The sequence below is a fragment of the Sphingomonas azotifigens NBRC 15497 genome (assembly GCF_002091475.1).
GTDB classification, from domain to species: Bacteria; Pseudomonadota; Alphaproteobacteria; order Sphingomonadales; family Sphingomonadaceae; genus Sphingomonas; species Sphingomonas azotifigens.
Window position 1 is genome coordinate 1 of record NZ_BCTR01000055.1, and the last position, 51904, is coordinate 51904.

48 protein-coding genes, 1 tRNA gene and 1 riboswitch are annotated in these 51904 nt (G+C 68.5%); of the genes, 19 read left to right on the forward strand and 30 right to left on the reverse strand.

From position 1 onward, the window contains the following. Nucleotides 1-23 precede the first annotated feature (23 nt). The 8 genes from SAZ01S_RS17175 to SAZ01S_RS17210 form a co-directional block, all read right to left on the reverse strand. Nucleotides 24-515 (reverse strand): hypothetical protein, encoded by a 492-nt coding sequence (locus SAZ01S_RS17175; protein ID WP_084583508.1) that lies wholly within the window; start codon nucleotides 513-515, stop codon nucleotides 24-26. Nucleotides 516-641: 126 nt separating this feature from the next. Beyond that, a complete protein-coding gene (locus SAZ01S_RS17180; protein ID WP_084583509.1) occupies nucleotides 642-1010 on the reverse strand; it encodes a hypothetical protein in 369 nt (122 codons plus the stop codon). A 78-nt stretch (nucleotides 1011-1088) separates the two neighbouring features. Further along, nucleotides 1089-3050, reverse strand: a complete 1962-nt coding sequence (ftsH, locus tag SAZ01S_RS17185) for an ATP-dependent zinc metalloprotease FtsH (protein ID WP_084583510.1) — start codon at nucleotides 3048-3050, stop codon at nucleotides 1089-1091. Between the two features lie 68 nt (nucleotides 3051-3118). Beyond that, entirely contained in the window at nucleotides 3119-4135 is a 1017-nt protein-coding gene (tilS, locus tag SAZ01S_RS17190; RefSeq protein WP_084583511.1) for a tRNA lysidine(34) synthetase TilS, read from the reverse strand. Then, a complete protein-coding gene (locus tag SAZ01S_RS17195) occupies nucleotides 4113-5030 on the reverse strand; it encodes a tol-pal system YbgF family protein (protein WP_084583512.1) in 918 nt (305 codons plus the stop codon). Before SAZ01S_RS17195 ends, tilS begins: the two co-directional genes overlap by 23 nt. Nucleotides 5031-5112: 82 nt before the next feature. After that, a complete protein-coding gene (locus SAZ01S_RS17200; protein ID WP_084583513.1) occupies nucleotides 5113-6051 on the reverse strand; it encodes a helix-turn-helix domain-containing protein in 939 nt (312 codons plus the stop codon). A 109-nt stretch (nucleotides 6052-6160) separates the two neighbouring features. Beyond that, on the reverse strand, nucleotides 6161-8437 hold the full coding sequence (gene ptsP, locus SAZ01S_RS17205) for a phosphoenolpyruvate--protein phosphotransferase (protein ID WP_084583514.1): 2277 nt from the start codon (nucleotides 8435-8437) through the stop codon (nucleotides 6161-6163). A gap of 243 nt (nucleotides 8438-8680) precedes the next feature. Continuing rightward, entirely contained in the window at nucleotides 8681-9712 is a 1032-nt protein-coding gene (locus SAZ01S_RS17210; protein ID WP_174596147.1) for an NAD(P)H-dependent flavin oxidoreductase, read from the reverse strand. Between the two features lie 135 nt (nucleotides 9713-9847). On the opposite strand from SAZ01S_RS17210, the gene SAZ01S_RS17215 reads away from it, so the two are divergent. After that, on the forward strand, nucleotides 9848-12430 hold the full coding sequence (locus SAZ01S_RS17215; protein WP_084583515.1) for a glycosyl hydrolase 115 family protein: 2583 nt from the start codon (nucleotides 9848-9850) through the stop codon (nucleotides 12428-12430). A gap of 28 nt (nucleotides 12431-12458) precedes the next feature. Here SAZ01S_RS17215 and SAZ01S_RS17220 read toward each other — a convergent pair whose 3' ends face one another. Beyond that, nucleotides 12459-13730 (reverse strand): aspartate kinase, encoded by a 1272-nt coding sequence (locus tag SAZ01S_RS17220; protein ID WP_084583516.1) that lies wholly within the window; start codon nucleotides 13728-13730, stop codon nucleotides 12459-12461. A 58-nt stretch (nucleotides 13731-13788) separates the two neighbouring features. Here SAZ01S_RS17220 and ubiG point away from each other — a divergent pair, with 58 nt between their 5' ends. Both ubiG and SAZ01S_RS17230 read left to right on the forward strand, forming a co-directional pair. Continuing rightward, nucleotides 13789-14520, forward strand: coding sequence for a bifunctional 2-polyprenyl-6-hydroxyphenol methylase/3-demethylubiquinol 3-O-methyltransferase UbiG (gene ubiG / locus SAZ01S_RS17225; protein ID WP_084583517.1), 732 nt, complete (start codon nucleotides 13789-13791; stop codon nucleotides 14518-14520). Nucleotides 14521-14531: 11 nt separating this feature from the next. Further along, nucleotides 14532-14954, forward strand: coding sequence for a DUF1810 domain-containing protein (locus SAZ01S_RS17230; RefSeq protein ID WP_084583518.1), 423 nt, complete (start codon nucleotides 14532-14534; stop codon nucleotides 14952-14954). On the opposite strand, the gene SAZ01S_RS17235 is transcribed toward SAZ01S_RS17230, so the two are convergent. Further along, nucleotides 14944-15504 carry a carbohydrate binding domain-containing protein gene (locus tag SAZ01S_RS17235; protein WP_084583519.1) on the reverse strand — a complete coding sequence of 187 codons (561 nt, stop codon included), beginning with the start codon at nucleotides 15502-15504 and terminating at the stop codon, nucleotides 14944-14946. The two genes, SAZ01S_RS17230 and SAZ01S_RS17235, sit on opposite strands and share 11 nt — an antisense overlap. Nucleotides 15505-15612: 108 nt before the next feature. On the opposite strand from SAZ01S_RS17235, the gene ung reads away from it, so the two are divergent. The 4 genes from ung to SAZ01S_RS24090 all read left to right on the forward strand — a co-directional run bounded on the left by ung (nucleotide 15613) and on the right by SAZ01S_RS24090 (nucleotide 17740). Then, a complete protein-coding gene (gene ung / locus SAZ01S_RS17240; RefSeq protein WP_084583520.1) occupies nucleotides 15613-16308 on the forward strand; it encodes a uracil-DNA glycosylase in 696 nt (231 codons plus the stop codon). Nucleotides 16309-16351: 43 nt separating this feature from the next. Then, nucleotides 16352-16537, forward strand: a complete 186-nt coding sequence (locus SAZ01S_RS17245; protein ID WP_084583521.1) for a type II toxin-antitoxin system Phd/YefM family antitoxin — start codon at nucleotides 16352-16354, stop codon at nucleotides 16535-16537. Between the two features lie 100 nt (nucleotides 16538-16637). Further along, a complete protein-coding gene (locus tag SAZ01S_RS17250; RefSeq protein WP_084583522.1) occupies nucleotides 16638-17345 on the forward strand; it encodes a DUF433 domain-containing protein in 708 nt (235 codons plus the stop codon). Beyond that, nucleotides 17342-17740, forward strand: coding sequence for a PIN-like domain-containing protein (locus tag SAZ01S_RS24090; RefSeq protein ID WP_167693199.1), 399 nt, complete (start codon nucleotides 17342-17344; stop codon nucleotides 17738-17740). Before SAZ01S_RS17250 ends, SAZ01S_RS24090 begins: the two co-directional genes overlap by 4 nt. Nucleotides 17741-17761: 21 nt before the next feature. Here SAZ01S_RS24090 and thiC read toward each other — a convergent pair whose 3' ends face one another. The 5 genes from thiC to SAZ01S_RS17275 form a co-directional block, all read right to left on the reverse strand. Further along, entirely contained in the window at nucleotides 17762-19633 is a 1872-nt protein-coding gene (thiC, locus tag SAZ01S_RS17255) for a phosphomethylpyrimidine synthase ThiC (protein WP_084583523.1), read from the reverse strand. A gap of 45 nt (nucleotides 19634-19678) precedes the next feature. Then, a riboswitch (TPP riboswitch) is annotated at nucleotides 19679-19789 on the reverse strand. A 69-nt stretch (nucleotides 19790-19858) separates the two neighbouring features. Then, nucleotides 19859-20566: a PEPxxWA-CTERM sorting domain-containing protein gene (locus SAZ01S_RS24475; RefSeq protein ID WP_245824976.1), complete on the reverse strand. Its 708-nt coding sequence runs from the start codon at nucleotides 20564-20566 to the stop codon at nucleotides 19859-19861. A gap of 156 nt (nucleotides 20567-20722) precedes the next feature. Further along, the gene (locus tag SAZ01S_RS17265) at nucleotides 20723-21577 is read right to left on the reverse strand and encodes a MipA/OmpV family protein (protein ID WP_084583524.1); all 855 of its coding nucleotides are present in this window, start codon (nucleotides 21575-21577) and stop codon (nucleotides 20723-20725) included. A gap of 67 nt (nucleotides 21578-21644) precedes the next feature. Then, nucleotides 21645-22031 carry a DUF2141 domain-containing protein gene (locus SAZ01S_RS17270; protein WP_245824978.1) on the reverse strand — a complete coding sequence of 129 codons (387 nt, stop codon included), beginning with the start codon at nucleotides 22029-22031 and terminating at the stop codon, nucleotides 21645-21647. Beyond that, the gene (locus SAZ01S_RS17275) at nucleotides 21994-22791 is read right to left on the reverse strand and encodes a sterol desaturase family protein (RefSeq protein WP_084583525.1); all 798 of its coding nucleotides are present in this window, start codon (nucleotides 22789-22791) and stop codon (nucleotides 21994-21996) included. Before SAZ01S_RS17275 ends, SAZ01S_RS17270 begins: the two co-directional genes overlap by 38 nt. Before the next feature lie 187 nt (nucleotides 22792-22978). Here SAZ01S_RS17275 and SAZ01S_RS17280 point away from each other — a divergent pair, with 187 nt between their 5' ends. After that, complete coding sequence (locus tag SAZ01S_RS17280) at nucleotides 22979-25444, forward strand: TonB-dependent receptor domain-containing protein (protein ID WP_084583526.1); 2466 nt, start codon at nucleotides 22979-22981, stop codon at nucleotides 25442-25444. A 42-nt stretch (nucleotides 25445-25486) separates the two neighbouring features. On the opposite strand, the gene SAZ01S_RS24480 is transcribed toward SAZ01S_RS17280, so the two are convergent. Further along, nucleotides 25487-26287 (reverse strand): PEPxxWA-CTERM sorting domain-containing protein, encoded by an 801-nt coding sequence (locus SAZ01S_RS24480; RefSeq protein ID WP_084583527.1) that lies wholly within the window; start codon nucleotides 26285-26287, stop codon nucleotides 25487-25489. Between the two features lie 209 nt (nucleotides 26288-26496). Between SAZ01S_RS24480 and crtY the strand changes: the two genes are divergently transcribed. From crtY to SAZ01S_RS17305, 4 genes are all read left to right on the forward strand, one after another. Continuing rightward, entirely contained in the window at nucleotides 26497-27654 is a 1158-nt protein-coding gene (gene crtY / locus SAZ01S_RS17290; protein ID WP_084583528.1) for a lycopene beta-cyclase CrtY, read from the forward strand. Further along, entirely contained in the window at nucleotides 27654-29135 is a 1482-nt protein-coding gene (locus SAZ01S_RS17295) for a phytoene desaturase (RefSeq protein ID WP_084583529.1), read from the forward strand. Before crtY ends, SAZ01S_RS17295 begins: the two co-directional genes overlap by 1 nt. Before the next feature lie 182 nt (nucleotides 29136-29317). After that, the gene (locus tag SAZ01S_RS17300; RefSeq protein WP_084583530.1) at nucleotides 29318-29899 is read left to right on the forward strand and encodes an LOG family protein; all 582 of its coding nucleotides are present in this window, start codon (nucleotides 29318-29320) and stop codon (nucleotides 29897-29899) included. Continuing rightward, nucleotides 29899-30822, forward strand: coding sequence for a phytoene/squalene synthase family protein (locus SAZ01S_RS17305; protein WP_084583531.1), 924 nt, complete (start codon nucleotides 29899-29901; stop codon nucleotides 30820-30822). Before SAZ01S_RS17300 ends, SAZ01S_RS17305 begins: the two co-directional genes overlap by 1 nt. A 161-nt stretch (nucleotides 30823-30983) precedes the next feature. Here SAZ01S_RS17305 and SAZ01S_RS17310 read toward each other — a convergent pair whose 3' ends face one another. From SAZ01S_RS17310 to ftsE, 4 genes are read right to left on the reverse strand one after another with little or no spacing between them, the layout of a single operon-like run. Beyond that, nucleotides 30984-31670 carry a lysophospholipid acyltransferase family protein gene (locus tag SAZ01S_RS17310; RefSeq protein ID WP_084583532.1) on the reverse strand — a complete coding sequence of 229 codons (687 nt, stop codon included), beginning with the start codon at nucleotides 31668-31670 and terminating at the stop codon, nucleotides 30984-30986. Then, on the reverse strand, nucleotides 31670-32209 hold the full coding sequence (locus tag SAZ01S_RS17315; RefSeq protein WP_084583533.1) for a YdcF family protein: 540 nt from the start codon (nucleotides 32207-32209) through the stop codon (nucleotides 31670-31672). The genes SAZ01S_RS17310 and SAZ01S_RS17315 overlap by 1 nt, the downstream gene beginning before the upstream one ends. Next, nucleotides 32206-33090, reverse strand: coding sequence for a cell division protein FtsX (locus SAZ01S_RS17320; RefSeq protein ID WP_084583534.1), 885 nt, complete (start codon nucleotides 33088-33090; stop codon nucleotides 32206-32208). Before SAZ01S_RS17320 ends, SAZ01S_RS17315 begins: the two co-directional genes overlap by 4 nt. Next, entirely contained in the window at nucleotides 33087-33788 is a 702-nt protein-coding gene (gene ftsE / locus SAZ01S_RS17325; RefSeq protein ID WP_084583535.1) for a cell division ATP-binding protein FtsE, read from the reverse strand. The genes SAZ01S_RS17320 and ftsE overlap by 4 nt, the downstream gene beginning before the upstream one ends. 165 nt (nucleotides 33789-33953) lie before the next feature. Between ftsE and SAZ01S_RS17330 the strand changes: the two genes are divergently transcribed. Then, nucleotides 33954-34664 carry a zinc-ribbon domain-containing protein gene (locus tag SAZ01S_RS17330; RefSeq protein ID WP_084583536.1) on the forward strand — a complete coding sequence of 237 codons (711 nt, stop codon included), beginning with the start codon at nucleotides 33954-33956 and terminating at the stop codon, nucleotides 34662-34664. Here the strand turns inward: SAZ01S_RS17330 and SAZ01S_RS17335 are convergent. Then, complete coding sequence (locus SAZ01S_RS17335) at nucleotides 34636-35994, reverse strand: MATE family efflux transporter (RefSeq protein WP_084583537.1); 1359 nt, start codon at nucleotides 35992-35994, stop codon at nucleotides 34636-34638. The two genes, SAZ01S_RS17330 and SAZ01S_RS17335, sit on opposite strands and share 29 nt — an antisense overlap. A gap of 129 nt (nucleotides 35995-36123) precedes the next feature. On the opposite strand from SAZ01S_RS17335, the gene SAZ01S_RS17340 reads away from it, so the two are divergent. The 4 genes from SAZ01S_RS17340 to SAZ01S_RS17355 all read left to right on the forward strand — a co-directional run bounded on the left by SAZ01S_RS17340 (nucleotide 36124) and on the right by SAZ01S_RS17355 (nucleotide 40953). Beyond that, nucleotides 36124-36210 (forward strand) — tRNA-Leu (locus SAZ01S_RS17340). A 169-nt stretch (nucleotides 36211-36379) separates the two neighbouring features. Beyond that, nucleotides 36380-38983 (forward strand): TonB-dependent receptor, encoded by a 2604-nt coding sequence (locus tag SAZ01S_RS17345; protein WP_084583538.1) that lies wholly within the window; start codon nucleotides 36380-36382, stop codon nucleotides 38981-38983. A gap of 82 nt (nucleotides 38984-39065) precedes the next feature. After that, nucleotides 39066-40403, forward strand: coding sequence for a M28 family metallopeptidase (locus tag SAZ01S_RS17350; protein WP_084583539.1), 1338 nt, complete (start codon nucleotides 39066-39068; stop codon nucleotides 40401-40403). A gap of 13 nt (nucleotides 40404-40416) precedes the next feature. Next, complete coding sequence (locus SAZ01S_RS17355; RefSeq protein WP_084583540.1) at nucleotides 40417-40953, forward strand: NADPH-dependent FMN reductase; 537 nt, start codon at nucleotides 40417-40419, stop codon at nucleotides 40951-40953. A 119-nt stretch (nucleotides 40954-41072) separates the two neighbouring features. Here SAZ01S_RS17355 and SAZ01S_RS17360 read toward each other — a convergent pair whose 3' ends face one another. From SAZ01S_RS17360 to argH, 5 genes are read right to left on the reverse strand one after another with little or no spacing between them, the layout of a single operon-like run. Continuing rightward, the gene (locus tag SAZ01S_RS17360) at nucleotides 41073-42023 is read right to left on the reverse strand and encodes a zinc transporter ZntB (RefSeq protein ID WP_084583541.1); all 951 of its coding nucleotides are present in this window, start codon (nucleotides 42021-42023) and stop codon (nucleotides 41073-41075) included. After that, complete coding sequence (locus tag SAZ01S_RS17365) at nucleotides 42020-42775, reverse strand: precorrin-2 dehydrogenase/sirohydrochlorin ferrochelatase family protein (RefSeq protein ID WP_084583542.1); 756 nt, start codon at nucleotides 42773-42775, stop codon at nucleotides 42020-42022. The genes SAZ01S_RS17360 and SAZ01S_RS17365 overlap by 4 nt, the downstream gene beginning before the upstream one ends. Beyond that, nucleotides 42772-44031 (reverse strand): diaminopimelate decarboxylase, encoded by a 1260-nt coding sequence (gene lysA, locus SAZ01S_RS17370; RefSeq protein ID WP_084583543.1) that lies wholly within the window; start codon nucleotides 44029-44031, stop codon nucleotides 42772-42774. Before lysA ends, SAZ01S_RS17365 begins: the two co-directional genes overlap by 4 nt. Before the next feature lie 34 nt (nucleotides 44032-44065). Then, nucleotides 44066-44311, reverse strand: a complete 246-nt coding sequence (locus tag SAZ01S_RS17375) for a hypothetical protein (RefSeq protein ID WP_084583544.1) — start codon at nucleotides 44309-44311, stop codon at nucleotides 44066-44068. Next, nucleotides 44308-45684: an argininosuccinate lyase gene (argH, locus tag SAZ01S_RS17380; RefSeq protein WP_084583545.1), complete on the reverse strand. Its 1377-nt coding sequence runs from the start codon at nucleotides 45682-45684 to the stop codon at nucleotides 44308-44310. Before argH ends, SAZ01S_RS17375 begins: the two co-directional genes overlap by 4 nt. Between argH and SAZ01S_RS17385 the strand changes: the two genes are divergently transcribed. Then, nucleotides 45683-46264: a TlpA family protein disulfide reductase gene (locus SAZ01S_RS17385; RefSeq protein WP_084583546.1), complete on the forward strand. Its 582-nt coding sequence runs from the start codon at nucleotides 45683-45685 to the stop codon at nucleotides 46262-46264. The genes argH and SAZ01S_RS17385 overlap by 2 nt on opposite strands. Before the next feature lie 29 nt (nucleotides 46265-46293). Here the strand turns inward: SAZ01S_RS17385 and SAZ01S_RS17390 are convergent, their stop codons facing one another. Beyond that, a complete protein-coding gene (locus SAZ01S_RS17390) occupies nucleotides 46294-47388 on the reverse strand; it encodes an alpha/beta fold hydrolase (protein WP_084583547.1) in 1095 nt (364 codons plus the stop codon). Nucleotides 47389-47493: 105 nt separating this feature from the next. Continuing rightward, nucleotides 47494-49314 (reverse strand): ABCB family ABC transporter ATP-binding protein/permease, encoded by a 1821-nt coding sequence (locus tag SAZ01S_RS17395; protein ID WP_084583548.1) that lies wholly within the window; start codon nucleotides 49312-49314, stop codon nucleotides 47494-47496. 90 nt (nucleotides 49315-49404) lie between these two features. Here SAZ01S_RS17395 and SAZ01S_RS17400 point away from each other — a divergent pair, with 90 nt between their 5' ends. Continuing rightward, nucleotides 49405-49641 carry a hypothetical protein gene (locus SAZ01S_RS17400; protein WP_084583549.1) on the forward strand — a complete coding sequence of 79 codons (237 nt, stop codon included), beginning with the start codon at nucleotides 49405-49407 and terminating at the stop codon, nucleotides 49639-49641. A gap of 136 nt (nucleotides 49642-49777) precedes the next feature. Here SAZ01S_RS17400 and SAZ01S_RS17405 read toward each other — a convergent pair whose 3' ends face one another. Next, nucleotides 49778-50686 (reverse strand): prephenate/arogenate dehydrogenase family protein, encoded by a 909-nt coding sequence (locus SAZ01S_RS17405; RefSeq protein ID WP_084583550.1) that lies wholly within the window; start codon nucleotides 50684-50686, stop codon nucleotides 49778-49780. Then, nucleotides 50686-51780, reverse strand: coding sequence for a histidinol-phosphate transaminase (gene hisC / locus SAZ01S_RS17410; protein ID WP_084583551.1), 1095 nt, complete (start codon nucleotides 51778-51780; stop codon nucleotides 50686-50688). The genes SAZ01S_RS17405 and hisC overlap by 1 nt, the downstream gene beginning before the upstream one ends. Nucleotides 51781-51904: the final 124 nt, after the last annotated feature.

Sequence of the window (51904 nt, forward strand, 5' to 3'; positions counted from 1 at the left end):
GCTCCCGCAGGGGGGGAGTGGCGTCATCCTAGCGCCGGCGCGAGGGCCTGCGCACCGCCCGGCTCGATCGAGTTAGCCTTGCCCTCGACCACCGGCGGCGTCTCTGCAGACGCAGAACCAGCCGCATCCGCGTCCTCCTCCTGCCCCACCGGCAGCGTCTTCCCCGTGCTACGATCCAGCCCGATGGCGGTCACGATATCGATCGCCGTTGCCGCCGCGACGAAGGCGATCGCGCCCCACACCGCCTTGTTCCGCGGGGCCCGCCGCGCAGCGAGGCCGAGCGCAGCGATGTCCATCGCGTCGCCGGCAACGCGGTTCCACACCCGCACGCTGTGCGCCGGCCCGGCAAGCAACGCCGCACCCGCGAACAGCTCGCGCGCGCCGAAGGTCCGCACCACGCCGTCATGGTCTTCCGCCGACAATCCGCGCGCGATCCGCTTCGATGCGGCGAGTTCGGCGATGCCAAGCCCGATCGAGAAAACGCCCAATCCAAATCCCAGCTTGCGATAGTCCATCGGTCCGCTCCTTGCGCTTCGTGTGATCGATGCGCCCGTCGTTCGATGCCGGACGGCGATCCACCAACCGCCCGCAAACAACCGCCGTTCCGAGAATTTGCGCAATACTATCCTATGTTTACAGGATCATTTGCACGGGAAGCGCTGCTCCATCATCGCAGCGAAGGCCACCTTTACGCTCATGCCGCGCTGGGCCGGCGGGATCTTCTCGAACGCCGCGATCAGATCGTTGCTGCTAATCTTCGCCTGCCCCTTGGGCGGCGGGCAGCTGCTCGGCTTCTTGCCCGCCGCAACCTCCGCAGCGAGGTCGCCGCGATAGGCGGTCGACGCGCCGTCGATCTCCTGCTTGAGCACCCCGACGTCCGACGAAAACATCGCCATCGCGCCCTTGGCCTTGAGCGCGTTCACCTTGGCGAGAAACTCGGCCACGCTCATCGCCTGGGCAGGCACCGCCACCAGCATCAGTCCACCGGCCGCCAGAAACAGTCGTCGCATAGGAAAAACGCTCCCGGGAGGGGTTCCCGGAAGCGTTCTCTATCGGTGCAAAGCTGAACCTGGCAATACCAGGGAGCGTCAGGCCCCCTGCGGCGCCGGGTTGCCGAACGGATCCTTGAGCTTACGCGTCTTGGGGATCGAGGTGCCGCCCACCGCGGGCATGCCCGGCGTGCCGGTGGGGTCGCCGCGATCCAGCGTCTCGCCGGCGATCAGCTTCTTGATCTCCTCGCCGGTCAGCGTCTCATACTCGAGCAGCGCCAGCGCGATGGTGTGGAGCTGGTCGGTATGGTCGCCCAGGATCTGCCGCGCGCGGTTGAGGCCCTTTTCGACGAACGCCTTCACCTCGGCGTCGATCAGCCGTGCGGTCTCGTCCGACATCGGCTTGGAGCGCGCCACCGAATAGCCGGTGAAGCTGTCCTCGCTCTCCGAGAAGTCGAGCGGGCCGAGATTGTCCGACAGGCCCCATTTGGTCACCATCGCACGGGCGAGACGAGTCGCCTGCATGATGTCGTTCGAGGCGCCCGAGCTCACCTTGTCATAGCCGAAGATCAGTTCCTCGGCGACGCGGCCGCCGAACGCCACGGCGATGTCGGCATGCATCTTGTCACGGTGATAGCTGTACGAATCGCGCTCCGGCAACGGCTGCACCATGCCCAGCGCAAAGCCGCGCGGGATGATCGTCGCCTTGTGGATCGGGTCGGCGGTCGGCTCGTGCGCAAACACCAGGGCGTGGCCGGCTTCGTGATAGGCGGTCATCCGCTTCTCGTCGTCGGTCATCACCATCGAGCGGCGCTCGGCGCCCATCAGCACCTTGTCGCGGGCGTCGTCGAATTCCTGCGCCGCCACCAGCCGCTTGCCGCGACGGGCCGCGAGCAGCGCCGCCTCGTTCACCAGGTTGGCGAGATCGGCGCCCGAGAAGCCCGGCGTGCCGCGCGCGATGACGCGGGCATCGACGTCCGGCGCGATCGGCACCTTCTTCATGTGCACCTGCAGGATCTTCACGCGGCCCTCGATATCGGGGCGCGGCACCTGCACCTGGCGATCGAAGCGGCCCGGGCGCAGCAGCGCCGGATCGAGCACGTCGGGACGGTTGGTTGCCGCCACGATGATGATGCCTTCGTTCGCCTCGAAGCCGTCCATCTCGACCAGCAGCTGGTTCAGCGTCTGCTCGCGCTCGTCATTCTGGTTGCCCAGACCCGCGCCGCGCGAACGGCCGACCGCGTCGATTTCGTCGATGAACACGATGCACGGCGCCGACTTCTTGGCCTGCTCGAACATGTCACGCACACGGGATGCGCCGACGCCGACGAACATCTCGACGAAATCCGAACCCGAAATGGTGAAGAAGGGCACGCCCGCCTCACCCGCGATCGCGCGGGCGAGCAGCGTCTTGCCGGTACCGGGCGAACCGACCAGCAGCGCGCCCTTGGGGATCTTGCCGCCGAGGCGTGCGAACTTCGACGGGTCCTTGAGGAACTCGACGATTTCCTGCAGCTCCTCGCGCGCCTCGTCGATGCCGGCGACGTCGTCGAAGGTGACCTTGCCTTCCTTCTGGGTCAGCAGGCGGGCGCGGCTCTTGCCGAAGCCCATCGCGCCGGAGCCCGAATTCTTCTGCATCTGGCGCAGCACGAAGAAGGCGATGCCGAGGAAGAGCAGGAACGGCAGCGACTGGACGAGGATATACTGCCAGATCGACGGCTGGTCCTCGGGCCGCGCGTTGATCACCACGCCCTTGGCGCGCAGCGTCTCGACGAGCTTGGCGTCGCCCGGGTTGTTCGTGCGGAACTTGCCCTCGCTGGTGCTGCCGGTGATCACGCCGGACCCGACCGAGATGTTGACGTCCTTGACATCGCCCGCCTGCACCTTGTCGAGGAAGGTCGAGTACGGAATCACATTGCCGGTAGGCTGCGCCGTCCGCGTATCGAACAGCGTGACGAACAACGCCAGTGCCGCAAGAATACCCACCCAGATGAGCAGGCTCTTCATCCAGGGGTTGTTCCCCCCGTTTTCCGGACCCTGCTGCTTGCCGTTTTCGCTCATCGTGTACCCGGTACCTTTCCAGCCCTAAGATAGGCATGGCGGCGTTAATGACAATGGAACAACGTCGATCACGGTGAGCGGTGCGGGGGTGCCGGCGCAAAGCGCCAGCGCACGCCCGGCCGCACCACGACTCCGGCCAATGTCGCCACCCGTCCGGCATCGACTGCCGCGATCAGCCGGTCAAGCCCGGAACCGCGCGGCGGCGGCGCATCGGCGATCGTCGCCAGCGCCCGGACCACCAGGCGACGGCGCAGTTCCGCCGGCAGATCGGCGAGGTCGAGCAGCAGCCCCTGCCCCTGCCGTTCGGCACGTGCCGTCCATTCCCGCGCCACCACCCAGGCGAGCGCCGCCTCGGCATCGCGGAGGTTGGTCGCCGCCAGCGCCAGCCGCGCGGCGGGCAGTTCGGGCGTCTCGGCGAGCAGCCGCCTGATCCGGCTGCGATCGAAGCGCGGGTGGCGGTTGGACGGATCCTCGACCGGCGCGATGCCCGCCGCCTGCACCCGGGCGGCAAGCTCGGCGCGCGACCAGCCGAGCAGCGGCCGCACCAGGAGCGGCGCGGCGGCCCCTGCCCGCAGCGGCCGCGACGGCACCATCGCCGCCAGCCCGCCCAGCCCGGCGCCGCGCCGCGCGCGCAGCAGCAAGCTCTCGGCAAGATCGTCCTGCTGATGCGCCACCGCGACCCAGGGCGCGCCGATCGTGTCTGCCCAGTCGGCCAGGCTGCGATAGCGCATCGCCCGCGCGCGATCCTGGAGATTGCCCGCTGCCAGCATCTCCGGACGAGGCGGCAGCACGGCATGGGGAACGCCGAGCCGGGCGCAGAGGGTGGCGACGAACGCCGCCTCCGCTGCCGATTCGGCGCGCAGGCCGTGATCCACCGTGGCCGCGGCGACCGCACCGGGGAAGCTCGCACGGGCAAGCAGCAGCAGCGCCAGACTGTCCGCGCCCCCCGAAACGGCAACGCCGATCGGCCGCGCCGCGGCGGGCACCTGCCCGGCCACGGCCAGCCAATCGGCGGTGAAGCGCGTAACGTCCGCGCCCGCGATCGCGTCGCTCAGCGACGCGTCACTTGCAGCGCTGGTCGGCACGACCCTTGGCGACGCCTGCCTTCATCTCGGCCGACAGCGTCGCGCCATAGACCTTGGTCAGCTCGTCATAGACCTTGCAGACCTCGCCGGCGGGCTTGTTCAGCTTCACCAGCGCCTGGGCGAGATAATAGAGGCTGTCCGGCGCGCGCTCGCCGTTCGGATCCTTGGTGTAATTGTCGTAGAAGGCGACCGCGGCGAGGCTCGGCTTGCCGTCGTCGAGATAGGCGCGGCCGAGCAGGTTGCGGGCGAAGCTCGCGCGCTTGCCGCTCGGGAACTTGGTCCGGTACTGGTCGAGCACCTTGGCCGCTTCGGGGAAGAACTTCGCCTGCCACAGGCGGAAGCCGTAGAGGTACAGGTCCTCGCCGGCATCGCCGCTGCTCGGCTTCTCCACCGCCGCGACCTTGGCGGCGCGGTCGGCCGAGGGCTTGGCGGCGGCACCGGGGCGCGGGCTCGCGTCGCCCGCGGCGGCAGCGTCGCCATCCACGGGCGCGGCATCGCCGGCGGCGGGCGCCGGCGGGGTCTCCAGCGCCTTCATCCGCGCATCGGTGGCGGCCTTGTAGGCGCCGAACGCCTCTTCGAGCTGGCGGATGCGATACTGGTTCTGCTCGACCTGGCCGGTCAGCGTCTGGATCTGGCCCTCGAGCGCGCCGACGCGCTGGGTGAGATCGGCGAGCGGCGTGGTCGCGGGCACGCCCGGCGGGGTGTTGTCCACCTGCTGGGTGATCTGCGGCTCCACCGTCATCCCGGCGCCGCCGGGGAAGACCTTGCGCTGCACGGCGCGCATCTCGCGCTCCAGCTTGTCGACGCGCGGGCCGACATTCGCGTCCTGCGCCTGGGCGGCGCCGTTGAAGCCGAATGCGGCAAGTGCCAGTGCCGCTGCGAAAGCAATACGCATCGTCAATACATCCCTCAGCGTCCCCCGGGGAACGGAGGCGTGGCGCCGCTATAGCCAAGCGGCGCCCGCTCGCGCCAGCCCCTCAGGGGTTCGGCGTGTCACCGCCGGGCGTGGTGCCGCCGGTACCGGTCGCGGGGGTCGCCGCGGGATCGGCACTGACGGGCGCGCGGGGGCGGCGACGCGGCAGCCGCGCGGGGGCCACCGCCGCCGTGGCGCTCGGCGTCGGCGACGGAGTCGCACCCGGCGCACCGCGGGCGCGGAGCGCCGCCGAGGTGAGCTCCGCCTCGATCACTTCCACCTGGGTGCCGAGCGGGGCGACTTCGCTGCCGTTCAGCAGCACCTGCAACTGGTCCGGGCGGCCGGTGCGGATGCGGGGGTGATCGGCATCGTCGGGCACTTCAAAGCGCTCGCCGGCGACAAGCTCCTTCTCCACCAGCTTCTTGCCGGTCGCGTCGGTCACGCGGATCCAGGCCGGGCCGCGCGCGACGAGGGTGACATGCTCGACCGCCGGTACGGTGGGACTCGGCGCGGGAGCCGGGGCGGCGGGCGTCGGCGTGGGAGTCGGCTCGATCTGCTGGACCAGCCCGTCGCCCTGGCTCGCACCGCCACGGAACCAGTTGGTGCCGTACCAGATGCCGATCCCCGCCACGAGCACCAGCGCGACGATCACGCCGAACCACACGACCCCGCCGGGCGCCGCACGCGACGGCTCCTGCAGCGGATATTCCGGGGTGACCACCGGCCGCTCGATCTGGCCGAGTTCGGCCCGCACGTCGCGGGCGATCGTGACCTCGTCGGCATTTACCGCGCGGGCATAGGCCTTGGCGAAGCCGGTGGCATAGGTGATCGACGGCAGGCCGGCATAGGTGCCCTGCTCGATGGCCTCGAGATGGCGCTGCGGAATGCGGGTACGCGCGGCGATCTCGGGGAGATCCAGCCCCATCGCTTCGCGCGCGGCGCGCAGCCGTTCGCCGGGGCGCGCGGAGACGGGAGTGGCATCGTCGGGCGTATCGCCTTGCATTCTGTCCTCCGGCGAACGTGTTGGACCCTGTGCCGTTCGCCTGTGCGGCAGGGGATGCCCCCGGCGCCGTGCCGCTGTCAACGCCGGGACGCAATCATTCCGCGCCCGATCAGGCCAGTTCGACGCCCTGCGCCTCGGCCCAGGCGGTCAGCACGTCGCGCAGGGGGGCTTCCGGGTGGCGCAGCATCTCGTCCATCGCCGCCATCACTGCGCCGCGATCGAGCGAGCGCAGCATCGCCTTGATCGGCCCCACTGCCGCCGGGGTGATCGAGAGCCGATCGATGCCGAGCCCGATCAGCGCCAGCGCTTCCAGCGGCCGCCCGCCCATCTCGCCGCACACCGCCACCGGCACGCCTGCGGCGCGCGCCTGCTCGCTCACCCGCTTGAGGAAGCGCAGGATCGCCGGGCTCAGCCAGTCGTAGCGCAGCGCCAGCTTGGGGTGCGCGCGATCGGCCGCGAACAGGAACTGGGTGAGGTCATTGGTGCCGATCGACAGGAATTGCAGCTTGGGCAGCAGCAGGTCGAGCACCTCGGCCAGCGCCGGCACCTCCAGCATCGCGCCGTAGCGGATCTCGTTGGGCATCTTGCGCCCGCGCGCGGCGAGCCAGGCATGCTGTGCCTCGAACAGCGCACGCGCCTGATCGAACTCCCAGGGTTCGGAGACCATCGGGAACATGACGCTCAGCGTCCGCCCCGCTGCCGCCTCGATCAGCGCGCGCGCCTGCGCCTTCATCAGGCCATCGCGGTCGAGCGCCAGGCGCAGCGCGCGCCAGCCCATGGCGGGGTTCTCCTCCTCGCCATCCTCGTCATGGTTCAGATAGGGCAGCGCCTTGTCGCCGCCGATGTCGACGGTACGGAACACTACCGGCCGGTCGCCCGCCGCCTCCAGCACGTCGCGGTAGAGCCGCCGCTGCGCCTCGCGCTGCGGCAGGGTCGCCGAGACGAGGAACTGGAATTCGGTGCGGAACAGGCCGATGCCGTCGGCGCCGGTCAGATCGAGCGCGGACACGTCGTCGCGCAGGCCCGCATTGACCATCAGCGTCACCCGGTGCCCGTCCTTGGTGACCGGTGCCACGTTCTTGAGCTGGGCGAAGGCGGCGCGGCGCTTCTGGCTGAGGGCCAGCTTGGCCTCGAACGCCTCCTCCATCGCCAGCGACGGGCGGACGAACACGCTTTCCTCGCCGACGTCGAGCAACAGCAGATCGCCCTCGGCGACTTCGCGGCGGATCTCGCGGACGCGCCCCAGCACCGGCACGCCCATCGCGCGGGCGACGATGGTGACGTGCGCGGTCAGCGAGCCTTCCTCCAGCACCACGCCCTTGAGCCGCCGCCGATCATATTCGAGCAGCTCGGCCGGCCCCAGGTTGCGCGCGATCAGGATCGAGTCCTGCCGCAACCCCAGCTGCGCCGCGGTGCCGAGCTGGCCCGAGACGATCCGGAGCAGCCGGTTGGACAGGTCCTCCAGATCGTGCATCCGATCGCGGAGCAGCGGATCGTCGATCTCGCGCATCCGCTGGCGGGTGCGCTGCTGGACGCGCTCGATCGCCGCCTCGGCGGTCAGGCCGGAATCGATCGCCTCGTTGATGCGGCGGCTCCAGCCCTCGTCATAGGCGAACATCTTGTAGGTGGCGAGGATCTCCTCATGCTCGCCGCCGACGCCGAACTCGGCCTGGCTGGTCATGCGGTCGATCTGCTCGCGCATCTTGTCGAACGCAGCATAGACGCGGTGCCGCTCGGCCTCGGTATCCTCGGCGACGGTATGCTCGATGACGATGCGCGGCTGGTGGAACACCGCCACGCCGCGCGCCATGCCCTCGACGAGGCGGAAGCCGCGGATCGTTCCCGCCGCGGTCGGCTGGAGCCGGGTGGAGGTGCCGCCCGCCGCATCGATCAGCTCGGCATTGGCGATCAGCTCGGAGAGCACCATCGCGACCGTCTGCAGCGCTTCGATCTCGATATCGGCGTAGCGCCGCGGATCGACATGCTGGACGGCGAGCACGCCCACCGCCCGCTCGCGCCGGATGATCGGCACGCCGGCGAAGCTGTGGAAGCGGTCTTCGCCCGTTTCCGGATTGTGGACGAAATTGGGGTGGCTGGTCGCCTCGTCGAGGTTGAGCGTCTCGACATGCGCGGCGATCGTGCCGACCAGCCCCTCGCCCATGCCGAGCCTGGTGACGTGCACCGCCTCCTGCGCCAGGCCGCGCGTGGCGAACAGCTCGAGCACGCCCTCACGCAGCAGGTAGATCGAGCAGACCTCGCTGTGCAGCGCCTCGCCGATGATGTTGACCACGGCATTGAGCTTGGATTGGACCGGCAGCCGTTTCGCCATCAGATCGTGAAGGCGGGTGAGGATTTCCCGGGCGGAGGCGGCTGCGGTCAAGGCCATGGGACAGCGCTAACAGATTGTGCGCACCCGCGCCAAGCGGTGTGCGCAGCAAAAGCGCGGAATATGATCCTCCCCTGCGAATGCAGGGGAGGGGGACCGCGCTGCGCAGCAGCGTGGTGGAGGGGCCGCGCCGCGAGGCGCGGATTGCGGCTCGAGCGGAGTACCGCCGCTGGCGCGGCGGCCCCTCCACCACCGCCTGCGGCGGCGGTCCCCCTCCCCCCAGCAAGCTGGGGGAGGATCCGGTTACGCCGCGCGCTTCTCCAGCGCGTGCGCGGCTTCGGCCATCAGCGTTGCGATGATCGTCGCCACCGGCTCTTCCTTGGTGACCATGCCGACCGACTGGCCGGCCATCACGCTGCCATGCTCGACATCGCCGTCGATCACCGCGCGGCGCAGCGCGCCCGCCCAGTAATGCTCGATCTGGAGCTGCGCCTCGGCCATCGCGACGGTGCCTTCATCCAGCGCCTGCGCCACTTCGCGCTGCTTGGCGGTGAACAACTCGCCGCCAGCGTTCTTGAGTGCGCGCACCGGGATCACCGGCAGGCGCGGATCGATCTGGACGCTGGCGATCGCGTCGCGCGCCGAGGCGCGGATGAACGCCTTCTTGAAATTGGGGTGCGCGATGCTCTCGGTCGCCGCCGCGAAGCGCGTGCCGAGCTGGACGCCCGCCGCGCCCATGTCGAGATAGCCCGCGATCGCCTCGCCGCGGCCGATGCCGCCGGCAACGAACACGGGGACCTGGCTCGCCACTTCCGGCAGGATCTCCTGCGCCAGCACGCTGGTCGAGACCGGACCGATATGGCCACCGGCTTCCATACCCTCCACCACCAGCGCGTCGACGCCCGAGCGGATCAGCTTCTTGGCGAGGCTCAGCGCCGGGGCGAAGCAGATCAGCTTGGCGCCATGCCCCTTGATCGCATCGAGCGAGCCCGCCGGCGGCAGCCCGCCCGCGAGCACGACATGGCCGACGCCGTGACGCCCACACACCTCGATCAGCTCGAACAGCTGCGGGTGCATGGTGATCAGATTCACGCCGAAGGGTTTGTCCGTCAGCGCCTTGGTCGCGGCGATCTCGGCGTCGAGCAGCTCGGGGCTCATCGCGCCGCACGCGATCACGCCGAAGCCGCCCGCGTTGGAGATTGCGGCGACGAGGTTGCGCTCGGACACCCAGGACATCGCGCCGCCGAGGATGGCGGTCTCGCTGCCCAGGAATTCGCAGCCGCGCGCCATGCGGCGGGCCAGGCGCTCGGCGCCGATCGTGGAGGTGCTGGTCATCGCGCGCGCCTAGCGCCGCAAGCCCGGTTTCTGCAAGGGGGCGCAATCGGGGGCGCGTGCCGCTTTGGCGCTTGCCCGGCGCAGCACCGCTCGCCATGATAGCGGTACCAAAAACAAGAAATTCCAGGAGTTGCGATGTCCGGGCCTGTCGATCCCGCCCTTTCGGTCGATCGCCGTACGCTGCTGCACGCGTCGACTGCCGCGACGCTGGTAGTCGGTGCCGCGCGTGCCGCTACCGCGCCGGAGCCGCTGCGCCTCGTCGCTGCGGGCGCCGGATTCCCGCTGATCCGCGGCGGTGTGCCCGCGACGGTCCTGGTCGATGCCGCTGCCGACCCCGCCCTCACCCATGTCGCGGACGCGTTCGCGCAGGATCTGGCGCGCGTCAGCGGCACTGTGCCCGCACGTGTCCAGCGGCTGGGCGACGCGCAGGGCCCGGTGGTGCTGATCGCCCAGCTCGGTCGCTCGCCGATGCTGGACGTGCTGGTGCGGCAGGGGCGGATCGACCCGCGCGACTTGGCTGGCGAATGGGAAGCCTATCGCCAGATCGTGCTCGACCACCCTGCCCCCGGCATTCCGCAGGCGCTGGTGATCCTCGGGTCGGACCGGCGCGGCGCCGTCTATGGCACCTATGACGTCTCGCAACGGATCGGGGTCTCGCCCTGGCACTGGTTCGCCGACGTGCCGGTCCGCCGCCGCGCCGACGTGACGCTCGCCCCCGGCAGCCGGCGCGACCAGCCGCGGGTGCCCTATCGCGGCTTCTTCATCAACGACGAGGATCCCTGCTTCAGCGGCTGGGCCAAGAAGCATTTCGGTGGCGTCAACGCCGCGATGTATGCCCATGTCTTCGAGCTGCTGCTCCGGTTGAAGGGCAATTATCTGTGGCCGGCGATGTGGGGCAAGGCGTTCAACGACGACGATCCGCAGAACATGGTGCTGGCCGATGCGATGGGCGTGGTGATGGGCAGCTCGCACCACGAGCCGATGACCCGCGCACAGGAGGAATGGCACCGCAACACCGAACAGGGCGTCACCGGCGGCAAATGGGATTATGCGACCAATGCCGAGAATCTCCGCCGCTTCTGGCGCGGCGGGATCGAGCGGATGATGTCGAAGGGCGACGGCAAGGGCTATGACTGCCTGGTCACCGTCGGCATGCGCGGCGACGGCGACGAGGCGATGGCGGAGGGCACCGCCACCGAGTTGCTCGAGAAGATCGTCGCCGACCAGCGCAGCATTCTGGCCGAGGTGACGAAGCGCCCGGCCGAGGCGACGCCGCAGATGTGGGCGCTCTACAAGGAAGTGCAGGACTATTACGACCACGGCATGCGCGTGCCCGACGACGTCACGCTGCTGTTCGCCGACGACAATTGGGGCCAGATCCGCCGGCTCGCCACCGCCGACCTCAACCGCAAGGGCGGCTACGGCGTCTATTATCACTTCGATTACGTGGGCGCGCCGCGCAACTACAAGTGGCTGAACACCAACCAGATCGAGAAGACGTGGCAGCAGATGGACCTCGCCTGGCAGCGCGGCGCGCGGACGATCTGGATCGTCAATGTCGGCGACCTCAAGCCGATGGAATATCCGCTGAGCTTCTTCCTCGACCAAGCCTGGAATCCGCAAGCGATGACGCTGGAGTCGATGTCCGCCTATCCGGCGCGCTGGGCCGGCGCGGCGTTCGGACCGGCGCTGGCGGAGAAGATCGGCGCGCTGCTCACCCGCTATGGCCAGCTCGCCGCGCGGCGGAAACCCGAGTTGCTCGATGCAGACAGTTTCGCGCTGGGTCCGGTGCGGAGCGATGGCAAGCTGGATGGGGGTGACTTCGGCCGCGTGGTCGCCGAATGGGAGGCGCTGGAGCGCGACATGACGGCGGTAAAGACCCGCATCGCCGCCGATGCGCGCGATGCGTGGTTTCAGCTGGTCGAGCACCCGATTATCGCGGTCGCGAACGTCTACCGGCTCTACTACGCCGTCGCCTGGAACCGCCACCTCGCTGCGGCGAACGATGCCCGCGCCAACGTCTTCGCCGAGCAGGCCGAGCGCGCCTTCGCCCGCGACGCCGAGATCACCGGCGCCTATCACGCGCTGAACGGCGGCAAGTGGGACGGGATGATGGCCCAGACCCATATCGGCTACACCAATTGGCAGGAGCCCAAGCAACAGGTGATGCCGGCGGTGCGCCGGGTCGAGGGCAAGGCCGCGCCGATCGTCTTCGTGCCGCCGACCCTCCCCGCCGATCAGATCGTGATCGAGGCGCCGGACTTCGCATCCGCCAGCGGCGGCAAGGGGCTGAACTGGCGCCGCGTGCCGCATCTCGGCCGCACGCAGGGTGCAGTAACGACCTTCCCGCAGGGTCGCCCCGCCACCGCTGCGGCGGACGGAGTCCATGTCGACTATGCGCTAACGCTTTCCAAGGGCGGCCCGCTGGAGGTGGCCCTCGAGCTGGTGCCGACGCTCGACACCACTGGCCGTAACCAGCAGCGCATCGGCGTCTCGTTGAACGACGGCCCGGTGCAGCTCCTCACCGATACCCTTGTCCCCGCCCCGAATGCCACGGCCACCCAGGCCCAGCGCGACTGGAACAAGGCCGTCGAGGAGAACGGCCGCACGCGCACCGCGCGCTTCCCCGCGGTGGTACCCGGCCCGCATGTCGTGAAAGTCTGGCGCATCGACGACAATGTCGTCCTGCAGCGCCTCGTCGTGACGACGGAGGCGTAGCCGGACCGGCCACGCCCCCGTGCACGGATCAGGCGGCGACGTCGTCCGCGTCGAGGCCATAGGCGGTGTGCAGCACGCGCACCGCCAGCTCGGTATAGTCTTCCTCGATCAGCACCGAGACCTTGATCTCGGAGGTGGTGATCGCCTGGATGTTGATGCCGCGCGCGCCCAGCGTCTGGAACATCGTCGCGGCGACACCGGCATGGCTGCGCATGCCGACGCCGACCACCGACACCTTGGCCACGCGCGTGTCATGGCTGATGCTGTCGAAGCCGATCGATTCCTTCGACTGCGCCAGGATCTCCAGCGAGCGGGCAAGGTCCGCCGCCGGCACCGTGAAGGTCACGTCGGTCGCGCTGGCGCTGCCGGCGCTCTGGTGCGCGATGTTCTGGATGATCATGTCGACATTGATGCTGGCATCGGCAAGCGGCGTGAAGATCGATGCCACCGCGCCGGGCTTGTCCGGCACTGCGGTCAGCGTGATCTTGGCCTCGTTCTTGTCGTGCGCGATGCCGGTGATGAGCTGGCGTTCCACGTCCTGAATCTCCTCTTCGCCCACGATCATCGTCCCGGGCAATGTATCTGCCATCGGCGCGTCGTCGCCCGTGAAGGACGAGAGCACCTGCACGCGAACCCCTTCCTTCATCGCCAGGCCGACCGAACGGGTCTGGAGCACCTTGGCGCCGACGCTGGCGAGTTCGAGCATTTCCTCATAGGTCACGCGCTTCAGCTTGCGCGCGCGGGGCACGATGCGCGGATCGGTGGTGTAGACCCCGTCGACATCGGTGTAGATGTCGCAGCGATCGGCCTTCACCGCCGCCGCCACCGCCACCGCCGAGGTATCCGAACCGCCGCGGCCGAGCGTGGTGATCCGATCCTCGTGCACGCCCTGGAAGCCGGGGATCACCGCCACTTCGCCGTTCCCCATGCTGGCGAGCAGCGCGTCGGTGCCGATATCCTCGATCCGCGCCTTGGCGAAGGCGTCCGAGGTCTGCACCGGCAGCTGCCAGCCAAGCCAGGAACGCGCCGGCACGCCGATCGCCTGCAGCGCGATCGCCAGCAGGCCGCTGGTGATCTGCTCGCCGGCGGAGACGACCACGTCATACTCCTTGGGGTCGTAGAGCGACGAGGCCTCGCGGCAGAAGCCGACCAGCCGATCGGTCTCGCCCGCCATCGCCGAGACGACCACCGCGACCTGGTTGCCCGCCTCCCACTCGCGTTTGACGCGGGCGGCGACGCTGCGGATACGCTCGATCCCGGCCATCGATGTGCCGCCGAACTTCATTACGATACGCGCCATGGCTGGTTGCTTGTTTCCTGCCCTTGGGAGAGATGGGCGTGCCTGATAGGAGCCAGCGATGCCGAACGCAACAATAGCTACGATTGACCCCCGTGAAGCGGAACATTTCGGTCGTCTGGCGGCCGATTGGTGGAATCCGAAGGGCTCCTCGGCCATGCTCCACAGGCTGAATCCTGCGCGGCTGGGCTATATCCGCCGCGCGATCGACGAACATTGGGCGGGCGATTCGGCCGATTTCATGCCGCTGACCGGCAAGACTGCGATCGATGTGGGCTGCGGTGCGGGTCTCCTTTGCGAGCCGCTCGCCCGGCTTGGCGCGCGGGTGACCGGCGTGGATGCGGCGGCCGAGAATATCGGCGCGGCGCGCGCGCATGCCGAGCAGTCCGGGCTGCCGATCGACTATGTCCATGGCGGCATCGAGGATCTGGCCGGCCGCACCTTCGACCTCGTCACCTCGATGGAGGTAATCGAGCATGTCAGCGATCCCGCCGGTTTCGTGCGCGGACTCGTGGGTGCGCTCGCCGAAGGCGGGCTGATGGTGCTCTCGACGCCCAACCGCACCCCGCTCTCGCGCCTGGCGATGATCACGCTGGCCGAAGGCACCGGCGCGATCCCCAAGGGCACGCACGATTGGAGCCGCTTCCTCAAGCCCGAGGAACTGGAAGCCCTGCTCACGGATTCGGGCATGAAGGTGATCGACCGCCAGGGCCTGAGCTTCTCGCCGACGCGCGGCTTCGTGCTCAGCGAGAACGAGGCGCTCAACTATCTGGTGACCGCGATCCGCGCCTGACGGAGACGCCCATGGACCCGCTCGACCGCTTCGTCGCCGCCCAGGCACGCGACTATGCGATTGCGCTGGCCGAACTGCAGCGCGGGCGGAAGACCAGCCACTGGATCTGGTACGTCTTCCCGCAGATCGCGGGGCTTGGCCGGAGCGATATGGCGCGGCACTATGCGATCGCAGATCTGGACGAGGCGCGCGCCTATCTCGCCCATCCGCTGCTGGGCGCCCGGCTGGGCGAGGCAACGACCGCACTGCTCGCCCATGCCGGCAAGCGCTCGGCGGAGGCGATCCTCGGCGGCATCGACGCGATCAAGGTCCGCTCCTCGATGACGCTGTTCGAGGTGGCGGACGGCGCAGCAGGCGGCGTGTTCGCCGCCTGCCTCGACGCCTTCTATGCGGGCAGCCGCGATCCCGAGACGCTGCGCCGGATCACTTGCTGATATCGAGCACCAGGATCGGCCCGATGTCGAACACCTGCTTGCCGGTCGCGAGCTGCAGCGAGGCGGTAAGCTCGCCGGCAGCATAATCGCGATCGGCGACCCCGCTGGCATGGACCATCTTCCACTCGCCCGTCGCCTCGGCCTGGCCCTGGAACACGGGCGTGTAGGGCGCCTTCGACAGATTGATCTGGATCGCGGCGATCTTCGCGCTGCTCGCGCCGTCCGGCAGGGTCGAGGCGCGGACCCAGGCCGCGACGACCAGCTTGTCCCCCTTCTTCACCGGCTGGGTGATGCCGGAGGTCAGCCCGATCGACCAGGGCTGATCCGATGCCGCCGGGATCGGCACGCGGAGCGCCCGGCCGCCCTGCACATTCTTGTCCTTCACCACACCCGGCTTGGTCGCCACGCCGTAGACGGCAAAGCTTTCGGGGGCGGGCGCGTTGATGATCTGCTTGGAAACATCGCTCGGCGGCTGGGCCTGCGCATGGACCAGCGCGGGCGAGACGAAAACGGCCAGACAGCACGCGAACGCGATACGCCACGATTTCATGGCACCCCTCCTCTTTCATTGTTGTTGCGGCGGATGCTATCGTTTGCGTCAACGCTGTCAATAGCCTTGCATTGACAGTCCTGCCCCGGCATCGGACAGCGTGCCGCCATGTCGACGATCAAGCTGCATCCGAGCTGGCTCGCGCCGCTCGAGGACGAGTTCGCCCAGCCCTATATGGCCGCACTGCGCGACTATCTGCGCGCCGAGAAGGCGGCGGGGAAGCGAATCTTCCCCGCGGGCAAGGACTGGTTCCGCGCGCTGGACCTGACGCCGCTGGAGCAGGTCCGCGTGGTGATCCTGGGGCAGGACCCCTATCACGGCGAAGGTCAGGCGCACGGGCTGTGCTTCTCGGTGCAGCCGGGCGTGCGCGTGCCCCCGAGCCTGGTCAACATCTACAAGGAGATGGAGACCGACCTGGGCATTCCCCGCGCGCAGCACGGCTTTCTCGAGCATTGGGCCAAACAGGGCGTGCTGCTGCTCAACGCGGTGCTGACCGTGGAAATGGGCCGCGCCGCCGCCCACCAGGGCCGCGGCTGGGAGCGCTTTACCGATGCGGTGATCCGGCTGGTGAACGCAAAGGCGGAGCCGGTGGTGTTCCTGCTCTGGGGCAGCCATGCGCAGAAGAAGGCGGCATTCGTCGACTCGATCGACAAGGGCGGCCGGCATCTGGTGCTCAAGGCCCCCCACCCCTCGCCGCTCTCGGCGCATTCCGGGTTCTTCGGGAGCCGGCATTTCAGCAAGACGAACGCGTTTCTGGAGCGTATCGGCCAGAAGCCGATCGACTGGGCGCTGCCGGGGCTGTGAGACTGTAGAAGCAACTGTCTGCATACTATGATATGTGCCTCGTATGCGGACGATCTCGGCGACAGAACTCGATGGCACGTTAGATGAGGTTCTTGCCGCCGTGGCAGAAACCAGGGAAGCCGTGCGGATCAATAGACCGGATGGCGAAGGCGTAGTGATGATCGCCGCCACGCAATGGGCTATGATGCAAGCTGTTTTGGACGGGCAATCCCCCCTCCCCAAAACATGAGCAAGTGAACGATCCAGACAATCCGGCCCCTATGCGGCGACGGGAGCACCCTCGATTATTGAGGTAGAATCGCCGGAATCGATCGTGCTACAGAATCCACATGTCGGACCCGCAGTATGGCATTGGCGCGTATACGCTCACCGAAGCCGGCCGGCTGCTTGACGTGTCGCCGGCGACCTTGAAGCGTTGGCTCTTCGGGTACAGCTATCAGCATCACGGTCCACCTAAAACGCAGCCTCCGATCTGGATATCGCAATATGATGCGGAGAAGGATGAACCACTTCTGGGTTTCCGTGACCTAATCGAAGCGAGGGTGGTGCGCGGGCTTCGCTCGCTAGGCATCGGTCTTCCGACGATCCGGCAGTGTCTTGCTCAAGCGAGCGAGATCGTAGGTGACACGCACCCCTTCTCGACGCGTCGCTTCAAGAGCGACGGAAAGAAGATTTTTCTTGAGGTGACGGAGCGACTTCATGACGAAGATCGAGATCCGGCATTGATCGATTTGAAGTCACGGCAAAGAGTGTTCAAAACAATCGTTGCGCCGACATTTGTCGATCTTTCGTTTGACGCCGATGTCGCTTCGAGATGGTGGCTGCTGCCTAGTAAGCGCACGATCGTGCTTGATCCCGAACGATCCTTCGGTCAGCCGATTGTCGCCGAAAGCGGCGTTCCGACAAGCCGGTTAGCCCAAGCCGTCGCCGCGGAGGGCTCGGTCGAGCGTGTGGCGGATCTGTTTGAATTACGGCCTCAGGTCGTGCGGGACGCCCTTCTCTTCGAAGACCGGGCATCGGGCAAGATCGCTGCGTGAAGCTCCTGGTAGATCACAATCTACCGCCCCGATTGGCGCAAGCGCTACATATCATCTTTGAACCTGAGCACGAAATCGTTGCGCTGGGAAAGAAATTCGGCCGACACAATCTTAAAGACGAAGAATGGATTCCCGCTCTAGGGAAGGAGGGCGGATGGGCCGTCTTGTCAGCTGACATGAACATAGCAAAGAAGCGCCCATCCAGGGACCTGTTTATCCGCGCAGGCTTGGTCGGATTTTTCTTCAGCCCAGCGATGCAGAAATGGCCCCTCCACCGGCAAACGGCCCGCGTGCTGACGTTATGGCCCCAAATGGCTTCCCACGTCCGCACTACGGCTAATGGCGCCTTCGAGGTGCCAGCGAGCGGAAGCAAGTTCCGCTCGATAGGCCGCTAACCCCGAGAACCACAGAGCACATCAATCGTGCTCGCGACCGCCGGCGCCCATGTAGAGCTCGCTACCCGTCTCGCGGAACACCTTGCTCATTTCGGCCATGCCGGCCTCGGCAGCCACCGTCGCCGGCGTCGCCGCCAGGAAGGTATCGGCCGAGGCGTTCTGCTTGGCCGCGAAGTCACGCACTTCCTGCGTGATCTTCATCGAGCAGAATTTGGGCCCGCACATCGAGCAGAAATGCGCGGTCTTCGCACCTTCCGCCGGCAGCGTCTGGTCGTGATACTGCTCGGCCGTGTCCGGATCGAGCGACAGGTTGAACTGGTCGCGCCAGCGGAACTCGAAGCGCGCGCGGCTCAGTGCGTCGTCGCGCACCTTCGCCGCCGGATGGCCCTTGGCGAGGTCCGCCGCGTGCGCCGCCAGCTTGTAGGTGACCACGCCCACCTTCACGTCGTCGCGGTCGGGGAGCCCCAGATGCTCCTTCGGCGTGACGTAGCAGAGCATCGCCGTGCCGTACCAGCCGATCATCGCCGCGCCGATGCCGCTGGTGATATGGTCATAGCCCGGCGCGATGTCGGTGGTCAGCGGCCCGAGCGTGTAGAAGGGCGCCTCGCCGCACGCCTCGAGCTGCTTTTCCATGTTCTGCTTGATCTTGTGCATCGGCACATGGCCGGGGCCCTCGATCATCACCTGCACGTCCTGTTCCCAGGCGCGCTTGGTCAGTTCGCCCAGCGTGTAGAGCTCGGCGAACTGCGCCTCGTCATTGGCGTCGGCGATCGAGCCGGGGCGGAGACCGTCGCCCAGCGAATAGGCGATATCATAGGCCTTCATGATCTCGGTGATCTCGTCGAACCGCTCGTACAGGAAGGATTCGCGGTGATGCGCGAGGCACCACTTCGCCATGATCGAGCCGCCGCGGCTGACGATGCCGGTGACGCGCTTGGCGGTCATCGGGATATAGGGCAGCCGCACGCCGGCATGGATGGTGAAATAGTCGACGCCCTGCTCGGCCTGCTCGATCAGCGTGTCGCGGAAGATCTCCCAGGTGAGCTCCTCGGCGATGCCGCCCACCTTCTCCAGCGCCTGGTAGATCGGCACCGTGCCGATCGGCACCGGCGAATTGCGCAGGATCCATTCGCGGGTGTCGTGGATGTTGCGGCCGGTGGAGAGGTCCATCACCGTGTCCGCGCCCCAGCGGATCGACCAGACCATCTTGTCGACTTCCGACGCCACGTCGCTGGCGACCGCCGAATTGCCGATATTGGCGTTGATCTTGACCAGGAAGTTGCGACCGATCGCCATCGGCTCGCTTTCCGGGTGGTTGATGTTGTTCGGGATGATCGCCCGGCCGCGCGCGACCTCGTCGCGGACGAATTCGGGGGTGACGTAATCCGGGATCGAGGCGCCCCAATCCTGCCCGTCGCGGACGTACTCGGCGAGGCGCTCGCGGCCGAGATTCTCGCGCTCGGCGACATATTCCATCTCGGGGGTGATGATGCCGCGCTTGGCATAGTGCATCTGCGACACGTTCATGCCCGGCTTGGCGCGCAAGGGGCGCTGCACCACGTTCGGGAACTGCGGCACGCCGGCCGAGCGGTCCGGGCCCTTCAGGCCGTTGTCCTCGGGCTTTACCTGGCGTGCGTCATAGGCCTCGACATCGCCGCGGGCGAGGATCCAGTCGCGGCGGAGCGCCGGCAGGCCGGCCATGATGTCGATCTTCGCGTTCGGATCGGTGTACGGGCCCGAAGTGTCGTAGACGCGCACCGGCGCCTCGCCGCTGCCGGGTTCCAGATGGATCTCGCGCATCGCGACGCGGTGCTTGCCGACATGGATCTTGCGGCTGCCGCGGATCGGGCCGGTGGTGACGCCGATTTCGGTCTTGGCGGGGATGTCGGCCATGCTCGTCTACTCCTTGGGCGGAACGCGGGGAGCAGACGGACCTCGGGGAACAAGACCCTCCCTCCCTACGCCGGTGTCAACCGGATCAGGTTCAGCGGGTCGAGGGCTGCAGCCCTCCTCTCAACCGCTGCGCCAGCGGTCCCCCGGGGAATGACTAGCCGTGTACAGGCACGCGGCGCGCCGGGCAATCCCGACGCGCCGCCATCCTACCAAAGGTTAGCGAGATCAGGCGAAACGCACGGCGGTCCGCACCCGGCGACGGCGGAGCGCGCCGCCGGCAAGGCCGAAGCCACCGATCAGCATCGCCCAGGCCGCCGGTTCGGGCACGCCCGCGCCGCTGGTCGCACCCGCGCTGAACACCGCCTTGAACTGGACGTCGCCGAGCGCGCCGTTGCTGTCGTCCCAGCGCTGACCGACGACGTTCGCGAACGCCGGGCCGTTGTTGGTGTACACGAAGTCGCCGCCGCCATAGGCGTCGCTGCCGAACGTGCCCGCCGTCGGCATCCAGGCGCTGCCGGCATTCGCCGGCTGGTCGACGCCCACCGTCGTAAGGAACGCGACATAGTGCTGGCCGCGGATCAGATCGAGCGCGCCGACCGAGAACTCAAGGGCGTCAAACGCATTGCCCGAGGTGCCGCCGAAGCTGCGCACGTCGCTGGCGAAGAGCGCCGGACCGACCGCGCCATAGCCGGTCCAGGAATAGACATAGGCGCGAACATTCGTCGCGTCGCCGCCGAGATAGAAGGTGAAAGCATTCAGCGCGTTCTCGGTCCCCACCGTGAACGTCTGCCCATAGGTAGGCGTAGCATCGCGCCCGAAGCTGTACATCCTATCGACATAGGGACCGCTGGTATCGATCGTATCGGCCGAGCTCGGCGAGGCGATCGTTACGACTGCGAAACAAGCAATTCCGAAAACGGCAGCAATGTTCATACTTCCCCCCTACAGGCCCGGCAACAGCCGCAAGGCGTCACGGCGTGAGAATCGATGCGGAACCTTGGGGTTGCTTGGTAATGCTCCGAAATGGATCAGGCAATTCAGAAGCGAGGTCCGAAGCGGATCATTCGCATGGCCCCGCTTCTCCTGCGGTCAGAAGGTATAGGCCAGTCCCAGTGCGCCGAACCACTGGTCGCGCGACCCGGCAATCCGCACCACGGGGGAGTCCGCTGCATCGTCGAGCATGCGCCGATAGGCGACGCCGCCGACCGCCGACAGGCCGTGGGTGAGGTCGCCGGTGAGCGATACGTTGCCCATCGCGCCAAGCGTCCAGTCCTTCCAGCCCTTGCGGGCGTAATAGACCGGCAGGCCGCTGCGCGCGCTGCCGCCCGGCGTCACGCCGAAATAGGTCTGGGCATAGCCGTTGCCCATGTAATTGCCCGAGAGGTTGAGCAGCACATAGGCCTTGCGGCTGAGCGGCGTGCCGTAGCTGACCGACGGCGACATCACATAGCTCTTGTGCACCGTGCCGACGTCATGGACGTAGGAGAAGCTCACCGTCAGCTTGTCATAGTCGCTGGTGATCAGCCCCTGCTTGCCGATGCCGACGAACCCGCCCGCCTCGACCGCGGTGTCGATCTTGCCGAGCGCCGCCACTTGGCGGTCGTCGATCCGCGAGGTCCGGTTGAGGTTGACGTTGACCACCGGCCCGGCCTGCAAATCCCAGCCTGGGCCATTGTTGTCGGCGATCACATCGGCCCAGGCGCGGCTGCCGAGCACGACGAAATTGATGCCCGAGACGCGGCCGCGGACCAGCGGCGCGGCGGTGACGACATTCTTGTCCGAGCCGTCATAGCTCGGCACCGTCGCCGCGCCCACGCCAAGCGTCACCGTATCGCGCGTCATGTCGGGCGGCGAATCGGTGCTTTGCTGGGCGAAGGCAGGCGCTGCCGCAAGCAGCGGAAGCGAGGCGAACGCGGCGCGCGTCGCGGTGCGCAAGAAAGGCATGGGGATACTCCGGGAACAGGATCGTGCGGATCAGAACCCGGGAAACGCCTGCAATCTCGCGCAGTTCCTACAGCAGGTAGCGCAGCTTCACTTCCTGCCGGTCGCTGCCGCCCTCGAGCGGGAATTGCGCGGCGGAAAAGCGCGGCGGCCCGAAGCCGATCACCGGGTTGCGCGAAAAGCCGAAGCCTTCGCGCGGGATACCCATGAAGGTGTCGAGCTTGCCGTTGCCGTTGGCGTCGTGGATCACCGCCACCGCATAGTCGCCGGGCGCCAGGCCGCTGAGGCGAAGCTTGCCCTCGGCGGCTGGGATCGTCCGCTTGATCGCGCCGCGCCCGTCGCGGCAATCGGGAAACTCGCTGGCGGCCGGGGCAATGCAGATCTGCAGCAGCCCGCGTGTCGAGCGCAGGCTGGTGAAGTCAAGCTCCAGCGTCGCCAGCGGCGCGGCGCTGGTCAACAGCGGCAGCGCGACGAGCGCGCCCCCCCCGCGGCGCAGGATCGAACCGCCCCAGCCCCTGGTCCGTCCCGCACAGCCGGTCCCAGAACCGGAAATATAGTCCATAGTTGCACCCATACCGCTCGTGATGGCGCTGGTGATGACTTGCCGTGATCAGCCATGCGCCCAAAGGCCCCCGCCACATAAAGGCCGGGAAGATCTCCCAGCCCATATGATTGGTCACTCCCATAACCGTCATGATCGTCAGGACCAAGCCAAGCGCGCCGACATGAATGGGAATTGCGAAGACCAGCAGCGGAATCACGATCGCGCCCGACAGCGCCTCTCCCCAATGGAAGTTCATCGCCGCCCAGGCGGTGGGCGGGCGGCTGGCATGGTGGACGGCGTGATAGCGGCGGAACAGCGCCGGCACGTGCATCGCGCGGTGCGTCCAGTAGAACCAGCTGTCGTGCAGGAACAGGTAGAGGAACACCGAAACCGGCAGGTACCAGAGCGGCCAGGCATGGACGTCGTCGTAGATGCGGGTCCAGCCTTGCGCCTTCCAGCCCCAGGCGACGATGCCGGCGGGGATGCCGTAGATCACCGCGGAGGCGAGGCTCCAGCCGATCTCCATGCGGATCTGCTGGCTCAGCCCGGCATAAAGCCCCGGATGGCGCAACCGCGTCGCCAGCGCGAAACCGGCCGAGGCGGCAAGATAGCGCACGCCGACGATCACCGTCATGGCGATCGCGGAGGCGAGGATGGCAAGGGCGATGTCCATGGCTCCCGCTGCTACGCCTTCGCGTGCCCCCCGGCAATGCGGCGTAACGCCGATTGTTCAGTCGCTCGCTGTTGCCTTGCTGCACCACTCGTAGTTCTACGAAGACGCCAGAGCCCGAAATTTCAATCTCCGACCGCTTAGACTGCGTCGCCCAGAGAACAATAGTCATGGGACGGGAGAGATTGTCGTGAAACGCCGCTACTTGCTGCTCGCCTTCAGTTCGAGCGTCATCGTCCATCCTGCGCTCGCCCAGTCGAACGAGGATGCGCCAAAATCCGCCATGGCCGCCAAGGTGCCAGAGAAGGAAGTCTTCTCGACCGGCGTCGCCAAGGGCCGGGACCGGCTCGACAGCGCAACCTCGACCAGCGCCTATCGCGCGAGCGAGTTCGAGAAGCTCGGCCCGCGGCCGCTTGGCGACGTGCTGCGCACCATGCCCGGGCTGCGCGTCGAAAGCGGGATCGGCGAGGGCAACGCCAACTATACCGTGCGCGGTCTGCCGCTCGCGGCGGGCGGCTCGAAATACATGCAGTTCCAGGAAGACGGGCTGCCGGTGCTCGAGTTCGGCGACATCTTCAACGTCGCCGTCGACGTGTTCATGCGCGCCGATTTCAACGTGGCGGCGATCGAGTCGATCCGCGGCGGTTCCGGCTCGACCTTCTCGTCCAATGCGCCGGGCGGGCTGATCAACCTGATCTCCAAGACCGGCCAGACGCGGGGCGGCGCGGTGCAGTTCACCACCGGGCTGGATTATGGCGAGAAGCGGATCGATGCGGATTATGGCCAGCCGCTCGGCAATGGCTGGCGCTTCCATGTCGGCGGCTATTACCGCTCGGGCGAGGGGCCGCGCGACATCGGCTTCACCGGCACCAAGGGCGGCCAGATCCGCTTCAACGTGACCAAGCAGTTCGCCGCCGGCTATGTCCGGCTCAGCGGCAAATGGCTCGACGATCGCTCGCCGACCTTCGCACCCTATCCGATCAAGATCGCCGGCACCAACGACCATCCGGTGATCAGCAGCGCCGGCAATTTCGACATTCGCAAGGACTCGCTGCTCTCGCCGTTCCTCGGCCCGGTGACGACGCTGGACGGCGACAACAAGCTCGCCCGCTTCGACGTCGCCAACGGCATGCACGCCAAGAGCAAGGCGATCGGGCTCGAGGCGCAGTTCGAAGTCGCCGGCGTGACGATCAGCGAGCGGGCGCGCTATTCGGCCAATTCGGGCGATTTCCTGCGCGTGTTCCCCTCGGCCGTCGGCCCGATCGCAACGATCGCCGCCTCGCAGGCCGGCACCGGCGCGGTGGCGACCTATGCCAGCGGCCCGAACATCGGCAAGACGGTGCCGATCGATGCGAACGGCAACGGCCTGCTCTCGTTCAACTACATGGCGCAGACCCGTATCGGCGCGCTCGACAATTTCACCAACGACGTCCGCGCCACCAAGGTGTGGAAGCTCGGCCATGGCGACCTGACGGTCACCGGCGGCCTGTACAAGGCGAACCAGAAGCTCAATGCGACCTGGCTGCATTCGGGCATCGACACCGACGTGGCCGGCAACGGCCAGACCGCGATGGTGAACGTCACCAGCGCCGGCGGCGTCGCGCAAACCCAGAACGGCTATTACACCTTCAGCCGCAACGGCAGCAAATTCCGCCGCATCTTCGACGTGTCGTACGACATCTTCGCGCCCTATGGCTCGGTCAACTACCATGTCGGCAAGCTCTCGATCGGCGGGAGCCTGCGCTACGATCGCGGGCGGGTGCGCGGCTCGCTGGTCGGCGCCGATCTGGGCGGCGGCCGCGTTGGGCTGATCCGCTACGACATCAACGGCAACGGCGTGATCTCGGCACCCGAAACCCGCGTCGCCTATCTGCCACTGACGACGCCAGCGCCGGTCCGCTACAATTACGGTTATTGGAGCTATTCGAGCGGCATCAACTACCGCGTCGCCGAGCCCTTCTCGGTATTCGCCCGCTACAGCCGCGGCGCGCGCGCCAATGCCGACAAGATCCTGTTCACCCCCGCGGTGAGCGCGATCGACGGCAGCGTGCCCAACGCCGCGGACAAATATGACCAGGTCCGCCAGCTCGAAGGCGGGTTCAAGTTCCGCAAGGCGGGCGCGACGCTCAACGTCACCGCCTTCCGCGCGACGGCGGACGACCACAACGTCCTCAACGGATCGGCCAACCAGACGATCCGCAGCTACCGCGCGACCGGCGTGGAAATGGAGGGCGGCTATCGGCGCGGGATCTTCGGCATCACCGCCGGCGCCACCTACACCACCGCCAAGATCACCCGGGACTTCCTTGATCCCACGCTGACCGGCAAGCAGCCGCGCCACCAGCCGGCCTGGACGCTGGAGGCGACCCCGCAGATCGAGCTGCGCCGCGTTACCCTCGGCGCCAACATCGTGACGATCACCAGCAGCTATGCGCAGGACAGCAACCTGCTCAAGATGCCGGGCTTCACCGTGGTCAACGCCTTTGCGGTGGTGAAGCCGATCGATCGGGTGCGCGTGATGCTCAACGCCAGCAACCTGTTCGACAAGGTCGGCTTCTTCGAGTTCAACCAGAGCGAAGTGCCGGCCAACGGCGTCGGCTGGGGCCGCGCGATCAATGGCCGCACCGTGTCGCTCTCGGCCAAGCTGGACTTCTGAGAAAAGGGAGGCGCCGGTGCCGCCGGCGCCTCCCGGCCCCGTTCAGGCGCGCGCGAAGGTCACGCGGCGACGACGCAGCGCGCCGCCGGCAAAGCCGAACCCGCCGATCAGCAGCGCCCAGGCGGCCGGCTCCGGCACCGCGCTCGCCGGCGGCATCACGCCGGCGGTAAGCGTCAGGTCGTCGATCGCAAGGCCATGATCCGAACCGCCGACGTCGCGGTCGGTCCAGCGGATCGCGAAGCTGCCGCCGCTGGCGATCAGCAGATTGTCGATCGTCGCACTGATTTCCTTGCGGTTGCCCGCGGCATTGCCGTCAAGCGCGCTGCTTGCGCTGCCCGAGCCGGTGCCGTTCTTGATGCTCGCGAAGTCGAGCGCCTTGAACGCGGTCCAGCTGCCGTTCGACAGCCCGGTGGCGTTCAGCGAATATTCGAAGCTCAGCACGTCGCTGCTGGCGGTGCCCAGGCGCCACTGCTCGCCAAAATAGTCGAGCGTGATCGACTGAATCGTGCTGCCCAGCGCGTTGGTGAAGAAGGCGCCGAACAGGATCGGCGTCGCGTTGCCCGAGGTGACGCTGCCCAGCGCGCGCTCGCTGCCGCTGCCGAAGGCATAGGCGGTACCGCCATTGGCGTTGGTGGTCGCATAGGCGTCGTCCGAACCCGCGGTGCTGCTGCCGCGCTCGTCGAGCTGCCAGCCGGTGGGCAGCAGCTTGCTGGTGCCGCTGGTCGCCAGCGTGTTGAAGTTCTGCGTATAGGTATTGGTGGTCAGCACCACCTGGGCCTGCGCGGCGGGCGCACCGATCACCGCGGCGGCGACCAGCGTCGCGCCGAAAAGCTTGTTTTGCATTGCTTTGGATCCCCTAGTTCATAAACCGCAACCGCGGCGCCCCGGGGCTAGGGCGGAAATGTGCAAGGCCTGTGACGATGGTTAAGGGAAAATGAACTTTTTGCCGAGGCTTCTCCCGTTCCGGGACATGCCCGCAGCCACCCCTCGGTTCGCCGCGCCGCCCCAAAGCCGGGGTTCCCACACCCCCCTGCTTGGGCTAGGCGGCTGCAATGCCTTCAACCATCAGTTGTGACGTCGCCATTGTCGGCGGCGGCCTTGCGGGCGGGCTTATCGCGCTCGCACTTCGGAAGAAGAAACCTGATTGCACCGTCCGGCTCATCGAAGGCTCGGCGCGGATCGGCGGCAATCACCTCTGGTCGTTCTTCGCCGAGGATATCGCGCCGGAGCATCGCTGGCTCGCCGCGCCGCTGATCTGCCATGGCTGGAACGGCTATGACGTCGCCTTCCCGGCGCATGCCCGCAGCCTGCCCGGCCGCTATTATTCGGTCGAGTCCGATCATTTCGATCGCGTGGTGCGCGCGGCGCTGGGCCCCAAGGGCCTGCTGCTCGGCCGCGAGGCGGCGGACGTCACCCCCACCGCGGTCGCGCTCGCCGACGGCGACCTGGTCGAGGCCGAGGGCGTGATCGACTGTCGCGGCGTCGGCGATACCAGCGCGCTGCAACTCGGCTGGCAGAAGTTTCACGGCGCCGAGCTCGCGCTCGCCGCGCTCAACAACGTGCCGCGCCCGCTGATCATGGACGCGACGGTACCGCAGATCGACGGCTATCGCTTCGTCTACTGCCTGCCGTTCACGCCGACGCGGATGTTCGTCGAGGATACCTATTACAGCGACACGCCGTCGATCGACGTGCTCGCCACCGGCGAACGGATCGAGGCCTATGCCGACGCCGCCGGCTGGCAGGTCGATCGCGTGCTGCGCGAGGAAGTCGGCAGCCTGCCGGTGGCGATGGGCGGCGACCATAGCGCCTATTGGGCCGCCGGCGGCCGCGGCATCGCCAAGGCGGGGATGAAAGCCGGGCTGTTCCACCCGATGACCGGCTATTCCTTCCCCGACGCGGTCCGCACCGCGGCGCTGATCGCCGAGACCCGCGACTATTCCGGCGGTGCGCTGCACCAAATGCTGTATGGCTATTCCCGCGGGCTCTGGCGCAAGCGCGGCTTCTATCGCATGCTCGCCGCGATGCTGTTCAAGGCGGCCGAACCCGAGGAGCGCTATCGCGTGCTGGAACGATTCTACCGTCTCGATGCAGGCTTGATCCAGCGCTTCTATGCCGCGCAATCGACCTGGGGAGACCGCGTCCGCGTGCTCTCGGGCAAGCCGCCGGTGCCGATCGGCCGTGCCTTCTCCGCGATCTGGAACCGCTGATGCGCCGCGCAGTCGTCATCGGCGCCGGGTTCGGCGGCCTCGCCCTTGCCATTCGCCTCCAGTCGGCGGGCGTCGACACCATCGTGATCGAGGCCCGCGACAAGCCGGGCGGCCGCGCATACTATTGGGAGCGCGACGGCTTCACCTTCGATGGCGGCCCGACGGTGATCACCGATCCCGATGCGCTGAAGGAGCTGTGGCGCCTTTCCGGCCATGACATTTCGGAAGACGTGACGCTGAAGCCGATCACGCCCTTCTACCGCCTGTCCTGGCCCGACGGCACGACCTTCGACTATACCAACGACGACGGCGTGCTGGCGGGCGAGATCGCCAAGCTCGATCCGAGCGACATCGCCGGCTATCGCAAGTTCCTCGATTATTCCGAGGCGGTCTACCAGGAAGGCTATGTCAAGCTGGGCGCCAAGGCGTTCCTCGACTTCAAGTCGATGCTGAAGGCCGCCCCGGCGCTGATGCAGAACCAGGCCTGGCGCTCGGTCTATTCGATCGTCTCGGGCTATGTGAAGAACGAGAAGCTGCGCGAGGCGCTGTCGTTTCACACGCTGCTCGTCGGCGGCAATCCGATGGCGACCAGCAGCATCTATGCGCTGATCCACAAGCTGGAGCGCGACGGTGGCGTGTGGTGGGCCGAGGGCGGCACCAACCGGCTGATCGCGGGCATGATCACGCATTTCAAGCGGCTGGGCGGCGTGGTCCGGATCGGCGATCCGGTCGACGAGATCCTCACGCTGGGCGACCGCGTCGTCGGCGTGCGCACGCATAGCGGCTTCGAGGCCGAGGTCGATGCGGTGGCGAGCAACGCCGACATTGTCCACAGCTACCGCGACCTGCTGCGCAACTCGCGCAGCGCCCGGCGGACGGCGGGCAAGCTGGTCAACAAGCGCTTCTCGCCCTCCTTGTTCGTGGTGCATTTCGGGCTGCGCGGCACCTTCCCCGACATTCCGCACCACATGATCCTGTTCGGCCCGCGCTATAAGGGGCTGCTCGACGACATCTACACCCACGGCGTGGTGAGCGAGGACTTCTCGCTCTACCTCCACCACCCGAGCGCCTCGGACCCGAGCATGGCGCCCGACGGCCATTCGACCTTCTACGCGCTGGCACCGGTGCCGCATCTGGGCAAGTTCCCGGCAGACTGGAACGAGGTCGGCCCGATCCTGGAATCGCGCATCCTCGCGGAAGTGCAGCGTCGCCTGATCCCCGATCTGGCCGAGCGGATCGTCACCAAGTTCCACTATGCGCCGACCGACTTCCGCGACGATCTGGCGGCGCATCACGGCTCGGGCTTCAGCCTCGAGCCGATCCTGACGCAGAGTGCCTGGTTCCGCGTGCACAATCGCGACGATGCGATTGCGAACCTGTATTTCGTGGGGGCAGGCACGCATCCGGGCGCGGGTATCCCCGGCGTGGTGGGGAGCGCCAAGGCCACGGCCGAGCTGATGCTGGGCGAGATCGGGGCGTAGGGTTTCCGATATCTAAGCCCCTCCTCCTTGGAGGAGGGGTTGGGGGTGGAGGGAGGCCAGACCGTTCGTTAGTCTCGGTGAGACACAGCCCCACCCCAACCCCTCCCCTAAAGGGGAGGGGCTAAGTATCCCCTCACCCTCGCCGCCAAAACACGCTATCAGCCCCGCCACAGGAGCATCCCATGCAGCGTATCGCCGTCTATTGCGGCTCGGCCAGCCCGGCCGATCCGGTCTATATCGAAGCCGCCCGCGCGCTGGGCCGCACGCTCGCCGAGCGCGGCATCGGCGTCGTCTATGGCGGCGGGCGCCTCGGCCTGATGGGCGCGGTCGCCGATGCCGCACTGGAGGCCGGCGGCGAGGTGATCGGCGTGATCCCGACCCTGCTGGTCAATGCCGAAGTCGCGCATCGCGGGCTGACCAGCCTCGAAGTCTGCGAGACGATGCACGAGCGCAAGGCGCGCTTCACCGAACTGGCCGACGGCTTCATCAACCTGCCCGGCGGCACCGGCACGATGGACGAGCTCTGGGAAGCGATGAGCTGGGCGCAGCTCGGCTATCACCAAGATCCGATCGGCCTGCTCAATATCGCCGGCTACTACGACAAGCTCGTCGAATTCTGGGAGCATATGGGCGCCGTCGGCTTCGTCCGGCCGCAGCACCAGGGGCTGCTGCTGGTCGATTCCACGATCGACGGCCTGCTGACCAAGATGGCCGACGCCCAGCCGGTGGTACCGATCGCGCAGCTGCGGCGCGAACAGCTGTAATGCGCTTTCCCGGCCGCGATGCGATCGTCGCGACCGCGGGCGAATCGATCGCCCGGGGCTCGCGCAGCTTCGCGGCGGCGAGCAAGCTGTTCGACCCCGAGACCCGCGAGCGCGCCTGGCTGCTCTACGCCTGGTGCCGCCGCTGCGACGACATCGCCGACGGCCAGGACCATGGCCATGGCATGACCATCGTCGAGGATCCGCAGGCCCGCCTTGCCGAAATCCGCGAGCGCACCGCGGCGGCGCTGGCCGGCGAATGGGTCGGCGACGCGGCGTTCGACGCGCTGCGCATCGTCGCGCACGAAACCGGCATGCCGCACCGCTTCGCCTGGGACCTGATCGACGGCTTCGCGCTCGATGCCCAGGGCTGGCGGCCGCAGACCGAGGACGATCTGCTGCGCTATTGCTACCATGTCGCCGGCGTGGTCGGCTGCATGATGGCGGTAGTGATGGGGGTGGCGCCCGACGACGCGGCGGTGCTCGACCGCGCCTGCGATCTCGGCCTCGCCTTCCAGCTCGCCAACATCGCCCGCGACATCGGCGAGGATGCCGAGGCCGGGCGCTGCTATCTGCCCGCCGACTGGCTGGCCGAGGTCGGGCTGACGGCGGATGACCCGCTGGCGGACCGGAATGCGCTCGCCATTCTCGGCGCACGGCTCGCGGATCGGGCGGAGGGCTATGAGATCAGCGCGCGCGGCGGCGCCGCGGCGCTGTCGTTCCGCTCGGCCTGGGCGGTGCTGGCGGCGGCAGACATCTATGGCGGCATCGCGCGGAAAGTGCGGGCGCGCGGGGCGCAGGCATGGGACAGCCGGACGACGACGTCGGGCAGGGAAAAGCTCGGCGCGATCGTGAAGGCCTGGGGTGCGGCCCGCAGGCGCGCGCCGACGCCGCGGCCGGCGGGGTTGTGGACGCGGCCGCGGTAAGCTGGCCCGTGTCCCCCTCACCCTTCCCACTGCCTTCGGCAGCGGGCCCCTTCCCTCTCCCACAAGGGGAGAGGGAGAGGTGGCGTACTGCTCCCTCTCCCCTTGTGGGAGAGGGAGGGAGCCGCGAAGCGGCGGAAGGGTGAGGGGGACCTGAGGCCGCCCTACCCTCCGTTCAGCGCGTTGATCGCCGCATGCACCCGTGCCTCGACCTCGCGACGGGGCAGCCCCGGCGGGATCGCCTCGCCGAAGCGGAACACGATCTCACCCGGGTGCATCAGCCCCTTGCGCGGCCAGACCGCGCCGCTCTGCACCGCCACCGGCACCACCGGCAGGTCGAGCGCGCGGTAGAGCCCGGCAAAGCCCGAGCGCAGCGGCGGCGCCTCGCCCGGCGGCACGCGCGTGCCTTCGGGAAAGATCAGCACCGAACGCCCGGTCGCCCGCGCCTTTTGCGCCTCGCGCATCATCGAGCGCAGCGCCGCCGCATTGGCCTCGCGGTCGACCACGATCGTGCCGTAGCGCTGCGCCGCCCAGCCCCAGAGCGGGATCTTGGTCAGCTCGCGCTTCATCACCGTCGCGGGGGAACCCAGCATCCGGGTCAGCTCCAGCGCCTCGAAATAGCTCTCATGCTTGGCGGCGAACAGCAGCTGTCCCTCCGGCACGCTGCCTTCGATCCGCAGCCGCGCGCCGAGGATGGTCCGCACCAGCCATTGCAGCTGCCACGCCCAGAAATTGGCGTGCGCCCGCAACACCCGCGTGCCGAACAGCGCGGCGATCGGCACCAGCAGCACCATGACGATCGACATGCCGTAGAAGAAAATTCGAAACACCCAGGTACGCAGCGCGTCCATCAATCGACCCCCAGCAGGAGCGCCCCCCGGCGCACCAGATATTTGTGATATTCGCGCAGCAGCATCCGCCAGCCCGGGCGGCTCGGCACGCCGTCGCCGAGGATCGTGACGCCCGCCAGCACGTGGCGCAACTCCAACTTGGCGCGCGCCATGTGCCAATCCGACGTGACGAGGCGGATGCTGGCATAATCGTGCGCGCGCACCCAGCGCGCCGTCTCGTCGGCGTTGGAGCGGGTATCCACCGCCTCGTGCCCGAGATCGACGCAGCAGCGGAACAGCGCGCGGTCGGCGGGGAATTGCGCGGCGAGCTCGCGCGGACGCACGTCCGGATTGACGCCGCTGACCAGCATCCGCTTCGCATCCTCGCGGCGCAGCGCATCGAGACCGCGCTGGATGCGCCCCGGCCCGCCGGTCAGCACCACCACCGCGTCGGTCGGCCGCGCGCCCAGCGGCTTGCCGAGGCTGAACAGGAACAGCGCGAAACCCGCCGCCCAGGCCAGCGCGAGCAGCACCAGCAGGAAGAAGAAGCGGCGGATCACAGCTTGCGCCCCAGCGTGTGGAGCACGGTCAGCCGCGTCGCCACCGTCGCCAGCAGCGCGAAGCCGATCGGCAGCAGCACCAGCAGCGTCCAGTCGATCGCGAGCAACGTGGCGCCGCCCAGCACCTCGGAGCCGGTCAGCGCCAGCCGCGTCTGGAACAGCGCGACCAGGGCGAGCGCGGCGAGCGTGCCGATCGCACCGCCCAGCAGCGTGTCGCGGGCGATTCGGCGCTGGAGGAGCCGCGCCACCTGAAGATCGGTCGATCCGAGCATATGGAGCACGTCGATTGTATCGCGGTGCGTGTCCAGCCCCGCGCGCGCAACGAGCAGCGCGACGCCCGCCGTCGCCGCCGCGATCACCAGCACCAGGCCGATCGCCAGCCAGCCCAGCGTCGCCAGCAGTCCGCGCACCGGCGCCAGCCAGCGGGCGCTGCCGTCCACCTGCGCCTGCGGGGCGATTCGGCGCGCGGCGGCGGTCACCGCGCCGGTCACGTCGCGCGCCGCCGTCACGTCGATCAGCACCGGCAGCGGCAGTTCGGGATCCAGCCCGACATCGCCGAGCCATGGCTTGAGCAGCGCCGCCAGTTCGGCGCGGTCCGCCGCCCGCACCCGGGTGACGCCGGGCACCCGCGCGATCGCCGCGACCAGCGCTGCGGCCCGCGCGTCGCGCACCGCCGCGTCGGGTTCGACCAGCTGCACGGTCAGCTGCCCGGCAAGCTGGCGATCGATGCCGCTGGCCGATCGCGCCACGCCCAGCCCCAGCGCGCCCGCCAGCACGGTGAGGAACAGCATGATCGCCATGATGCCCGCCATCACCCAGCTGCGCTGCCCCTCGCCGAGCAGCCGAAGGTCGATCGCAGCGCGGTGCCGGAAGCCGTTCATGCCGCCCCCGGCGGGTGGCGCAGCAGCCCGGTCGGATCGACCAGCCGCCCCTTTTCCACCCGCATCAGATGCGCCTGCGGAATGCGGCCGATCACATGGAGGTCGTGGGTCGCGACGACGATGGTGGTGCCGAGGCGGTTGAGCGCGGAGAACAGGTGGAGCAGCCGGTCGGCCATCTCGGGATCGACGTTGCCGGTCGGCTCGTCCGCGACGAGGATCTCGGGCCGGGCAATCACCGCGCGGGCGATGGCGATGCGTTGCTGCTCGCCGCCCGACAAGGTCGGCGGGCGGGCAGTGACGCGCGCACTGAGGCCCACCCAGGCGAGCATCTCCATCACCGGCGCCTCGATCTCGCTCTCGCGCATGCCGGCGACACGCAGCGGAAGCGCGACATTGTCATAGGCGGAAAGCTGCGGCAGCAACCGGAAATCCTGGAACACCACGCCGATGCGGCGGCGCAGCCCGGGCAGCCGCACGCGCGGCAACGCGCCGGCGTCCTCGCCGAACAGCCGCACCACGCCGCGTGTCGGCCGCTGCGCGAGATACAGCAGCTTGAGCAGCGAGGTCTTGCCCGCGCCCGAGGGTCCGGTGAGGAAATAGAAGCCGCCCTCGGCGAGCGTGAAGCTCACATCGGTCAGCGTCTCCGGTCCCGTCCCATAGCGCAGGCCGACATTTTCGAAGTGCACGATATTCGCCATGCGCCGTGCGGCCGGACCTCCCTTTTCGCGTCGACGCGCCCGCCATCGCACAGCCCCCGATGCCGCTCAAGCCGCCGACCCGCCCCAAGCCGCTTGCTGGCCCGAATCGGCCCGGCTAGACTCGTGCGTCCGCAGCGTTTCGGGCGGGTACCAGGGGGTTTTGGCATGATCTTGGAGTGCAGCCAGTGCGGGTCGCGCTACGAAGTACCGGATACGGCGATCGGTCCCGATGGCCGCACGGTGCGGTGCGCGAACTGCAAGCATAGCTGGTTCCAGGCGCCGCCGCCGCTGGAGCTGGCCACTCCGGCCCCCCCGCCGCCCCCCCCGGTCGCCGAGCCGCCAGCGCCCCTCGCCGCAGCGCCGGAGATGCCGCCGCCGCTCCCGCGCACCATCGCCGCCGAGCCCGAGGCGCCGGACTATGATCCGTTCGACGAGCCCGCGCCGCCGCGGCGCTCGGGCATGCGCTGGACGCTCGCCGCGCTCGTCGCCCTCGTCTCGGTGCTGCTCGGCGGCGCGGCGCTGCTCTACTGGAAGGCGCCGCAGCTGCTCACCCAGCTCGGCCTGCCGATCGGCGGGGCAAACACGTCGCTGGTGTTCAGCGACAAGAATGTCGCGCTCCAGGCGCGCGCCGATGGCAGCAAGCTGTTCATCGTCTCGGGCAAGGTGCTCAACCCCACCGGCAGCGCGCAGCACGTGCCCGACATCCGCATCCGGCTGATCGATGCGCAGGGCGTCGAGGTGTATAGTTGGCGGATCACCCCGGCGACGCGCACGCTCGATCCGCAGGCGAGCTTCGAGTTCAACGGCGCCAAGGTCGACGTGCCCGGCGGCGCGAAGACGGTGCAGCTCAGCTTCGCGAGCGAACTCGACGCGTGACGACCAGCAGGCGGCCGCCGTCGAGCAGCGCCGCCGCGACCATGCCGAGGCCGGAGGCGAGCACCAGCGCGGTCGCGCCCCAGCCGGCCTGGACGAGCCAGAGGCCGAGGCCGCCGGTGACAAGGAAGAAGGCGAGGATGCCGTTGACCCCCGCCGCCACCTGGTCGCCGAGCGAGCGCAGCGCATAGACGAACACCACCTGCACGCCGTCGAACAGGATGAACGGCGCCCATAGCAGCAGCATCGCCGCCGCCAGCGTGTGGACATCGGCCGGCGCCGGGAAGGGTGCGACAACCAGCATCGGCACGAACACCAGGACCAGCGCCAGCAGCCCGGTGGCGAGCCCCGCCAGCACCGCGGCGATTCCCGCCCGCCCCGCCGCCGCCTGCGGCACGCCCTCGCCCACCGCGTTGCCGACGCGCACCCCCGCCGCCGATCCCAGTCCGAGCGCCACCGCGAAGGTGACGTTGTGGATCGAGAAGACGATCTGGAAGGCGTGCGCCGTCGCTTCGCCCAGCTGGGTGGAGAGCGCGATCAGGATCGAGAAGCCGACAAGCTCCAGCCCCGAGGCGATCGCCGGCACCACGCCGAATCGGGCCAGCGCCCAGGCGCCGCGCCACGTCTCGCCGCGCCCCCAGTCGCAGAGCAGCCGCACCCCGCGCGCCTCGGCCCGCGGCAGCGTCCAGGCGGCGGCGAGCATGCCGATCGCCCCCAGCGCCGAGGCGATCGCGGTCGCCGCCGCCGCCCCCACCGCGCCCAGCGCCGGCAGCCCCCAGGCGCCGGTCGCGAGCAGCCAGGCGAGCAGCGCGTTGACCGGCAGCACGGCGAGGTTGACCACCGTCACCCGCGCCGGGCGGCTGACCCCTTCGAGGAAGAAGCTGGTGGCGATCGTGACGAGCTGAAACGGATAGGCCAGCGCCATCACCTGCACCACCGGGGTGGTCGCCGGCAGCAGCGCCGGCGCGACCCCGACTCCGGCGAGCAGCGGCGTCGCGAATCCGGCGAGCACCCCCATGCTCGCCAGCCCGAGCAGCAGCGCCAGCAGCACGCCCTCGTGCAGCACGCGCCCGGTCTGGCGCAGGTCGCCCGCGCCGTCCGCCCGCGCCACCTGGACGAGGATGCCGGTCAGCGCCCCCAGCCCCATCACGATGCCCGGGAAGGTGATCGTCCGGCTAGCCCCCAGCGCCGCCACCTGATGGCTGCCGGCCAGCCCGACGACGACGACGTCGGTGACGTGGAGGATCGTCCAGTTCAGGCTGGTCAGCATCACCGGCCAGGCAAGCGCGAGAAGGCGGCGCGTTTCGGCGGCGAGCGGCGTGGCAACAGACATGGGGTGCGGCATAGGCGGAGTGCGCCGCGCAAGAAAGCTGCACAAAGCGGGTTGCCAGCCCCATTTCGCTTTGCTAGGGGCCGCTGCCTTACCAGCCGCTGGTATGGAAATGCCGGCGGAAATTTACGTGCGGTCGTGGCGGAACTGGTAGACGCGCAACGTTGAGGTCGTTGTGGCCGAAAGGCCGTGGAAGTTCGAGTCTTCTCGACCGCACCATGAATACAGACAATGGGGGCTCCGGCCCCCATTTTCGTATCCGCGCTCCATGTGTGACATTTTCTGCAAATCACCGGCACAGTTTTGCGACACATGCGTCGTACCCGCCGAACAGGAACGAGCGGGCCTGCGGGCCCGCTTCTGATTCGGAACAAGGGACGGAACAACGATGAAGCGACTGGGGACCACCCTGGCAGGACTGTTGGCCGGCGTGTCGCCGCTGGTCGCGCACGCGCAGAGCACGTCGCCGGCATCGACGCCGCGGCAATCGAGCGGCCGCCCCCAGACTCCCCCCGCGGCGGCGCCGGACGATCCCTATGCCGACGAGATCGTCGTCACCTCAAGCCAGCAGCGCGGTGCGGTGAAGGGGGACATTCCCCCCGAGATCCAGCTCAACCAGGCCGATATCCGCGCCTATGCGGTGTCCTCGGTCGCCGATCTGCTCAACGAACTCGCGCCGCAGACCGGCAGCGGGCGCGGCAGCGGCCGGCCGGTGGTGCTGCTCAACGGCCGCCGCATCTCGAGCTTCGCCGAGATTCGCGACCTGCCGACCGAGGCGATCGAGCGCGTCGACATCCTGCCCGAGGAAGTCGCCCTCAAGTTCGGCTATGCGGCCGACCAGCGCGTGGTCAATTTCGTGCTGCGCGAGCGCTTCCGCGCGCTCACCACCGATCTCGAAGGCGGCGTGCCCACCGAGGGCGGCAACAGCACCCAGCAGGTGCAGGCGGACATCCTCAAGATCAACCGCGACCGCCGGATCAATCTCGACGTCAAGTACCAGGGCACGACCGGGCTCCTCGAAAGCGAGCGCAACGTGCTGCCGACGGTCAGCGACGGCAGCGGCGTCAACCAGGCGCCGTATCGCACGCTGGTCGCCCCCAGCCAGGACCTGAACATCAACGGCAGCTACGCCCGCAACCTCAGCGAGAAGGTCGGCGCGACGATCAACGGCACGCTGGAGGTGCAGCAGAGCGAGGCGCTGCGCGGCCTGGCGCTCTCGCAGGTCGCCGCCCCGGTGGCGCTCTCCGCCGATCCCAGCCCGCTCACCGCGAGCAGCCGCACGATCACCGCGCATCTCGGTACGACGCTCAACGGGGACGCGCTGCCGTGGAGCAGCGCGTGGAGCTGGTCGCTTACCGGCAACTATGATCGGGTCGAGAGCAAGTCGATCACCGATCGCGGCTTCGATCCGCGCGGCGCCGCGCGCCCGGCCGATCGCGGCAACTCGACCTCGAACGTCGGCACCGTCGACGCGCTGCTGCGCGGGCCGCTGTTCAAGCTGCCGGCGGGCGAGGTCTCGACCTCGCTGCGAATCGGCGGCAGCCTCAGCGACTTCAACGGCACCTCGGTGCGCGGCGGCATCGCGCAGCAGCCGACCGCGCTCACCCGCAACATCGCCAGCACCCAGCTCAACATCGACGTGCCGATCGCCAGCCGGCGCCAAGACGTGCTCCAGCCGCTGGGCGACCTGACGATCAACGGCAATGTCGCCGTCCAGCATCTGTCGGACTTCGGCACGCTGACCACCACCGGCTACGGCGTGAACTGGTCGCCGTTCAAGCCGGTGCGACTGCTCGCCTCCTGGACCGATGCCGAGGATGCGCCGACCACCTCCCAGCTCGGCGGTCCGCTGATCACCAGCCCCAACACCCGCGTATTCGACTATCGCACCGGCCAGACGGTGACGATCACGACGATCAGCGGCGGCAACCCGGCGCTGCAGGCCGAAAAGCGCCACGTGATGAAGCTCGGCCTCGAGCTGCGGCCGTCGGAAAAGACCGATTTCTCGATCCGCGCCGATTATGTGACCAGCCGCATCCGCAACGACATCGCCTCGTTCCCGGCCGCGACCACCGCGATCGAGGATGCGTTCCAGAGTCGCTTCGTCCGCGATGCCGACGGCGACCTGATCAGCATCGACAATCGCGCGGTGAACTTCGCCGAGAACAACACCAGGCAGCTGCGCTGGGGCTTCAACCTTTCGGTGCCGATCAAGTCGTCGCTCGAGAAGAAGATCGCGGCGCTGCGTGCCCAGCGCGAAAAGGCCCGTGCCGACGCCATCGCCGCCGGCAAGCCGTTGCCGCCGGAGGGCCAGGCACGGCTGTTCGGCCAGCAGCAGGGCCAGAACGGCCGGCGCTCGCCGTTCGGCGGCAGCCTGTTCGGCCCACCGCCGGCACCGCCTGCCGGTGCTGCCCCGGGCGGCGGTGCTGCGCCGGGCGGCGGCGGCCGTCCGGGCGGCGGGTTTGGCGGCGGGCGGGGCGGCTTTGGCGGCGCCAATGGCGCGCTGGCCGGCCGGATGCAGTTCAGCCTCTACCACACCTGGTATTTCAAGGATCAGATCAAGATCCGCGACGGCGTGCCGATCCTCGACCTGCTGCACGGCGACGCCGCCGGCAATGCGGGCGGCCAGCCGGCGCACCAGATCGACGCGCAGGCGGGCTTCACCAAGGACGGTGTCGGCGTGCGGCTCGGCTTCAAATGGCAGAGCAGCACCACCGTCTATACCGGGCTGAACAACACCAACCAGCTCAATTTCGGCGATCTCGGCACCTTCAACCTGCGCGTGTTCGCGGACCTGGGCCGCCAGTTCAAGCTGGTGCGCGAACACCATTGGCTGCGCGGCATGCGCGTGAGCCTGGGCGTGAGCAACCTCCTCAACACCCGCCAGCGGGTGACCGACCAGACCGGCGCGGTGCCGCTCAACTACCAGCCGGACCTGCTCGATCCTACCGGTCGCGCAGTGACGCTGAGCATCCGCAAGCTGTTCTTCTGATGCCCGGCGGGCACGGCACCGGTTGCGTGCCGCGCCCGCTTGGCCCATCACCCCGTCCTGACCGAACGGGGGAAGGCGACAAATGAAGCGTGGATTGCTGCTGGCGGCCTGGGCTGCCGCGAGCGTGCTGGCGGTGCCCGCACAGGCGCAGGTCAGCGCCGACTGGGTGCGCGCGCACGAGACCTTCCTGGCCGGCGACGAGCTGCGCGGCCGCGGCAGCGCGACCCCCGACGAGGCGATCGCCGCCGCCTATGTTGCTGCGCAGTTCCGCGGCTTCGGCCTGCAGCCGGCGCCGGGCATGGACGGCTATCTCCAGAAGGCCAAGATCGTCCGGCTGCAGCTCAAGGCGCCGATCACGCTCACCGCCAATGGCGTGGCCGTGCCCGGCGCGGTGCTGCTCGTCGGCGACGGTACCGGCAGCGAGGGCATCGCCCGCCTCACCCCCGCCAAGGCGCTGTCGCGCATGGCGCCCGCCGCGGTGATGCTGATCACCGGCGAGATGCCCGTCATGCAGCTCTACCGGCTGGCACGGTCGTTCAAGACGCCGCGTCTGCTGCTGGTCCGCGAGAGTGCCGAGACGCAGGCGATGCTCAAGGGCCTGCACGGCGAACCGCGCCTCCCCGGTGGCCTGTACGGCGATTCGCGCGAGCCCAGCCCCTCGATCGTGGTGCTGCCGGCGGCCGCCTTCGACGCCCTCGCGACGGAGAAGGAGCCCAAGGTCGCGCTCACCGTGCCGGTGGAAGAGAAGATCATCACCACCACCAACGCGATCGGCTGGCTGCCGGGGAGCGATCCCAAGGCGGGCGTGCTGCTGCTGAGCGCCCATCTCGATCACCTCGGCGTCCAGGCCGACGGCACGATCCTGCACGGCGCCAATGACGACGCCTCGGGCACCACGGCGGTGCTCGAACTCGCCCGCACGCTCGCCGCCAAGGGCAAGAACAAGCGTGGCATCCTGTTCGTCGCCTATGGATCGGAAGAGATCGGCGGTTATGGCTCGACCTATTTCGGCGCGCATCCGCCCGTGCCGCTCGACCAGATCGTCGCCAATGTCGAGGTCGAGATGATCGGCGCGCAGGATCCCAAACTGCCTGCCGGCACGATGATGATGACCGGATTCGAGCGCTCGACGCTGGGCGAGACGCTCAAGCGCCACGGTGCGCTGGTCACCGCCGATCCCTATCCGGAGCAGAACTTCTTCCAGCGTTCGGACAATTATTCGCTCGCGAAGAAGGGCGTCGTCGCCCACACCATCTCGGGCTGGGCAGTGGTGCCGACCTATCACAGCAAGGACGATACGGTGGCGAACATCGACATCGCCTTCATGACCCGCGCGATCCAGTCGCTGGTCGAGCCGCTCCACGCGCTGGCCAACAGCGACGCCAAGCCGGAATGGAAGCCCGGCGGCAAACCCGAATGATCCACGAGGTAGCATGACCACCCCCCATATCGTCGCGCTCGGCGGCACGCTTCGCCCGCAGTCCAGCACGGCCCGATTGCTGACCGCCGCGCTTGCCCGCGCCGAGGCCCGGGGCGCGCGCACCACACTGCTCACCGGCCCGGACATCGTCTTCCCGCATTTCGAGCCCGAGCATGGCGAGACCGACGCCAAGGTGATCCGCTTCGTCGAGGCGCTGCGCACCGCCGATGCAGTGATCATCGGCTCGCCGGGCTATCACGGCACGCTCTCCGGGCTGGTGAAGACGGCACTGGACTATGTCGAGCTGCTCAGCCGCGACGATCGGGTCTATTTCGACGGCATGCCGGTCGGCCTGATCGCCACCGCCGCGGGGTGGCAGGCCTCGGTAGCGACGCTGCAGGCGCTGCGCACCATCACCCACGCGCTGCGCGGCTGGCCGACGCCGATGGGGATTGCGGTGAATACGGTGGAGACGCCCGACGTGGAGACGCATTGCCAGGGTTCGCTCGACGTGATGGTCGGGCAGATCTTCGATTTTCTGAAGCGGTAACCCCAAGCGCAGTCATTCCGGCGAAAGCCGGAATCCATTGGGGTCACCGATACGGCTCTTGCTGAATCGCAGTGGCGAATGGATCCCGGCTTCCGCCGGGATGACGGCTTTGGAGTACGCTACTCGAACCAGTGCCGGTGGACGAAATACCCCGCGATCCCCACCGCCATCACCACGCACATCCCCACTACGCCCCAGAACGCCCAGGGTTCGTGCGCATAGGGGATGCCGTCGACGTTCATTCCCAGCAGGCCGGTGAGGAAGGTCAGCGGCAGGAACACCATCGCGACGATCGCGATCACCAGCGAGCGCTGGTCGAGCAACTCGCCGCGCAGGTCGGTGAGCGTTTCGTGGGTCAGCGCCGCACGCTCGCGAATGCTTTCCACCTCTTCAGCCATGCGCGCGGCACGATCGGCGGCGGCGGAGAGGTGGAGCCTGTCGTCCTCGCGGAGCCAGTCGCCCGGCAGACCCGCCAGCTTCTCGATCGCCGCGCGCTGGGGCGCCAGGAAGCGACGATAGCCGATCGCCTGCACGCGCACCTTGTTGACCATCCGCCGCAGCTCGAAGGCGCGGTGGCCCGAAATCTGCTCCTCGCAATCGTCGAGCGAATCGCCGAGTTCGGCAACGACGGGATCGAGCTGCTCGGTGATCTCCTGCGCGATCGCCGCGATCAGGTCGCCCGGATCGAGAATCTTGCCGGCCTCGACCTCCTCGCGAACCGGCTGGAGCGCATTGAGCTGCTTGCGAGTCACCGAGAAGACGCAGCCGCCCATCGCATAGATGCGGATCGAGGCGAGTGGATCGGACGCGGTGGTGGCCTCGGATGAAAGCCCGCGCAGGTTGATCACCGCGCCGTCGCCCACCGCGTCGCAGCGCGGGCGGGTCTCGGTCGCGGTCAGCGAATCGATGATATAGGGCGACAGCTTCGCCTCGCCGCCCAGCCAGAGCTGGGCCCGCTCGTCATTGGTGGTGAGGTGGATCCAGGTGAGGCCGCCACGCGCCTCGAGCGCCGCGCGCATCGTCGGCTGCTCGACCTTGCCGTCCTTCACGACATAGGCGAAGCCGCTCAACCCGCCATCTCCAGCCAGAGCGACAGGCCCTCGCCGGGATCGGCGGGCGGGCGGGCGAGGATGCGCGCGGCATCGGCACGCGCGCGATTGAGGATGGCGTCGGGCACGTCGCCTAGATGGAAAAGCCGATCGGCCTGCGCAAGCAGCCGGGCGTGACGGAGGGTGAGGTCCTCGGGATCAGGGGAGGTCAGGCGCAGCGAAACGAGCTGCGCCTCCGGCGCGGCGCCCTCTGCCAGCCAGCGATCGACATCGCCGTCGCCCGCCAGCAAGTCGAGCATGCCCCCTTCGCCCAAGGCATCGGCCAGTGCGCGGCGCCGGGCACCGGCATCGGGCCAGCGTGCCTTCATCGCCGCGCGGCTGCGACCCAGCCCGGCGGCGAGCGCTCCGAGGCTTGTCGGCAACAACGCCTCCAGCCGCTGGCGCAGCGCCGCGGCAAACCCCGCCGAGACCCCGCCGGTGCCGATCGCGATCAGCACCGGATCACGGTCGACGATCGCCGGCAGGGTAAAGTCGCACAGCGCGGGCCGGTCGACGCAATTGACCAGCACGCCGCGCGCCTTGAGCCGGGCGACCACCTCTTCAGGTTCATCGAGCGCGACGATGGCGAGCGCGGCGGCATCGCCCTCGCCCACCACCAGCGCCCCGGCACGATCGAGCAGGCGGCGCTTGGCGTCCGCCGGCTCGCCTTCGCCGACCAGAATCACCGGCCGCCCCTGGAGCTTTACGAACAGGGGCAGCGCGGCGAGCGTCACTTCAGCCAGTCCGGCACCTGCTCGGCGGCCATGATCTCCTCGGCGGAGATGCGGCCGGCGACGATGGCGTAGCGGTCGCCCGAGACCAGCACCTCGGGCACCAGCGGGCGGCTGTTGTACGTGCTGGCCATGGTCGCGCCGTACGCACCCGCCGTCTCCAGCACGGCGAGATCGCCAGCCTTGACCGCGTCGATCTCGCGCGCCTTCACGAACACGTCGGTGCTTTCGCACACTGGCCCGGCGACGTTGGCGACGAAGCGCTCGCCGGTCGGCTTCACCGCGGCGAAGCCGTGATAGGCGTCGTACAGCGCCACGCGCGCGAGGTCGTTCATCGCCGCGTCGACCACCACCCAGGGATGGACCTGCCCCGGCTTCACCCACAGCACTTCGGTGACGAGCACGCCCGCGCTCCCGGCGATGGTGCGGCCGGGTTCGAACATCAGCTCGACATCCCAGTCCTTGGTCACCCGTGCGACCATCTCGGCATAGGCTTCCGGCGTCGGCGGCACCTCGCCCGGGCGATAGGCGACGCCCAGCCCGCCCCCGAGATCGACATGGGTAATCGTGTGGCCATTGGCGCGCAGCTCGGCGAGCAGCCGGCCGACGCGCTCGAACGCGGCTTCCAGCGGCGCGAGACCGAGCAGCTGGCTGCCGATATGGACCGCGATGCCGTGCAGATCGAGGCCGGGTAGCTTGCCGAGCCGATCGAAGATCTCCGGCGCCTCGCCGATCGGCAGACCGAACTTGTTTTCGGCCTTGCCGGTCGAGATCTTCTCGTGCGTGCCGGCATCGACGTCCGGGTTGACGCGCAGCGCCGCCCGCGCGGTGAGCCCGCGCTCGGCCGCCAGTGCCGCCAGCACTTCGCCTTCCTCGACCAGTTCGAGGTTGAACTGGCCGATCCCGGCCTCCAGCCCCTTCACCAGTTCGGCCCTCGTCTTGCCGACGCCCGAGAAGACGATGTCCTTGGGCGCGACGCCCGCGGCCAGCGCGCGCGCCATCTCGCCGCCCGAGACGACATCGGCGCCGAAGCCCTCGTTCGCCAGCAGCTTGAGCACCGCCAGGTTGGGATTGGCCTTGATCGCGAAGGCGAGGTGGATGCGCCCCAGCGGCTTCAGCGCGTCGCGAAAGGCGCGGGCATTGGCCTGGAAGCGTTCGGTGGAATAGACATAGACGGGCGTACCCACCTCGGCGGCGATGCGCGCGAGGGGCAGCGATTCGACGTGCAGCTCGCCGTCGATCATCGAGAAATCGGTCATGGGCCTCTGGGTGCGGCGCGAATGGCCGCCAAAATCAGTTGGGGGGCAGGTCGAACTCGTCGCTCCGCCGCGCCTCGGACGCCTGGATCAGGTCGTCGCTGCGCGCGGGGCGAGTCTGGGCCGGCGCTTTGAGAAGGTCGGGAGGCGTGGGCGTCGCCGCGGCGCCGTACGGCGCCACCGGCAGCGATGCCCCCGGCGGCGGGGCCAGGGCCTCGCGCACGCCGCAGCCGCTCAGTGCCAGGCCCAGGGCCGGTACGGTGAGCAGCAGTCGCTTCCTCATGCTTCCTCCTCACGGCCCTTGCGCGCCGCTGCTATCGCCGCGCGAACCCGCGACGGTGCCGTGCCGCCGAAGCTGGTCCGGCTGTTCACCGATGCATCGACGCTGAGAACGCCGTACACACGTTCGTCGATCCGTGCATCGATTTCCTGGAGCGCTTCGATCGGCAGCTGGTCGAGCCGGATGCCCTCCGCCTCCGCCTTCGCCACGGCGCGGCCGGTGATGTGGTGCGCCTCGCGGAACGGGATGCCGCCTTCGCGCACCAGCCAGTCGGCCAGATCGGTCGCGGTCGAGAAGCCGGCCTCGGCCGCCGCGCGCATCCGCTCGAGCCGGAAGGTCGCGCTCTCCACCATGCCGGTCATCGCCGCGATGCTGAGGCCGAGCAGGTCGTGCGCCTCGAACACCGGCGGCTTGTCGTCCTGCATGTCCTTCGAATAGGCGAGCGGCAGCCCCTTCATCGTCATCATCAGGCTGAACAGCGCGCCGCTGATCCGGCCCGAATGCCCGCGGACCAGCTCGGCCGCATCGGGATTGCGCTTCTGCGGCATGATCGAGCTGCCGGTCGACCATTGGTCGGACAGCGCGACGAAGCCGAAGGGCTGGCTCGCCCAGATCACGAATTCCTCGGCCAGCCGGCTGAGGTGCAGGCTGCATTGCGATGCCGCGGTCAGGTAATCGAGCGCGAAGTCGCGGTCCGAGACCGAATCGAGCGAGTTGCGCGTCGGGCCATCGAAGCCCAGCGCCTTGGCCGTCGCCTCGCGATCGAGGTTGAAGCCGGTACCGGCCAGCGCCGCCGAACCCAGCGGGCATAGGTTCATGCGGGCGCGCGCATCCTTGAGCCGCGAGCGATCGCGCGCGAACATCTCGAAATAGGCCATCAGGTGATGGCCCAGCGTCACCGGCTGCGCGACCTGGAGATGGGTGAAGCCCGGCATCACGCTGTCGGCATGCTGCTCGGCGCGGGCCAGCAGCGCGTCCTGCAGCGCGCCGAGCGCCGCATCGGCCTGGTCGATCGCATCGCGCACCCAGAGGCGGAAGTCGGTCGCGACCTGGTCATTGCGCGAGCGCGCGGTGTGGAGGCGGCCCGCGACGGGACCGATCTTCTCGGCCAGCCGGCTTTCGGACAGCATGTGGATGTCTTCGAGCGCCAGATCCTCGGGCACGCCGTTGGCGGCGAAGTCCTCGGCGACCTGGTCGAGGCCCGCGCCGATCGTCGCGGCATCCTCAGCGCCCACGATCCCCTGCTGGCCCAGCATCGCGACATGCGCCTTGGAGCCGCGCAGATCCTGCTGCCACATCCGCTTGTCGAAGGGGATCGAGGCGTTTATCTCGCGCATCACCGCGGACGGGCCTTCGGCGAAGCGCCCTCCCCACATGGAATTGGAGCTGTCCTTGCGCTCGGTGATCGGTCTTCTCCTTCTGGGCGCCCTCGCAGTTGCGGGGTGCGATAAGCAATCGCAGCCGTCACAGCAAGCGAACGTAGCGGCACCCGCCAATGCGAGCGTCCCCGCGCCGGGCGGCGCCGTCGATCGCAGCCACAAGGGCGAGGCGGCGCCGACGATTGGCTTCACGGACGCCGCGGGCAAGAAGACGACGCTGGCCGCCTTCAAGGGCAAGCCGGTGCTGCTCAACCTCTGGGCGACCTGGTGCGCCCCGTGCATCAAGGAGATGCCGACGCTCGATACGCTGGCGGGTAAGGCGGGCGACGCGCTGGTGGTACTGCCGCTCAGCCAGGACCTGAAGGGGATGGAGGTGGTCAGCCCCTTCTTCCAGAAGAACGGCTACCAGCATCTGAAGCCCTATCTGGATACCGACACCGCGTTCAGCGTCCAGCTCGGCGTCAACCTGCCGACGACGATCCTGTATGATTCGGCCGGCAAGGAAGTGTGGCGCGTCTCGGGCGAGTTCGACTGGGCGAGTGACGCCGCCGCCAAGCTGATCGCCGAGGCGAAGTAAGGGCGGTCCCTCACCACCCCCAATCCCCCTCACCCTTCCCACCGCCTGCGGCGGCGGGCCCCTTCCCTCTCCCACAAGGGGAGAGGGAATTGTGCGCCAATGCTCCCTCTCCCCTTGTGGGAGAGGGAGGGAGCCGCGAAGCGGCGGAAGGGTGAGGGGGATTTGGGTAGGGGTGAGGAAAACGCCTCAGCCCATCGCCGCCAGCACCCCCGCAGCCAAGCCTCGGTCTCGTCGGGATGCGCCAGCGGCAGCATGTGCCCGCCCTCGACCAGCGTCAGCCTGGCCCCGGCGATCTCCGCCACCGTCCGCTCGCCGTGCAGCGCGGGATCGAGCACATTGTCCTGCCGGCCATAGAGGATCGACACCGGCACCCGGATCTCGCCGTACCGCGCGACCAGCGGCGGCACCGCCTGCTCGGCCATGCGGATCTCGAAGCTGCCCATCTCGTACGCCGCCGATCGCGCCGCCAGCGCCCCGCCGCCGGCGATGGTGAAATCGGCCGGCACCGGATCGGGCGCGAACACCGCCTCGGCGCCGCGCTTGCCGAAGGCCACCGCCATCGGCACTGCGATCGTCCAGGCGATCGGGGCGCGCAGTACCGGCGGCACCAGCATGCCGCGGAACATCGCCGGCGGCTGCTCGACCATCTGGGTGAGCGGCGCGATCAGCGCCAGCGCGCCGGGCACCTCGGGCCGCTCGACGGCAAGCGCCAGCGACACAACGCCGCCCATCGAATGGCCGACGACCAGCGGCTTCTCCAGCCCGAGCGTCTCGATCAGCGCCGCGATCATCCGCCCCTGCCGCACGAGATCGGGGCGCGGCCCGGTGAGCCGCGAATGGCCCCAGCCGGGCCGGTCGACCAGGATCACCCGATGATCCTTCGCCAGCCGGCCCGCCAGCGAGTGGCTGAAGTTGCGGAGCTGCGCCATCACGCCGTGAATCATCACGATCGCCGGCCCGGCCGCATCCTTCGGCCCCAGCTCGACGATATGCATCCGCGCGCCGTCGACATCGACGAAGCGACCGTCCGGCGGCACCATCTCCTCGGCCTTGCGGCCCACCCAGGCGGACCAGCCGGCCAGCCCCAGCACGCCCACGCCCGCCAGTCCGAACGGTATCAGCATCGATCGAGTCTTCCCCATGCGCCCACCTCCGCGTTCTGGCGATGGTAGCAGCTATCGCACCGGACGCGCAGGAAGTTCCGCCACCCTAACGGTGAGGGCGCGCGGTCACTCGGCGACCGGCGCCTCGCCTTCCTCGCGCTCCTGCGCCTGCCGGGCCCACATCTCTGCGTAGATCCCGCCTTCGCGCAGCAGCTCGGCATGGGTGCCCTGCTCGACCACCCGGCCCGCTTCCAGGACGATGATGCGATCCGCATGCACCACCGTCGATAGCCGGTGCGCGATGACGATCGTGGTGCGGCCCTGCTCGATCGATTCGAGCGTCGCCTGGATGTCCGCCTCGGTGCGGCTGTCGAGCGCGCTGGTCGCCTCGTCGAGGATCAGGATCGGCGGGTTCTTCACCAATGTCCGCGCGATCGCCACGCGCTGCTTCTCGCCGCCGGAAAGCTTGAGGCCGCGCTCGCCCACCCGCGTGTCGAGCCCGTCGGGCAGCGCCTGGATGAAGTTGGCGATCGAGGCGCCGCGGACCGCTTCGGCGATCTGCTCGGGCGTCGCACCCTCGCGTCCATAGGCGATGTTGTAGCCGATGGTCTCGTTGAACAGCACCGTGTCCTGCGGCACGATGCCGATCGCGGCGCGCAGGCTGGTTTGGGTGACCGCTCGAATGTCCTGCCCGTCGATGGTGATGCGGCCGCCGGTCACGTCGTAGAAGCGGTACATCAGCCGCGCGAGCGTCGACTTGCCCGCCCCCGAAGGACCGACCACCGCAACGGTGGCGCCCGCGGGAATGTCGAGATCGATCCCCTTCAGGATCTGGCGGTCGGCGTCATAGCCGAACTGCACGCCCTCGAACCGGACATGGCCTTGCTGGACGGCCAGCGGCTGGGCATCAGCGGCGTCCTTCACCTCGGCGCCGGTATCGAGCAGGTCGAACATCGCGCCCATGTCGATCACACCCTGGCGGATGGTGCGATAGACCCAGCCGAGCATGTCGAGCGGGCGGAACAGCTGGCTGAGCAGCGTCGACACCAGCACCACGTCGCCCGGCGTGAAGCGGCCCGTCGACCAGCCGAACACCACCAGCGCCATGCCGGCGGCAAGCATCAGGTTGGTGATCACCGCCTGGCCGATATTGAGCCAGGCGAGCGAATTCTCGCTGGTGACGGCGGCGTTCATATAGGCCGTCATCGCCTTGTCGTAGCGCGCGCTCTCGCGGGCTTCGGCGTTGAAATATTTGACGGTTTCAAAGTTGAGCAGCGAATCGACCGCATGCGCGACCGCGCCGGTATCGAGGTCGTTCATCTGCTCGCGCAGCTTGGAGCGCCAGTCGGTCACCCAGCGGGTGAAGGCGATATAGACCACCACCATCGCCAACGTGCCGGCGACCAGCCACCCGCCGAAGCGCGTGCCGAAGATGCCGAGCACCATGCCGAGCTCGAGGATGGTCGGCGCGATGTTGAACAGCAGGAAATAGAGCATCGTGTCGATGCTCTTGGTGCCGCGCTCGACCACCTTGGTGACCGCACCGGTGCGGCGGTTGAGGTGGAAGCGCAGGCTCAACTGGTGGAGGTGGCGGAACACGTCCGAGGCGAGCCGGCGAGTCGCATCCTGCCCCACCCGCTCGAACACCGCATTGCGGAGGTTGTCGAACAGCACCGTGCCCAGCCTGGCGGCGGCATAGCCGGTGACCAGCGCGACGATCAGCCACACCGCGTCGCGCGGACCCGAGGCCATCCGGTCGATCGCGCCCTGCAGCGCGAAGGGCGCGCCGTACACCTGCACCAGCTTCGAGCAGAGCACGAGCAGCAGCGCGAGCACGATCCGCACCCGCAGCCCCGGCGCATGGCGCGGCCACAGATACGGCAGGAAGCGCTTCATCGTGCCGAAGATGGGCCGGTCGAGCTTGGCGGACGAGGTTTCGGGAGGCATCCGCCCTAATCTGGGACGCGCGGCCACGCGACGCAACCACGGGAACAGCCCGGAGGTCCGTCCGTTGATTGCGGCAGGAGGTCATCTGCCATGGACCAACTGCTCTACGTGCTGGCGATCATGGGCTGCAGCGACGATGCGCAGGCCTGCCGCCAAGTCCGCCTCGAACCCGCCCGCTATACGTCGCAGGTCGCCTGCCAGGAAGCCATGGAAGCCGCGCTTCGTCGCGCGACGGATGTCGACTATCCCGTCGTGCAGGCCGCGTGCCAGCGGCAGAGCCAGCAGATGGTAACGCGCGAGCCGCAGCGGTCGGTGACGGGGAGCTGAGGCCGGCCACCCACCACCGTCATCCCGGCGAAAGCCGGGATCCATTGGGGTCTCCGGCACGGCTCTTGCTCAAGCGAAGAGGCGAATAGATTCCGGCTTTCGCCGGAATGACGGCTGAGAGGGGCCGGCAGCAACCCTATTCGTGCGACCGCCCGAAGTCCGGGCGCGCATCGTCCTGCCCCTGGTCGATGATCGAGCGGCGGATCGCGCGGGTGCGGCTGAACAGCTCGAACAGCTCGTCGCCCTTGCCCCAGCGGATCGCGCGCTGGAGCGCGGTAAGGTCCTCGGTGAAGCGCTGGAGCATGTCCAGCACCGCCTCGCGATTGCTCAGGAACACGTCGCGCCACATCGTCGGATCCGATGCGGCGATGCGGGTGAAGTCGCGGAAGCCGCCGGCCGAATATTTGATCACCTCGGACTGGGTGACTTCCTCCAGGTCCGAGGCGGTGCCGACGATCGTATAGGCAATGAGGTGCGGCAGATGGCTGGTCACCGCCAGCACCCGGTCATGGTGGCCCGGCTCCATCGTCTCGACCATCGCGCCGAGCCGCCGCCAGAATTCGCTCACCCGCTCGACCGCGAGCGGATCGCTCCCCTCGGGCGGGGTGACGATGCACCAGCGATGGTGGAACAGCGAGGCGAAGCCGGCGGTCGGCCCGCTATTCTCGGTGCCCGCCACCGGATGTGCCGGGATGAAGGTCGCGTTCGGCAAGGCTTCGCGCACCGCCTCGATCACACTGCCCTTCGACGAGCCGACATCGCTGACGATCGCCTCGGCGGGCAGGTCGGCGGCGATCTCGGCTGCCGCCGCGCCCATCGCGCCCACCGGCACGCAGAGAATCACCAGGTCCGCGTCGATCACCGAGGTACCCGCGCTGTCCGCTACGTCGTCGCACAGGTCGATTGCGACCGCGGTCTCGCGCACGGCCGGATCGGCGTCATAGCCGGTCACCCGCACGCTCGGCATGTGCTGGCGGATGCCGTGGGCGATCGACGAGCCGATCAGCCCGAGGCCGAGAATGGTAACGCGCGCGAAGGGCAGCATCAGGCGCCGAGCAAGCGGCGCAGCGAGGCCGCCACGCCCTTGATCTCTTCCTCGGTGCCGATGGTGATGCGCAGGCCGTGGGGCAGGCCCTGGCCGGGCAGCCAACGGACGATAAAGCCGTCTTCCATCAGGTGCTTATAGGCCTGCTCGCCGGTCACCTCGCCTTCGAACAGGACGAGCTGGAAGTTCGCCTTGGAGGGCACCGCGCGGACGCCCTTGTTGCCCATGCTGGCGATCTCGTCGGCGAACCACTGGCGCCACTGCGCATTGTGCGCGCGGCTGTGCTCGACGAAATCCTTGTCGCCCAGCGCGGCGATCGCCGCGCGGCCGGCGCCGATGCTGAACGCGAAGGGCGCGCGGATGCGGTGCATCGCGGCGATGATGTCGGGATGCGCATAGCCCCAGCCGACCCGCTCCGAAGCCAGGCCGAAGATCTTGGAGAAGGTGCGCGTCACCAGCACGTTGGGCTGGGTGCGGGCGAGCTCGAGCCCGCCGTCATCGTCCTCGGGGTCGAGATATTCGGTATAGGCCTGATCGAGCACCAGCAGCACGCTCTTGGGCAGCGCGGCGTGGAGGCGGGCAATCTCTTCGCGTGCGGTGTAGGTGCCGGTCGGATTGTTCGGGTTGGCGAGGAAGACGACCTTGGTCTTCTCGGTCACGCAGGCGAGGATCGCGTCGACATCGGTCGCATAGTCGCGATCGGGCGCCACCACCGGCGTCGCGCCGACGCGGCGTGCCGCAATGTCGTACACCGCGAAGCCGTAGCGGACATAGATGATTTCGTCGCCCACGCCGGCAAAGGCGCCGGCGGCGAGGTGCAGCACTTCGTCCGAGCCGGTGCCGTAGACGATCCGCTCGGGCTCCACCCCGTAATGCGCGCCGAGCGCCTCGCGCAGCGCGAAGGCGCTCGCATCGGGATAGCGCTCCAGCTCGCTCGCGGTGGCGGCATAGGCGTCGCGTGCGGCTTGCGGCGTGCCGAACGGATTCTCGTTCGACGAGAGCTTGGCGGCGGGCTTGCCCGAATCGGTGGTGGCGCGGCCCGGGACATAGGGGGCGATGGCCATCACCCAGGGCTTGGGGACGGGTGCGTTCATGGGGCGGGGGATTGGCGGAATGGCGGCCGATTGGCAAGCATCCCCCGCAATTCCTCCCCGGAACGGGGAGGGGGACCGCGCGGCAACGCCGCGTGGTGGAGGGGCCGCGCCGCAAGGCGCGGGG

Excerpts from the sequence above, each read along its gene's own strand:
- SAZ01S_RS17175 (WP_084583508.1), bottom strand. The coding sequence starts at position 515 with ATGGACTATCGCAAGCTGGGATTTGGATTGGGCGTTTTCTCGATCGGG.
- SAZ01S_RS17180 (WP_084583509.1), bottom strand. The coding sequence starts at position 1,010 with ATGCGACGACTGTTTCTGGCGGCCGGTGGACTGATGCTGGTGGCGGTG.
- ftsH (WP_084583510.1), bottom strand. The coding sequence starts at position 3,050 with ATGAGCGAAAACGGCAAGCAGCAGGGTCCGGAAAACGGGGGGAACAAC.
- SAZ01S_RS17195 (WP_084583512.1), bottom strand. The coding sequence starts at position 5,030 with ATGCGTATTGCTTTCGCAGCGGCACTGGCACTTGCCGCATTCGGCTTC.
- SAZ01S_RS17200 (WP_084583513.1), bottom strand. The coding sequence starts at position 6,051 with ATGCAAGGCGATACGCCCGACGATGCCACTCCCGTCTCCGCGCGCCCC.
- ptsP (WP_084583514.1), bottom strand. The coding sequence starts at position 8,437 with ATGGCCTTGACCGCAGCCGCCTCCGCCCGGGAAATCCTCACCCGCCTT.
- SAZ01S_RS17210 (WP_174596147.1), bottom strand. The coding sequence starts at position 9,712 with ATGACCAGCACCTCCACGATCGGCGCCGAGCGCCTGGCCCGCCGCATG.
- SAZ01S_RS17215 (WP_084583515.1), top strand. The coding sequence starts at position 9,848 with ATGTCCGGGCCTGTCGATCCCGCCCTTTCGGTCGATCGCCGTACGCTG.
- SAZ01S_RS17220 (WP_084583516.1), bottom strand. The coding sequence starts at position 13,730 with ATGGCGCGTATCGTAATGAAGTTCGGCGGCACATCGATGGCCGGGATC.
- ubiG (WP_084583517.1), top strand. The coding sequence starts at position 13,789 with ATGCCGAACGCAACAATAGCTACGATTGACCCCCGTGAAGCGGAACAT.
- SAZ01S_RS17230 (WP_084583518.1), top strand. The coding sequence starts at position 14,532 with ATGGACCCGCTCGACCGCTTCGTCGCCGCCCAGGCACGCGACTATGCG.
- SAZ01S_RS17235 (WP_084583519.1), bottom strand. The coding sequence starts at position 15,504 with ATGAAATCGTGGCGTATCGCGTTCGCGTGCTGTCTGGCCGTTTTCGTC.
- ung (WP_084583520.1), top strand. The coding sequence starts at position 15,613 with ATGTCGACGATCAAGCTGCATCCGAGCTGGCTCGCGCCGCTCGAGGAC.
- SAZ01S_RS17245 (WP_084583521.1), top strand. The coding sequence starts at position 16,352 with ATGCGGACGATCTCGGCGACAGAACTCGATGGCACGTTAGATGAGGTT.
- SAZ01S_RS17250 (WP_084583522.1), top strand. The coding sequence starts at position 16,638 with ATGTCGGACCCGCAGTATGGCATTGGCGCGTATACGCTCACCGAAGCC.
- thiC (WP_084583523.1), bottom strand. The coding sequence starts at position 19,633 with ATGGCCGACATCCCCGCCAAGACCGAAATCGGCGTCACCACCGGCCCG.
- SAZ01S_RS24475 (WP_245824976.1), bottom strand. The coding sequence starts at position 20,566 with ATGAACATTGCTGCCGTTTTCGGAATTGCTTGTTTCGCAGTCGTAACG.
- SAZ01S_RS17265 (WP_084583524.1), bottom strand. The coding sequence starts at position 21,577 with ATGCCTTTCTTGCGCACCGCGACGCGCGCCGCGTTCGCCTCGCTTCCG.
- SAZ01S_RS17275 (WP_084583525.1), bottom strand. The coding sequence starts at position 22,791 with ATGGACATCGCCCTTGCCATCCTCGCCTCCGCGATCGCCATGACGGTG.
- SAZ01S_RS24480 (WP_084583527.1), bottom strand. The coding sequence starts at position 26,287 with ATGCAAAACAAGCTTTTCGGCGCGACGCTGGTCGCCGCCGCGGTGATC.
- crtY (WP_084583528.1), top strand. The coding sequence starts at position 26,497 with ATGCCTTCAACCATCAGTTGTGACGTCGCCATTGTCGGCGGCGGCCTT.
- SAZ01S_RS17295 (WP_084583529.1), top strand. The coding sequence starts at position 27,654 with ATGCGCCGCGCAGTCGTCATCGGCGCCGGGTTCGGCGGCCTCGCCCTT.
- SAZ01S_RS17300 (WP_084583530.1), top strand. The coding sequence starts at position 29,318 with ATGCAGCGTATCGCCGTCTATTGCGGCTCGGCCAGCCCGGCCGATCCG.
- SAZ01S_RS17305 (WP_084583531.1), top strand. The coding sequence starts at position 29,899 with ATGCGCTTTCCCGGCCGCGATGCGATCGTCGCGACCGCGGGCGAATCG.
- SAZ01S_RS17310 (WP_084583532.1), bottom strand. The coding sequence starts at position 31,670 with ATGGACGCGCTGCGTACCTGGGTGTTTCGAATTTTCTTCTACGGCATG.
- SAZ01S_RS17320 (WP_084583534.1), bottom strand. The coding sequence starts at position 33,090 with ATGAACGGCTTCCGGCACCGCGCTGCGATCGACCTTCGGCTGCTCGGC.
- ftsE (WP_084583535.1), bottom strand. The coding sequence starts at position 33,788 with ATGGCGAATATCGTGCACTTCGAAAATGTCGGCCTGCGCTATGGGACG.
- SAZ01S_RS17330 (WP_084583536.1), top strand. The coding sequence starts at position 33,954 with ATGATCTTGGAGTGCAGCCAGTGCGGGTCGCGCTACGAAGTACCGGAT.
- SAZ01S_RS17335 (WP_084583537.1), bottom strand. The coding sequence starts at position 35,994 with ATGTCTGTTGCCACGCCGCTCGCCGCCGAAACGCGCCGCCTTCTCGCG.
- SAZ01S_RS17345 (WP_084583538.1), top strand. The coding sequence starts at position 36,380 with ATGAAGCGACTGGGGACCACCCTGGCAGGACTGTTGGCCGGCGTGTCG.
- SAZ01S_RS17350 (WP_084583539.1), top strand. The coding sequence starts at position 39,066 with ATGAAGCGTGGATTGCTGCTGGCGGCCTGGGCTGCCGCGAGCGTGCTG.
- SAZ01S_RS17355 (WP_084583540.1), top strand. The coding sequence starts at position 40,417 with ATGACCACCCCCCATATCGTCGCGCTCGGCGGCACGCTTCGCCCGCAG.
- lysA (WP_084583543.1), bottom strand. The coding sequence starts at position 44,031 with ATGACCGATTTCTCGATGATCGACGGCGAGCTGCACGTCGAATCGCTG.
- SAZ01S_RS17375 (WP_084583544.1), bottom strand. The coding sequence starts at position 44,311 with ATGAGGAAGCGACTGCTGCTCACCGTACCGGCCCTGGGCCTGGCACTG.
- SAZ01S_RS17385 (WP_084583546.1), top strand. The coding sequence starts at position 45,683 with ATGGAATTGGAGCTGTCCTTGCGCTCGGTGATCGGTCTTCTCCTTCTG.
- argH (WP_084583545.1), bottom strand. The coding sequence starts at position 45,684 with ATGTGGGGAGGGCGCTTCGCCGAAGGCCCGTCCGCGGTGATGCGCGAG.
- SAZ01S_RS17390 (WP_084583547.1), bottom strand. The coding sequence starts at position 47,388 with ATGCTGATACCGTTCGGACTGGCGGGCGTGGGCGTGCTGGGGCTGGCC.
- SAZ01S_RS17395 (WP_084583548.1), bottom strand. The coding sequence starts at position 49,314 with ATGCCTCCCGAAACCTCGTCCGCCAAGCTCGACCGGCCCATCTTCGGC.
- SAZ01S_RS17400 (WP_084583549.1), top strand. The coding sequence starts at position 49,405 with ATGGACCAACTGCTCTACGTGCTGGCGATCATGGGCTGCAGCGACGAT.
- SAZ01S_RS17405 (WP_084583550.1), bottom strand. The coding sequence starts at position 50,686 with ATGCTGCCCTTCGCGCGCGTTACCATTCTCGGCCTCGGGCTGATCGGC.
- hisC (WP_084583551.1), bottom strand. The coding sequence starts at position 51,780 with ATGAACGCACCCGTCCCCAAGCCCTGGGTGATGGCCATCGCCCCCTAT.